General features: G+C 57.8%; 53 protein-coding genes and 1 tRNA gene (2 of these 54 running past the window's edge). 22 read left to right on the top strand and 32 right to left on the bottom strand.

What is annotated here, in order from left to right:
• Positions 1-225 carry the final stretch of an SH3 domain-containing protein gene (locus tag Q0903_RS14135; protein ID WP_299416502.1) on the top strand. 240 nt of this gene lie to the left of the window's left edge, so the window shows 225 of its 465 coding nt (coding positions 241-465); the start codon falls outside the window, past its left edge; the stop codon is at positions 223-225.
• A gap of 38 nt (positions 226-263) precedes the next feature.
• Here Q0903_RS14135 and Q0903_RS14130 read toward each other — a convergent pair whose 3' ends face one another.
• From Q0903_RS14130 to alr, 3 genes are all read right to left on the bottom strand, one after another.
• On the bottom strand, positions 264-1,076 hold the full coding sequence (locus Q0903_RS14130; protein ID WP_299416500.1) for a DNA repair protein: 813 nt from the start codon (positions 1,074-1,076) through the stop codon (positions 264-266).
• Between the two features lie 139 nt (positions 1,077-1,215).
• A complete protein-coding gene (locus Q0903_RS14125; protein WP_299416497.1) occupies positions 1,216-1,665 on the bottom strand; it encodes a paraquat-inducible protein A in 450 nt (149 codons plus the stop codon).
• Positions 1,662-2,696 (bottom strand): alanine racemase, encoded by a 1,035-nt coding sequence (gene alr, locus Q0903_RS14120; RefSeq protein ID WP_299416494.1) that lies wholly within the window; start codon positions 2,694-2,696, stop codon positions 1,662-1,664. Before alr ends, Q0903_RS14125 begins: the two co-directional genes overlap by 4 nt.
• 169 nt (positions 2,697-2,865) lie before the next feature.
• Between alr and Q0903_RS14115 the strand changes: the two genes are divergently transcribed.
• Complete coding sequence (locus Q0903_RS14115) at positions 2,866-4,179, top strand: dienelactone hydrolase (protein WP_299023705.1); 1,314 nt, start codon at positions 2,866-2,868, stop codon at positions 4,177-4,179.
• Between the two features lie 166 nt (positions 4,180-4,345).
• Here the strand turns inward: Q0903_RS14115 and Q0903_RS14110 are convergent, their stop codons facing one another.
• From Q0903_RS14110 to Q0903_RS14070, 9 genes are all read right to left on the bottom strand, one after another.
• Positions 4,346-5,842: a replicative DNA helicase gene (locus Q0903_RS14110; protein WP_299023704.1), complete on the bottom strand. Its 1,497-nt coding sequence runs from the start codon at positions 5,840-5,842 to the stop codon at positions 4,346-4,348.
• 142 nt (positions 5,843-5,984) lie between these two features.
• A complete protein-coding gene (locus Q0903_RS14105; protein ID WP_299416491.1) occupies positions 5,985-6,662 on the bottom strand; it encodes an orotate phosphoribosyltransferase in 678 nt (225 codons plus the stop codon).
• 58 nt (positions 6,663-6,720) lie between these two features.
• Entirely contained in the window at positions 6,721-7,752 is a 1,032-nt protein-coding gene (gene pyrC, locus Q0903_RS14100; protein ID WP_299416488.1) for a dihydroorotase, read from the bottom strand.
• 32 nt (positions 7,753-7,784) lie between these two features.
• Entirely contained in the window at positions 7,785-8,720 is a 936-nt protein-coding gene (locus Q0903_RS14095) for a phosphoadenosine phosphosulfate reductase (RefSeq protein ID WP_299416485.1), read from the bottom strand.
• 101 nt (positions 8,721-8,821) lie between these two features.
• Positions 8,822-9,877, bottom strand: a complete 1,056-nt coding sequence (locus Q0903_RS14090; RefSeq protein ID WP_299416482.1) for a glycosyltransferase family 2 protein — start codon at positions 9,875-9,877, stop codon at positions 8,822-8,824.
• Position 9,878: 1 nt separating this feature from the next.
• A complete protein-coding gene (locus tag Q0903_RS14085) occupies positions 9,879-10,577 on the bottom strand; it encodes an FkbM family methyltransferase (protein ID WP_299416480.1) in 699 nt (232 codons plus the stop codon).
• Positions 10,578-12,983 carry a glycosyltransferase family 2 protein gene (locus Q0903_RS14080; protein ID WP_299416477.1) on the bottom strand — a complete coding sequence of 802 codons (2,406 nt, stop codon included), beginning with the start codon at positions 12,981-12,983 and terminating at the stop codon, positions 10,578-10,580.
• The gene (locus tag Q0903_RS14075) at positions 12,983-13,612 is read right to left on the bottom strand and encodes a sulfotransferase (RefSeq protein WP_299416474.1); all 630 of its coding nucleotides are present in this window, start codon (positions 13,610-13,612) and stop codon (positions 12,983-12,985) included. The genes Q0903_RS14080 and Q0903_RS14075 overlap by 1 nt, the downstream gene beginning before the upstream one ends.
• Positions 13,609-14,649 (bottom strand): glycosyltransferase family 2 protein, encoded by a 1,041-nt coding sequence (locus tag Q0903_RS14070; RefSeq protein WP_299416789.1) that lies wholly within the window; start codon positions 14,647-14,649, stop codon positions 13,609-13,611. The genes Q0903_RS14075 and Q0903_RS14070 overlap by 4 nt, the downstream gene beginning before the upstream one ends.
• Before the next feature lie 264 nt (positions 14,650-14,913).
• Here Q0903_RS14070 and Q0903_RS14065 point away from each other — a divergent pair, with 264 nt between their 5' ends.
• Positions 14,914-15,819, top strand: coding sequence for a MoxR family ATPase (locus Q0903_RS14065; RefSeq protein ID WP_299416472.1), 906 nt, complete (start codon positions 14,914-14,916; stop codon positions 15,817-15,819).
• Positions 15,820-15,882: 63 nt separating this feature from the next.
• Positions 15,883-17,148: a VWA domain-containing protein gene (locus Q0903_RS14060; protein WP_299416470.1), complete on the top strand. Its 1,266-nt coding sequence runs from the start codon at positions 15,883-15,885 to the stop codon at positions 17,146-17,148.
• Between the two features lie 65 nt (positions 17,149-17,213).
• Here the strand turns inward: Q0903_RS14060 and purL are convergent, their stop codons facing one another.
• Both purL and Q0903_RS14050 read right to left on the bottom strand, forming a co-directional pair.
• Positions 17,214-19,373, bottom strand: coding sequence for a phosphoribosylformylglycinamidine synthase subunit PurL (gene purL / locus Q0903_RS14055; protein WP_299416468.1), 2,160 nt, complete (start codon positions 19,371-19,373; stop codon positions 17,214-17,216).
• Between the two features lie 371 nt (positions 19,374-19,744).
• A complete protein-coding gene (locus Q0903_RS14050) occupies positions 19,745-20,641 on the bottom strand; it encodes a LysR family transcriptional regulator (protein WP_299023687.1) in 897 nt (298 codons plus the stop codon).
• A gap of 186 nt (positions 20,642-20,827) precedes the next feature.
• Here Q0903_RS14050 and Q0903_RS14045 point away from each other — a divergent pair, with 186 nt between their 5' ends.
• The 10 genes from Q0903_RS14045 to Q0903_RS14000 all read left to right on the top strand — a co-directional run bounded on the left by Q0903_RS14045 (position 20,828) and on the right by Q0903_RS14000 (position 32,102).
• Complete coding sequence (locus Q0903_RS14045; RefSeq protein WP_299416465.1) at positions 20,828-24,226, top strand: indolepyruvate ferredoxin oxidoreductase family protein; 3,399 nt, start codon at positions 20,828-20,830, stop codon at positions 24,224-24,226.
• Positions 24,227-24,285: 59 nt separating this feature from the next.
• A complete protein-coding gene (locus Q0903_RS14040) occupies positions 24,286-25,173 on the top strand; it encodes a lysophospholipid acyltransferase family protein (RefSeq protein WP_299416463.1) in 888 nt (295 codons plus the stop codon).
• Positions 25,174-25,182: 9 nt separating this feature from the next.
• A complete protein-coding gene (locus Q0903_RS14035; RefSeq protein ID WP_299416460.1) occupies positions 25,183-25,992 on the top strand; it encodes an aspartate/glutamate racemase family protein in 810 nt (269 codons plus the stop codon).
• Between the two features lie 45 nt (positions 25,993-26,037).
• The gene (gene argC, locus Q0903_RS14030; protein WP_299416458.1) at positions 26,038-27,066 is read left to right on the top strand and encodes an N-acetyl-gamma-glutamyl-phosphate reductase; all 1,029 of its coding nucleotides are present in this window, start codon (positions 26,038-26,040) and stop codon (positions 27,064-27,066) included.
• Positions 27,067-27,083: 17 nt separating this feature from the next.
• Positions 27,084-27,527 (top strand): cytochrome c maturation protein CcmE, encoded by a 444-nt coding sequence (gene ccmE, locus Q0903_RS14025; RefSeq protein ID WP_299023681.1) that lies wholly within the window; start codon positions 27,084-27,086, stop codon positions 27,525-27,527.
• A gap of 72 nt (positions 27,528-27,599) precedes the next feature.
• Positions 27,600-28,211, top strand: coding sequence for a holin-associated N-acetylmuramidase (locus tag Q0903_RS14020; RefSeq protein ID WP_299416455.1), 612 nt, complete (start codon positions 27,600-27,602; stop codon positions 28,209-28,211).
• Positions 28,202-28,774 (top strand): holin family protein, encoded by a 573-nt coding sequence (locus Q0903_RS14015; RefSeq protein WP_299416452.1) that lies wholly within the window; start codon positions 28,202-28,204, stop codon positions 28,772-28,774. The genes Q0903_RS14020 and Q0903_RS14015 overlap by 10 nt, the downstream gene beginning before the upstream one ends.
• 69 nt (positions 28,775-28,843) lie before the next feature.
• Positions 28,844-30,808 carry a heme lyase CcmF/NrfE family subunit gene (locus tag Q0903_RS14010; RefSeq protein ID WP_299416451.1) on the top strand — a complete coding sequence of 655 codons (1,965 nt, stop codon included), beginning with the start codon at positions 28,844-28,846 and terminating at the stop codon, positions 30,806-30,808.
• A complete protein-coding gene (locus Q0903_RS14005) occupies positions 30,805-31,257 on the top strand; it encodes a cytochrome c-type biogenesis protein (protein WP_299023674.1) in 453 nt (150 codons plus the stop codon). The genes Q0903_RS14010 and Q0903_RS14005 overlap by 4 nt, the downstream gene beginning before the upstream one ends.
• Before the next feature lie 71 nt (positions 31,258-31,328).
• Positions 31,329-32,102 (top strand): enoyl-CoA hydratase-related protein, encoded by a 774-nt coding sequence (locus Q0903_RS14000; RefSeq protein WP_299023672.1) that lies wholly within the window; start codon positions 31,329-31,331, stop codon positions 32,100-32,102.
• A gap of 78 nt (positions 32,103-32,180) precedes the next feature.
• On the opposite strand, the gene Q0903_RS13995 is transcribed toward Q0903_RS14000, so the two are convergent.
• The 4 genes from Q0903_RS13995 to gltX form a co-directional block, all read right to left on the bottom strand.
• Entirely contained in the window at positions 32,181-32,492 is a 312-nt protein-coding gene (locus Q0903_RS13995) for a hypothetical protein (protein WP_299023670.1), read from the bottom strand.
• A gap of 79 nt (positions 32,493-32,571) precedes the next feature.
• Positions 32,572-33,498, bottom strand: a complete 927-nt coding sequence (locus tag Q0903_RS13990) for a calcium-binding protein (protein WP_299023669.1) — start codon at positions 33,496-33,498, stop codon at positions 32,572-32,574.
• A 445-nt stretch (positions 33,499-33,943) separates the two neighbouring features.
• Entirely contained in the window at positions 33,944-35,239 is a 1,296-nt protein-coding gene (locus Q0903_RS13985) for a citrate synthase (RefSeq protein ID WP_299023667.1), read from the bottom strand.
• Between the two features lie 118 nt (positions 35,240-35,357).
• Complete coding sequence (gene gltX, locus Q0903_RS13980; RefSeq protein ID WP_299416446.1) at positions 35,358-36,758, bottom strand: glutamate--tRNA ligase; 1,401 nt, start codon at positions 36,756-36,758, stop codon at positions 35,358-35,360.
• Positions 36,759-36,886: 128 nt separating this feature from the next.
• Between gltX and Q0903_RS13975 the strand changes: the two genes are divergently transcribed.
• Positions 36,887-38,944, top strand: coding sequence for a ComEC/Rec2 family competence protein (locus Q0903_RS13975; protein WP_299416788.1), 2,058 nt, complete (start codon positions 36,887-36,889; stop codon positions 38,942-38,944).
• Between the two features lie 6 nt (positions 38,945-38,950).
• Here the strand turns inward: Q0903_RS13975 and lexA are convergent, their stop codons facing one another.
• The 7 genes from lexA to Q0903_RS13940 all read right to left on the bottom strand — a co-directional run bounded on the left by lexA (position 38,951) and on the right by Q0903_RS13940 (position 44,447).
• On the bottom strand, positions 38,951-39,643 hold the full coding sequence (gene lexA / locus Q0903_RS13970) for a transcriptional repressor LexA (RefSeq protein ID WP_299023661.1): 693 nt from the start codon (positions 39,641-39,643) through the stop codon (positions 38,951-38,953).
• Between the two features lie 66 nt (positions 39,644-39,709).
• On the bottom strand, positions 39,710-40,882 hold the full coding sequence (gene glp / locus Q0903_RS13965) for a gephyrin-like molybdotransferase Glp (RefSeq protein WP_299416443.1): 1,173 nt from the start codon (positions 40,880-40,882) through the stop codon (positions 39,710-39,712).
• The gene (gene moaC / locus Q0903_RS13960) at positions 40,879-41,352 is read right to left on the bottom strand and encodes a cyclic pyranopterin monophosphate synthase MoaC (protein WP_299416441.1); all 474 of its coding nucleotides are present in this window, start codon (positions 41,350-41,352) and stop codon (positions 40,879-40,881) included. Before moaC ends, glp begins: the two co-directional genes overlap by 4 nt.
• Positions 41,352-42,164 carry an indole-3-glycerol phosphate synthase TrpC gene (gene trpC, locus Q0903_RS13955; RefSeq protein WP_299416438.1) on the bottom strand — a complete coding sequence of 271 codons (813 nt, stop codon included), beginning with the start codon at positions 42,162-42,164 and terminating at the stop codon, positions 41,352-41,354. Before trpC ends, moaC begins: the two co-directional genes overlap by 1 nt.
• Positions 42,161-42,850, bottom strand: a complete 690-nt coding sequence (locus Q0903_RS13950; protein WP_299416435.1) for a uracil-DNA glycosylase — start codon at positions 42,848-42,850, stop codon at positions 42,161-42,163. The genes trpC and Q0903_RS13950 overlap by 4 nt, the downstream gene beginning before the upstream one ends.
• Complete coding sequence (trpD, locus tag Q0903_RS13945) at positions 42,850-43,869, bottom strand: anthranilate phosphoribosyltransferase (RefSeq protein WP_299023655.1); 1,020 nt, start codon at positions 43,867-43,869, stop codon at positions 42,850-42,852. The genes Q0903_RS13950 and trpD overlap by 1 nt, the downstream gene beginning before the upstream one ends.
• Positions 43,866-44,447 carry an aminodeoxychorismate/anthranilate synthase component II gene (locus Q0903_RS13940; protein WP_299027577.1) on the bottom strand — a complete coding sequence of 194 codons (582 nt, stop codon included), beginning with the start codon at positions 44,445-44,447 and terminating at the stop codon, positions 43,866-43,868. Before Q0903_RS13940 ends, trpD begins: the two co-directional genes overlap by 4 nt.
• Positions 44,448-44,587: 140 nt before the next feature.
• Here Q0903_RS13940 and Q0903_RS13935 point away from each other — a divergent pair, with 140 nt between their 5' ends.
• Entirely contained in the window at positions 44,588-46,363 is a 1,776-nt protein-coding gene (locus tag Q0903_RS13935; RefSeq protein ID WP_299416431.1) for a divergent polysaccharide deacetylase family protein, read from the top strand.
• Here the strand turns inward: Q0903_RS13935 and Q0903_RS13930 are convergent, their stop codons facing one another.
• Positions 46,364-46,867, bottom strand: a complete 504-nt coding sequence (locus Q0903_RS13930; RefSeq protein ID WP_299416428.1) for an anthrone oxygenase family protein — start codon at positions 46,865-46,867, stop codon at positions 46,364-46,366. It lies immediately after the preceding gene.
• A gap of 89 nt (positions 46,868-46,956) precedes the next feature.
• Here Q0903_RS13930 and Q0903_RS13925 point away from each other — a divergent pair, with 89 nt between their 5' ends.
• Positions 46,957-47,535 carry a TetR/AcrR family transcriptional regulator gene (locus Q0903_RS13925; RefSeq protein ID WP_299416426.1) on the top strand — a complete coding sequence of 193 codons (579 nt, stop codon included), beginning with the start codon at positions 46,957-46,959 and terminating at the stop codon, positions 47,533-47,535.
• Between the two features lie 10 nt (positions 47,536-47,545).
• Here the strand turns inward: Q0903_RS13925 and trpE are convergent, their stop codons facing one another.
• The 6 genes from trpE to fabI form a co-directional block, all read right to left on the bottom strand.
• A complete protein-coding gene (gene trpE / locus Q0903_RS13920; RefSeq protein WP_299416424.1) occupies positions 47,546-49,057 on the bottom strand; it encodes an anthranilate synthase component I in 1,512 nt (503 codons plus the stop codon).
• Positions 49,058-49,071: 14 nt separating this feature from the next.
• On the bottom strand, positions 49,072-50,913 hold the full coding sequence (locus tag Q0903_RS13915) for a peptidylprolyl isomerase (RefSeq protein ID WP_299416421.1): 1,842 nt from the start codon (positions 50,911-50,913) through the stop codon (positions 49,072-49,074).
• Positions 50,914-50,979: 66 nt separating this feature from the next.
• Positions 50,980-52,164 (bottom strand): aminotransferase, encoded by a 1,185-nt coding sequence (locus tag Q0903_RS13910; protein WP_299416418.1) that lies wholly within the window; start codon positions 52,162-52,164, stop codon positions 50,980-50,982.
• Between the two features lie 69 nt (positions 52,165-52,233).
• On the bottom strand, positions 52,234-52,767 hold the full coding sequence (gene gpt / locus Q0903_RS13905) for a xanthine phosphoribosyltransferase (RefSeq protein WP_299023646.1): 534 nt from the start codon (positions 52,765-52,767) through the stop codon (positions 52,234-52,236).
• Between the two features lie 5 nt (positions 52,768-52,772).
• Positions 52,773-53,375 carry a LysE family translocator gene (locus tag Q0903_RS13900; RefSeq protein ID WP_299416415.1) on the bottom strand — a complete coding sequence of 201 codons (603 nt, stop codon included), beginning with the start codon at positions 53,373-53,375 and terminating at the stop codon, positions 52,773-52,775.
• A 24-nt stretch (positions 53,376-53,399) separates the two neighbouring features.
• A complete protein-coding gene (fabI, locus tag Q0903_RS13895; protein ID WP_299023644.1) occupies positions 53,400-54,206 on the bottom strand; it encodes an enoyl-ACP reductase FabI in 807 nt (268 codons plus the stop codon).
• Between the two features lie 229 nt (positions 54,207-54,435).
• Here fabI and pdxH point away from each other — a divergent pair, with 229 nt between their 5' ends.
• The 5 genes from pdxH to Q0903_RS13870 all read left to right on the top strand — a co-directional run.
• A complete protein-coding gene (pdxH, locus tag Q0903_RS13890; RefSeq protein ID WP_299416412.1) occupies positions 54,436-55,041 on the top strand; it encodes a pyridoxamine 5'-phosphate oxidase in 606 nt (201 codons plus the stop codon).
• Between the two features lie 90 nt (positions 55,042-55,131).
• Entirely contained in the window at positions 55,132-55,677 is a 546-nt protein-coding gene (locus tag Q0903_RS13885) for a cold-shock protein (RefSeq protein ID WP_299416787.1), read from the top strand.
• Positions 55,632-56,138 carry a DUF192 domain-containing protein gene (locus Q0903_RS13880; protein ID WP_299416410.1) on the top strand — a complete coding sequence of 169 codons (507 nt, stop codon included), beginning with the start codon at positions 55,632-55,634 and terminating at the stop codon, positions 56,136-56,138. Before Q0903_RS13885 ends, Q0903_RS13880 begins: the two co-directional genes overlap by 46 nt.
• A 134-nt stretch (positions 56,139-56,272) precedes the next feature.
• Positions 56,273-56,349: transfer RNA gene (locus tag Q0903_RS13875), tRNA-Pro, on the top strand.
• 757 nt (positions 56,350-57,106) lie between these two features.
• On the top strand, positions 57,107-57,671 hold the 5' portion of the coding sequence (locus Q0903_RS13870; protein WP_299416407.1) for a vitamin B12-dependent ribonucleotide reductase. Its footprint extends 3,092 nt past the window's final position; 565 of the gene's 3,657 nt are visible here — the first part of the coding sequence; it begins with the start codon at positions 57,107-57,109; its stop codon lies beyond the right edge, outside the window.

The raw sequence follows: 57,671 nt of genomic DNA, 5'->3' as shown, positions 1-57,671 counted from the left end.
CGGTTTGTAAAACGGGTGGATGTTACCAACGGACCGCTGATGTATGTCCAGCCCACCAGTGACGGCTTTCTCAACCTGCGCAAGGGGCCGGGCACACGCTATGGCATTATCTACCCGATGGAGACTGGCACAGAAGTGCGCCAGATCGGGCGGTCCGGCAACTGGATCAAGGTCCGTATGCTTGGTGGAACCGTGGGTTGGGCCCATTCACGCTATTTGAAATGAAGGTGATCCGGGGCGTTTCCAAATCGCAGGCTGCCGGATTATTCGGCGGCCTTGGGGAGCTCATAAACACTATTGTCGAGCGCGGTGCTGTCGAGCGGCGCGTCCTCGTCCTGTGTCACAGGCGGCTGCTGCACGTGTAGAATGGTTTCACGGCCCAACTGGGGAAGGATTTCGTTCATCTCTTCGGAGAGACGGGCAAGCTGGGCAGCGGCAACGCTTTCTTCAAGCTCGACTTCATGCAGCCAGTGTTTCATCTCGGTCGAGATAGCCTTGGCCTGATCCAGCCTGTCGTTGAACAGGTTGATCTCTTCCTGACGCTGTTTGAGAAAGTCGCGCGCACGGGAAATCTTTTCATCGGAATAGACTTCAGCCAATTCGCGGCTGATATGGCTCATCTGTGCGGCGGCTTCCAGCAGGGCAGGCTCAAGCGTGCTGAGATCGGGGTGATCGCGCAGATAGGCAAGACGTTCGCGGACCGCGTCAAACTCCGAGCTGAGCTGAAAAGTACGCCCACGGTCGGCGGCATGCACCGCGCCATATGCGCGGGCGACATCATCCATAGAGACGCTGAATTTACGGTGCGAGTTTTCCAGTTGCATGATGCGGGCGTTGGCAGGCAGGAAAAAGCAAATGCCAGCCGCCAGAACAGTGGCCGCAATCTGCAAATACATGCCCGAATTCTCGACCGGCTCGCCTGCGTAGCTGAAGGGCACATCAATCCACGCCCAGTAGCCCAGAGCGGCCATGATCGTTGCCGCCGTCAGACCTGCGGCACAGACCGCAAAGAAGAACAACGCCAGACGTTGCATCATATATTGTAAGAAAAACCCGAAGGCTTTCATCTGTTGCATCAATCTTCCCCAGGTGTGCGCATCAGCAAAATCCCGCCGATGGCCCATTGGGATCACGGTAAAGGGCGCGGTTGCATCTGCAAAGGGAAAATTAACCAATAAGTCGCTGTAACAGGGGGAATTGTTTCCCTAAAGTCACTCAATCCGTCGGTTTTGGGGAGAATTGTTGTGTTTTCCAGCCGATTACCAAGGATGCAAGGATACAGAACGTAAACAGGTAGAGGCCCCAAGCGACCTCGATACGGCCGATTCCGATTCCCTTTGTAAGAGTGATGTAGAGTGCAATCAGAAAAATGTCGGCCATTGCCAATTTGCCCAAAACCTCCAGCACTTTCTCAACGCGGTGGCTGAGTAGGCCAAAATGGATCAGCGTCAGGCCAATGGTTTTGAGATAAGGGGCAAAGAGCGCAAAGACCGTCACAACAAGAGCAAGGAAGATATCCGAAGCCCAAAGTGATTGCAGGCCAGTCATCACTGAAATCTCGCTCAGCCCGAACATCGGCAGCAGACCGGCGCGCATAAGAGGTGCAAACCATGCAACCGGATACAGGACCAGCAATGCGAGGTTCGCGATTTTGAGCGCGATCATGTGCGCCACGCCCGATCATATCGCGCGCCCAGACTGGTAAGGATTTCATACCCGATGGTGCCTGCATGTTCTGCCAGATCATCGACCGATTGGTGCGGTCCCAGCAATTGCAGGCTGTCCGGGATATCGGGCAGGTGGCTGACATCTGCGGTAATCAAATCCATTGAAACCCGCCCGATTACTGGCACTGCAACGCCGCCGCAGAACAATTGCGCTTTGCCGCCCATAGCGCGGATCAGCCCGTCGGCATAGCCAGCCGATATGGTGGCAATGCGCGATGGTGCGGATGCCGTCCAGGCATTTGCATAACCCACCGTTTCGCCCGCAGAAACCTCGCGGGTCTGGATAACGGGAATGTCCAGTGTCACCACAGATTGCGCGTCGGAAAAGGGCAGGCCACCATAAAGCCCAACCCCGGGGCGCACCATATCATAGTGATACTCTGCTCCTAACAACGTGCCGCCCGTCGCAGACAGCGAGCGCGGCACGTCAATGCCATTTGTCATGTCCTCGAACTGGGCGCGTTGTGCAGCGTTCATCGGGTGGTCTGGCATGTCCGCACAGGCGAGGTGCGACATGATTAGCGTGGGGTTCTGCGCCAATGCCAGATCACGCAAGGCTGACCATTCCGCAGGTTCCATCCCGAGACGGTTCATGCCTGTGTCCAGCTGTATGCCAAAAGGATGTGCGGGCAAGGCCTCAACATGGCGCAGCATCTGGTCGACAGAGTTAATCATCGGGACCAGATTTGCACCTGCAATAGCACCGGCATCCCCAGCCATATGACCAGAAAACACCGATATCGATGGACCCGCGCCCAAAGCACGGCGCAGTGCTACACCTTCCTCGGCCACGGCCACAAAGAAGTGCCGCGCGCCTGCTTGGGCCAGATGTTGGCCTACGCGGGCGGCATCCAGGCCGTAGGCATCGGCCTTTACCACAGCAGCGGTTTCGACTTGGGCGATATCTGCCAGCGCGCGCCAGTTGGCAGCGATCGCGCTCAGATCAATGGTCAGTTTTGCAGTACTCATTCCAGCGGTTTGAACATTGCGGCGCACGGCGTCAAGATTGCGCCGCACGGATGCCAGAGGAATTTTGAGCGCCAAAGGGTCGCTACGTCAGATCAACTAATCCTTGTGGGGTGCGCAACTGGCCTTAGACTGCGCTGTAAGAAGACCAACAAAAGAGGAGGAGAAGACAATGAAAACGGTTCTGAATACTGTGGTGCCAATCGCGCTTTTGGCAGCAGGGGCGGCAACGGCCAATCCGATTGACACGCAACTACCCGGTGCGCCCGCACTTGCCAGTTATGGCGATCTGCCTGTCGGTGTGCGCCAGCTTGAGATGGTAAACCCCGATCAAATCAACATTCTGGCGATTGATCCTGCGGCAGAGAAACCCGCCGAGATGCCACGCTATGACCGCCCGCTGACAGTAGAAATGTGGTATCCCGCAGCGGCAGGGGCCACAGGCTCTAACGAATTGCGCGCGTTTTTGCGTGACGGCACTACAGAGGTGACGCTGACAGGCAAGGCGATGCGCGATGCGGCCCCTGCGGCGACAGATACGCCTTATCCGCTGGTCCTGATCAGCCATGGATATCCCGGCAACCGCTTTTTGCTGGCGCATCTTGCGGAAAATCTTGCCTCCAAAGGCTACGTGGTTGCCTCTATTGATCACACGGACAGCACCTACCGCACGCAGGCGGCCTTTGGCTCGACCCTCGTGAACCGTTCGCTGGACCAGCTATTTGTACTGGAGGAAATGGCGGGCAAAGCAGCTGAGGGGGGCGAGTTTGCGGGCCTGTATGATGCCGACAACACAGGGCTGATCGGCTATTCTATGGGTGGCTACGGTGCGATCATCACCGCAGGCGGCGGCGTGACCGAAGCCTCGGTTGCCTATAGCTGGGGTGGGCCGCACGGCACGCTGGGCATCCATCAGGCGGGATCGGACACGCATAACGCATTGCCCGATCCGCGGATCAAGACCGCTGTGGCCTTTGGCCCTTGGGGCATGAACACAGGCTTTTGGGATGCGCAGGGGCTGGCCGGTGTGCAGATCCCGATGCTTTTCATTGCAGGATCACAAGACGACGTTTCGCTGTATGAAAACGGTGTCCGCGCGATCTGGGATAATGTGAGCGGTGTCGAGACCGCACTGCTGACCTATATGAACGGCGGCCATAACGCAGGCGCGCCGATGCCTGCACCAGCGGAGAGCTACTACTTCAACGAAGATAAGGGCTTTGACATCTCGGAGCATTATACCGATCCGGTCTGGGACACGGCGCGTATGAACAACATCGCACAGCATTTTGTGACTGCTTGGCTGGATCAACGCCTCAAGGCGGATGCAGAGGCTGGCAGCTATCTGGAATTGGTCGAGGATTCGAACGCCGGCGTCTGGTCCATGAACGAGGATGGGACCGAAAAAGACGACCATAATTACTGGAAGGGGTTTGCCAAAGGAACAGCCAAAGGCCTGATGTATGAGGTAAAAACCCCTCAGTAACCGGCTGAACGGGTAACACAAAGAGGGGCTGCACCGACCGTGCAGCCCCTTTCTTTTCGTCATATTCCGGACCAGTTCACACACATTAGAAACTGCGTGTAGCATTATGAAAAATATGTGAATTATCGCAGGGGTTGAGAGTTCTACCCAGTGTTATACACGGGACTTAGAACTCTTGTTCGTCAGCCCCTTGCTGCCATGGTTTGACCAGATTGCCAAAGCGGGTAAACCGGCCTTCAAAGCTCAACTCAACCGTGCCGATGGGGCCATGGCGCTGCTTGCCGATAACGACTTCGGCACGTCCATGCAGCCGCTCCATCTCTTCTTGCCAGATGGCCATTTTGTCCAGTTCGTGATCGCCGGGTTTTTCACGCTCTTTATAATATTCCTCGCGGAACACGAACATAACCACATCGGCATCCTGCTCGATCGAGCCGGATTCGCGCAGGTCTGACAGCTGGGGTCGCTTGTCTTCGCGGTTTTCTACCTGACGCGACAGCTGTGACAGGGCGATAACAGGGATATCCAGCTCTTTTGCGATGGCTTTGAGGCCCATGGTGATCTCGGAAATCTCGTTTACACGGTTTTCGGATTTGCCCGTACCGCGCACCAGCTGAAGATAGTCGATGATCAGAACATCAAGACCGTGCGTCCGTTTGAGCCGTCGCGCACGGGCGGCAAGCTGGCTGATGGGGAGGGCGGGCGTGTCGTCGATATAGAGCGGACAAGATTCCAGCGCCTTGGCCGCATCAACAAAGCGGCGGAATTCGCCCTCGGTCATATCGCCCGAGCGGATTTGCTGGGATGGAATTTCGGAAGCTTCGGACAGGATACGTGCGGCAAGCTGCTCGGCGCTCATCTCCAGACTGTAGAAGCCGACCACGCCGCCGTCTATCGCCCCTTCGGAGCCATCGGCCAGTTGGCCACGCTTGTATGCTTTGGCGACATTGAACGCGATGTTGGTCGCAAGCGATGTTTTACCCATAGACGGACGACCCGCGAGAATCAAAAGGTCAGAGCGGTGCAGCCCGCCCAGCTTTTTATCCATGTCGATCAATCCGGTAGATACGCCAGACAATCCACCGTCTCGTTGATACGCAGCATTTGCGACCTCAACGGCGTCGGTTACCGCTTTGAGAAAGCTCTGAAAGCCGCTTTCGACCTGACCTTGTTCGGCCAGCTTATATAATTGCTGTTCGGCTTCGACGATCTGCTCGCGCGGCTCGCTTTTGACATCGACGGTTGCGGCCTTTGCAGCGATATCGCGGCCCAGCGTGATCAGTTCGCGGCGCACGGCCAGATCATAAATCATCTGCGCATAGTCGCGCACGGCAAAGGCTGCGACAGCCGCACCAGCGAGGTTGGCAAGATACGCGGGGCCACCCAGCTCTTGCAGGCCTGCGTCATCTTCCATGAAGGCCTTGAGCGTGACAGGGCTGGCGAGGTTGTTTTTGCCGATGCGGGCCGAGGCAATTTCGAAGATTCGTGCGTGTACCGGATCGTAGAAGTGCTGTGGACCGATGATCGAGGCGACGCGGTCATAGACATCATTATTGGTGAGAATTGCACCCAGCAATTGCTGCTCTGCCTCGATGGAGTGGGGCATCGTCTCGGCGGCCTGAACAGCGATGCCTGTTGTGTTTACGGATGAAATTTCATTCATGACTTACCCCTTTGGTCCCCGCCGCCGTGATAGCGAAGGGGGGCTGGGTGCGCAAATTGTATGTTTTTGTGGATAACCCTTGGGCGGGTCCCCGCGCGGCTACATCTTGCGATGAAAGGCCCGTGTGGGTCAATGGGTGGTATCAGCCCTTGCGTGCTTCCTGCCACGCGCGGGGAGATTTCAGGAATTTTTCCACCTCGTCCAGCGTGTCCTTGGGGAAGGCACCCTGTGCTTTGGCCTCGGCCAGAACATCCCACCATGTGCAGAGGTGGTGCAAGGCTACGCCGTGATCGCCCAGCGTCTTGGTCGTCTCTGGAAAGATGTCATAGTAAAAGATGACGGCTGTATGCCCGCAGGTGGCTCCCGTGTCGCGGATCGCGTCCACAAAGCTGAGTTTGGAGCCGCCATCTGTGGTGAGATCTTCGACCAGCAGGACGCGCTGACCTTCGCTCATGTCGCCTTCAATGCGGGCGTTTTTGCCGTAGCCTTTGGGCTTTTTGCGCACGTAGGTCATGGGCAGGGCCATACGCTCGGCCACAAGGGCTGCAAAGGGGATGCCCGCCGTCTCGCCGCCAGCGATATTGTCGAATGCCTCAAAGCCTGCATTGCGCATGACTGTGACCGTCAGGAAATCCATAAGCGTCGCGCGGATGCGCGGATAGCTGATCAGCTTACGGCAATCGATGTAGCTGGGAGAGGGCAGACCAGATGCCAGCGTGTAAGGCTCGTCCGTGTTGAAATTCACCGCGCCGATCTCCAGCAGCATACGGGCGGTCAGGCGGGCAATCTCGGATGCGTCGGGATAGGTCGTGGGGATCATGTAACGGTGTCCTTGGTGGCAGGCGGCGGATTGAGTTTAAGGGAAAAATAAAGAAGCGTCAGACCGTCCAATGGAGTGTCATCTGTGGGTCAAATACGGTGACGGGCCCTTCGGGGGTGTCGATGTGGCCGGGGTAGGTGGCCGTTTCGCGGACCAGTGTAAGCGTGTCGTCATTTGGCGCAAGGCCGTAGAACGCGGGGCCGTTGAGGGATGTAAATGCTTCTAGTTTGTCCAGTGCGCTGTCTTGCTCAAACACTTCGGCAAGGATCGACATGGTGTTGGTTGCCGTAAAGCAGCCCGCACAGCCGCAAGGCAGCAGCTTGTTCTCATCCGTATGCGGTGCGGAATCGGTGCCGAGGAAAAAGCGTGCATCGCCCGAGGTGGCAGCCGTCCGCAGAGCGAGGCGGTGTTCTTCGCGTTTGGCAACGGGTAGGCAGTAATAATGCGGCTTGATCCCGCCAGCTAGGATGTGGTTGCGGTTTATTACCAGATGGTGGGTGGTGATTGTGGCACCGAGGTTCTTGTCGTTGGCCTTTACATAGTCAACCGCGTTCGAGGTGGTGATATGCTCCATCACCACGCGCAGGTCGGGATGTTGGCGGCGGATCGGGTCCAGCACACGGTCGATGAACACGGCTTCGCGGTCGAAGATATCGACGTCATGGTCGGTGACTTCGCCGTGGGTGCAGAGCGGCAGGCCGATTTCCGCCATTTTTTCCAGAACTTTGGCGACATTGGCAAAGTTGGAGACGCCGGAGGCGGAATTTGTGGTGGCCCCTGCAGGATAGAGTTTGACGGCTGTGATCAAACCCTCGGCATGGGCGGCGGCCACATCTGCAGGGTCGGTATCTTCTGTCAGATAGAGTGTCATCAAAGGGGTGAATTCATCGCCTTGCGGAACAACGGCCATAATACGATCGCGGTAGGCGCGTGCATCAGCGGATGTGACCACGGGCGGCACCAGATTGGGCATGATAATCGCACGGGCGAAGTGGCGGGACGTATGCGGCAACACAGCGCGCAGCATATCGCCGTCGCGCAGGTGAAGGTGCCAGTCGTCAGGACGGCGGATCGTGTGGGCTTGTGTCATGACCGCGTGCTAGCACGGCCTGCACACCCGCGCTAGTCGTTCTTGGCTTTTGCTTTTTCGTACGCGGCGATGCGGCGGGCAAAACGGGGGGCATGCATGCGCGACGTAACATTGCGTGCTAAGGCAATGGCCAGTTCCGTCCGATGCTGGCTGTCTAGCGCATCAAGCAGGTTGCGCAGATAGGGACGGTGCGTGCGCCGTGCACGCATCATCCGTGCGAAGGCCAGTTCATCCAGCGTGCTGTCCGAGATCGCAAGCAGCAGCGGGGCCAGCTGTTCTATCTCCAAAAGATCGGTCTGGATGGCGTCACCCATGTGGCGGATGCGCAGTTTGTGTGTGTTGGGGCGGGTAAAAAGGGCTGCGTGCATCGCATCGAGCTGCTGGCGCGGATCATAGACCACATAAGCGGCCTCGGCGCCGTCCAGCATATCTGGCGCATAGCCGTAGCGGGAGGTGAAGTCGGTCCGGCGCATATCGGTAAAGCGGTCGTCCCATTCGGTGATGCGCGGATCAAGCGTTGCTTGGGGTTGGACGGCCAGCACACGTGCCTCGGGCGAGGCGACGGAAAAGGCGGCAGCGGCATAGCCGCAAGGGCCTGCGCCATAAAAGATCACCTGCTCGAATTCATCGAAGAAACCATCGTCGATCAGGCGGTCAAAATAACCATAGACGGCCTTGTCGCGGAACCACGTGTCGCCGTTCGATGCGATACACAGTGAGGACCAGTTGTGCGCGAGCATCATTTCCCACCCAAGCGGCTGTGCAAGCGGGGACAGGGCAGGGATGCCCTGCAAGGTTTCGAAAGTAACAAGCAGTGTGGAAGATTTTTCGACAAAAGCCGCATAATGGCGTTTGCCCAGCTGTTCGAAATAGCCGTCCTCGTCGCACAGCTCTTCTACGGCGGCCAGCCAGTCGGCTTTTTTCATACCGGCGAGTGATGTCTCGAAATTCAGGGCCTCGGATGCCATATGCGTGTCCTCAATCTGGTCCGACGTGATTGTTTGTTTCGTCGGTTCAGAGCCGGGGATAGCATCGCAATAGGGCGAAATTGCGGAAAATGCGCGCTATATTAGGGCGCGTTCTGGGCCATCTTTCGGGCAAGATTTGCGTGGTTGATCATAAATTGCGCGGCGCGGCGTGGTACGGGCTGGGACGGTGGCGTCATCATAAGACGCCCGAAGAGAGCGCGAAACGGTTCACGCTTCATCAGGGTCTCAAACCGCGCGCTGCGCCATTTTACGGCATCGCTATGCAGCTGTGCGAGCACGGGGTCAGCCATCAGCGCATGCAACTGGGCGGTGCGGGAGGGATGCGTGTTTTGAATGGTTGTGTCTTCTTCGGTATTGAAATTCCGTTCAACCCAATAGTCGAGGCCCAGCATATCATCACTGTGTACAGCGCGGCCGCGATCGGCTTTCAGGACGTAACTCTCCATCGCACCCAGCGGGTAATGGTTGAGCTGGACCAGCCCGTAGTTGTCCTGCCCGAAGTTGGAGAAGATGCGTTTTGTCGCAAACTGATCGGGAAGGGGGGTGCCATTGCCATCAAACCAGCGCGCTTGTGCTATTTTTTTGTCATTGATGTCGCGGGGGCGGTGCACACCGGGTTTGCGGTAGGTGTTGTCGTTTCGGTAGAGGGTCTTGAACATAGACGCGCGCCATGGCCAGTGCATGATTTTCGGCGCTGCATGGGTAAAAGTGTCGAGTACAGGGGCATCGGTATAGCGCAACTGGTTGTTCGCGCCAAACAGCCGCCATGTCAGCGTGATCGCCGTTGCATCAGGAATAGCCGCATGCAAGGCGGCGAGGGTAAAATCGCCGCAGTGAATATTCACGAATTCATCGACATCCAATGGCAAGATCCATTTGGCGCGTTTTACAAGCTTGTGCTTGGCAGCCTGTTTCAGAGCGGTAAACTGTATGCCGCCCTTGGCATGGGGCCCATCATTGCGGATATGGGTGACGTGACCCATCGCCTCCAGACGGTCCAGCATCAGGTCTGTGCCGTCCTGGCAATCATTCGAAAAAATCAGAAAGTCGTCAAAACCCACTGCGCGGTGATGGGCCAGCCATTCGAGAAGGAACGCCGCCTCGTTGCGTACGCACAGGATAGCGACATGGCTCATCCTACCACGCGCGCCGGAAACAGACGACCTTGTGCGTGGAAGCGCGGGCGTAATAGGCCAGCCCAGCGTCCATCATCGCACGGAAAACCGCGTTTACGCCATCGGGGCCGATGTATTGGGGATGCAGTTCAATCATTGCGCCGCGCAGACCTGACATGTCCAGATGCGGCAGCAGGGTGGCTTCGGCACCTTCAATATCTGCGATCAGAATGTCAGGTTTGATTTCTTTGATGACATGGCCTGCGTTCAGCACATCGACTTTGACCTTTTCGGTGGTCTCGGGCGTGTCGCCCTCCAGCGGCTCCATCGAGGAGGACAGCAGGTTTTTGCGCACGTAGAAATTGGTACTGCCGTTGCGTTTGCCCAAAATGCCGTGAGTGACATGGGCATTGGTCAAACCGTTGGCTTCGTGCACGGACTGGATATAGGGGATGAGAGAGGGGTTCGCCTCGAACGCAAAGACGTTTTTGATCTTGCGCCGTGTGGCGACCAGCGTGGACATATAGCCAATGCCTGCACCCAGTTCGATCACAGTGTCTTCGTCGCGCACCAGCTTGAGCACACAGTTGGTTTCCTTGGCCTCATAGCGGTTGTCACGCAGCGCGCCGCGCAGCTGGCCTGTGATAAAGTGCCCGTCCTTGGGGAATTTCATGCCCTTTGACGTGATATAGGGGTCGCGGTTGGGGGTATTGCCGTCCATCTAGCTCTCCATATCCAGTGCGAGGGCGTAGGCCACCCGCTCGGTTTCGGTCAGTTTTACGGCCAGCGCATCGCGGTAGAGGTCTGCGAATTCAGGATTCTTGTGCAGCTCTGCAGCTTTGGCGCGGTGCCATTCCTGACCCGTTTCGTGCCACTGACGCAGGGTCTCGTCCTGCATCAAGCGGTCAAATTCCGCGCGCAGGCGCGGTACGTTCCGTTTGATTGTGATGTCGCGGAAATCGGACCAATCCATGCGGATCCAGTAGTTGATCCCGATAGAGCGATCTACGTGCAGCGCACGACCGCGTTGACGTTTGATGAGAAACGATTCAGCCGAGCGCAGGGCATAGTGATTGAGTTGTAGCAGATCGTAGCCGATGTTCTTCTTTGATGAGCGCCAGCCGTTTTCGGCCACGTCTTTGGTCATATCCTTGCCCGAGCCATTGACCCATTTGACCTTGTTCTGGAATGCTTCATCCAGCTTGTTCGGACGGTGGCACGAGATTTTCTCATACGCACCGATGTTTTTGAACATTGTCTTGAAGCCCCAAACAGTATGGGGTTTGGGGCAAAATTTGGGGGCGCAAGTCTCGAACTGGTCGATGACAAAATCATCATTCAACTGTGTCACACCATTATGCCCGAACAGGCGCCACGTCATGGCGACATTGGTTGCGTCTGGTACAGCGGCGAGGAAGTCCTGTACCGTGCCATTGCCGCAGCGCACGTTCATAAATTCGTCCACGTCGATGTGGATGATCCATTCGGCGTTCTTGATTACCGGCTCTTCCAACGCGGAATTGAGCGCGTATTGCTGGGGCGAGTTGCCTTTCCACGCGTCATTATTGCGGTGTTGCAGTACACCCATTTCCTGCAAACGGTCGAGGATTTCTGATGTGCCGTCTTCGCAGCCGTTTGTATAGATGAGGAAATTATCAATCCCCATAGCGCGGTGATAGGCCACCCATTCAACGATATAGGGGGCTTCGTTTTTCATGCAGCCCACGATGACATTGCCCGAATTGCCCTGCGGCAAGACACGCGGCGTGATCTCGGTATAGGCGGCAGCCAATTCTTCTTCGTTCACTGACCCCATTTTGTTGTGGGGCGCAAAGGAGGAGCTGCGTAGTTTTTCAAAGTTCTGCACGGCCAGCGGGGGCATCAGTTTGCGGGCAGAAGCGGTCAGCCCGTCAGGGGCGTCTTCATCGCTGCGGGCAGGGGCGTCTTGCTGTGCGGCGGCGGCTGGTTCGGGCAATCCATTGACGCTGCTTGCAAGGCGCGCAAGGTCTTCGGCGCGTTTTTGCTGTTCTTCGCGGGTGGCTTTGTCGATACGCCACATATAGCCCAACAGGTATTGCGACGGGCGAAAGCCGAACATCGGGTCGGCCTCGGCCCATGTGCCTTTGGCGCGGGGCGCTTTGAATGTGTCGGGGTGCAGGCCTGCGTGCTTTTTGAGCAGTGATTTTAGTCCAGCGGCAAAGTGTTTTGTGATCGGGTGCAGCGAGGCAAGATCAAGGGGCGGTCCGTCAATGCCCACATCCTGTACAAAGCTGCGCCACATCTGGCGCGGCAAAATACGCTGGCGGCTGGCCAATACCTGCAAGATCAGCGCATTGAGTTGCCTACCCCTTGTCAGAGAGGCAGCGGGCGCAGGCGGCGGCGGAACGATCTCGCTCGCTTTGCCGATGTTGCCTTCGATTTGAAAGGTTTTGCAGATGTCGTCCGTCACGTCAGCTTGGGCAAACCGCGCTTCGTCGTAGCTGTGAAGCTCGACACAGCCTTTGCCGAATGTCTGCTCCCAGAACGCGACCATAGCGGGCAGATCAAGCCAGTGATTGGGCGCTTGGGTTTCTGCAAATACACCAGCGGCGGGATCGATGCGGGGTGTCGTCTCAACTGCGGTCTGCCACCAATCGGTTCCGACCAGATCAAGCTCTGCCTGCAGGGATATGCCGCGCCCTTCGAGAATTTGCGCAGCATAGGCGCGGGCCAGCATCCGCACGGGCAGGTCAACATGGGCAATCACGCGGATATCATCCGACAGCGGCGTGAGCATATCGCGCAGCCGCGCCAGCTCGGTTTGCGTCCGCAAACTGGATCCTAGCTGCGCGCAGGAGACGATAAGCACGTCGGGGCTTTGCTGGGCCACTTCACGCGCCAGATCAGCGGTAACAGTATCGCGCAGAACAGCCTGTTTTTGCGGCGTAATATAACCACGGTTAAACCGGAGCGGGTCCACATGCCCCGGATCGGTGACAGCCATGAACAGGCGCGTGTGGTTCTTGTTTCCCGGCGCGCGGGCAAACAGCACATCCTTGCGCAACAGCTGCTCACGCTTGTCCGCGAGGACGGACTGTACCCGTGCGGCGCTGGCCTCTTCAGGGCCAATATGAAGGTAGATGCGCATTAGCTTGCTCTATTCTGGGTGTTTGCGTTGATCTGACCCCACCAAGGCAGATCAATGCCGATATGGGTTGCGACAAGTCGATGGGATTTGGGATCAGCAACATCGTATTCCAGAAACGAAGGATCACCTGCAAATATTGCTGCAAGATGCGCGTAATGTCCGTCAATCCACTGGATGCGCTCGCGACTGGTCTCGCCATACCCTTCGGGCAGGCCCGGAATATCGGATGCGGGCAAACGGTCTGTGCCCAAATCCGACCACGCCAACATGGATTGCGAGACATCCCAGCTGTCGCGCCGTGAGGCCAGAAACCGTACATCAGGATGGTGCTTGCGGATCGCATCGATCAGCCCGAAGTCCATTTGAGGCCACAGTGATTTGCCCTTGCGCAGGCAACTCAGCTCGGTCAATGCCGCAAAGTCCTCGAAAAAGGCAGCGGGATCACCTGTCTGGAAATAACCACGGTAGAGCAGATCAGCCACAAAGGCGTCCTGCAACTCGGGCGTTTTTGTTTGGCGCGGGCGGATGCGGTGATCGGCGACACGGAAACCTGCGATTTTCAGCGCGCGGGCGAGGCTGGTTGTACCTGTCTTGGGCAAGCCCAGATTGACGATTTGAAAAGTACTCACGATGTAGGCTCCAACAAGCCCAGATCGCGCAGCATCGCTTCTTCTTGCGGGGGCAGCTTGGACGCGGCGCGCAGCTGCTTTTGCATTTTGCGGTATTCTTTTTGCTCCAGCAGGGCATCGCGGCGGGCAACATGTGCGGCGACACAGGCCTCGTGCAGGGCCGCAATGTCGCCTTGGGATTTCAGCGATGCGATCTGTTTTTCCAATGCAGGCAGATACCGCTGGATGGACGTGTCCTCCCATGCCGGATCATTGCGTTCGCGCCAATACGTGTCGTCAAACGCGCGGTTTTCGCGGTTTACATCGCCGCGGTCGTTTTTGACCAGATAGCTATCAAGACTGCGCAGTGCGTAATGGTTTAGCGTAGCATAAGCCCGTGCGCCGGCGGCTGGAAAGCGGCGGATGCGGCGCGGGTTGGCGGCAACAAGAAAGCGGTGCGGCACGTCGCGCCCTGATCCGTCTGTCCAGCTTGGGCGCTGGTTCTTTTTGACCTTTGGGCGAAAGAACGGGCGATGCGCGCCAAAGTACTGAAGCGGGAAGTCCTGCCGCACCAGTGATTTAACCTCGATCGCCGCCTCGCCACACCATAGGTCGGGATTATGCGAGCGGGTGAATTGCGCGATAACAGGGCTGTCCTCGAACTGCTCGATATCGTCATTTGCAAAGAACTGGAAATTGAGGCTGATCGCGTGCGGGTCGCCACAGGCCTCGATGAGTGCGGCAAAGCTATGATCGCCTACGTGAATATTCGGAAATTCGTCCACATCAGCGATCCAGACCCAATCGGCATCGCTGACAATGCTCTGCTTTTTGGCATCTTTGAGCGCTTCCATCTGGTAATTGCGCCCCTCTGCGGGGTTGGGCAGATGGGTGATATGGCCCAATTCAGCCAGAGCATCCAACAAGGTGTCGGTGCCATCGTCACAATCATTGGAATAAAACAGAAAGTTGGTCACGCCAATGCATTGATGAAACGCGATCCATTCCAGCAAGAAGGGACCTTCGTTCTTCACACAAGTCACAGCCGTAATGCTCAGATCACGCATCATAGCGTCCTCGCACACAGGCTGCCGCCGTTGGTTGGTGTATCAACATGTCCGCCTCATCATCGGGTATCGGTGCCAATCATGGCCCGCGACCTCTTTTTTGCTCATTAACACGATGCCATCTTGCACGATATGCGTCAATCTTTGCGGGCGATGCGCTGTCTGGCCGTGACATATCTATCATTGCTCCCTTGACCCGCAGGGCGGCTGGTGGCCTGATAAGCACAGACATAGCCTCGGGGGATAGCGCAGAGCATGAATGGCACAACATCCATAGACGCAGTACAAAAAATGTTGGGTGATCAGGGGTATGTTTGTGGCCGCCCTCTCGCAACGGTTGTATTCCTGAGCCTCAAACTGGGCCGCCCACTGTTTCTGGAGGGCGAGGCAGGGGTGGGCAAAACCGAAATTGCCAAAGCACTCGCCGCCAGCATGGGCCGTCGTCTGATCCGGCTGCAATGCTACGAGGGGCTTGATGCATCCTCCGCCGTATATGAATGGAACTTTGCCGCCCAGATGGTTGCTATTCGCACGGCCGAAGCGGCAGGCAGCACAGATCGCGCCAGCCTGAACGCAGAGCTGTTCAGCGACGAGTTTCTGATCGAACGGCCATTACTCCAGGCTTTGCGCCCCGACGAGAATGGCGCACCTGTGCTGCTGATAGACGAGCTGGACCGCACCGATGCGCCGTTCGAGGCCTTCCTTCTCGAAGCACTCAGCGATTTTCAGGTCACAATCCCCGAAATGGGCACGATAAAAGCGCCCGAGCCGCCTATCGTTATTCTCACGTCCAACCGCACGCGCGAAGTGCATGACGCGCTCAAGCGCAGATGCCTGTACCATTGGGTCGACTATCCCGATTTTGACCGTGAAATGGACATCCTCCAAGCCCGCGCGCCAGAGGCCGCCGAGGCGCTAAGCCGCGAAGTTGTGGCTTTCGTCCAACGCCTGCGCACCGAAGATCTGTTCAAAAAACCCGGCGTGGCCGAAACAATCGACTGGGCCAAATGCCTTCTGGCGCTGGATGCGCTCACGCTCAGCCCCGAAGTCATTGCGGACACTTTGGGGGCCGTCTTGAAGTACCAAGACGACATCGCAAAACTGCAGGGCTCCGAAGCCAAACGCATCCTTGATGAAGCAAGGGCAAGCCTCGACGCATGACGCGCTTCTTTATTTTTCCCTTAAACTCAATCCCGTCCTCGCCCCGCGCACAGGTGGCTGGGGATGGTTGAATACGCCCCACTGGAGCTGCCCGATAACCCGCGCCTTGCAGGCAACATCACCCATTTTGCCCGTGCTTTGCGCCGCGCAGGGCTTCCCATCGGGTCAGGGCGCGTCATCGATGCCATTCGTGCTGTTGAAGCGGCAGGTTTTACAGAGAAGCGCGATTTCTATTGGACCTTGCATGCTTGTTTTGTGAACAGGCCCGAACATGCGCGCGTCTTTGCACAGCTGTTTCGCCTTTACTGGCGTGATCCGCGCTATCTGGAGCACATGATGGCAGCCATGTTGCCCGCAATCCGCGGGGTGCAAGAAGAACAGCCCGCGCAAGCTGCCGAAAAGCGCGCCGCAGAGGCCCTGTTGGACGGTGCCGAAGCGCCACCGCGCGAGGAAGAGGCGGAGCCACCCGAAGAGGATGCGCTGATCGAAGTGGATGCATCCCTGACCATGTCCACGTCAGAGCGGCTCAGGACACTTGACTTTGAGTTGATGAGCCTTGCGGAAGTGGCCGAGGCCAAGAGGATGTTGGCCCGCCTGAGCCTGCCGATCAAACCCTTGCCGTCGCGCAGGTCAGGCCCCAGTTTCGGGCGGGGCACCGTGGACGCTGGGCGCAGCCTGCGCGCAGCGATGCGGCGTGGCGGCGAAATGCACGCATTGGCGCTCAAGCGGCCCAAACCGCGTTGGCCTAATTTGGTGGTGCTATGTGACATCTCTGGCTCCATGAGCCAGTACAGCCGTATAATCCTGCATTTCCTGCACGCTGTTGCGAACGAACGGGGGGCGGGCTGGGCGCAGGTGCATGCTTTTACCTTCGGAACGCAGCTGACAAATATCACACGCCATTTGCGCACCCGCGACGTGGACGCGGCGCTCAAGGCGGCGGGTGCGGAGGCACAGGATTGGGAAGGGGGGACGCGGATCGGGCAAAGCATTGAAGCATTTAACCGCGACTGGTCGCGCCGTGTTCTGGGGCAAGGCGCTGTTGTGTTGTTGATCACCGATGGTCTGGACAGGGATGATCCGGACGCATTGGCCCGCCAGATGAAGCGGCTGCACTTGTCGGCACGGCGTGTCATCTGGCTAAATCCGCTGCTGCGCTGGGACGGGTTTGCGCCAAAGGCTGCGGGCATTCGCGCGATGCTGCCTCATGTGGACAGTTTTCGCGCAGGCCATTCTATTGCGTCACTCGAGGCACTGGCGGCCGCGATTTCCAAGCCCGATGATGCGGGGGAGAAAGCGCGACTGATGCAAATGATGGAAGGCGGGTAGGGGGCGCTGCCCCCGCTGTGCGCAGCACAGCCCCCCGGAGTTTAAGGGAAAAATAAAGAAGTGTTTCAGGTCACGGTTGCGGCAAAGCTGCTGGCGTAGATCTGTGCCAGATCGGCTAGTGGGGCGGTGCTTTCGCCAAAGGCCAGCGTATCACCGCCGAATATGCCGACATGGCTGAGCACAAGCCCTTCTGCTTCGGCGGTCTGGCGCAGCGCCGTGACGGTTTCGGGGGCAGCTGCAATCAAGTAGCGGGCCTGATCCTCTCCGAACAAATGCGCTGTGCTGTCTGTTTCCAACGTGAGGCCAAGACCTGCGTGGTTTGCCATCTCGAAGGCTGCCAGAGCCAATCCGCCATCCGAAAGGTCGGTACAGGCGGCAATTTTTGTGTGGTTTGCACGAATAAACTGGCCATGAAGCGCCTCAACCGCCAGATCAACAGCAGGTGCATCGCCATCACTGCGGCCAAAGGCTTCGGCGAGCAGGGCAGACTGGCCCAGATGGCCAAATCCTTCGCCCAGAACGAGTGCGACATGACCGCTGCGTACATCAAAGCCGATAATGTCGCTGGTGTTTTTCAGCAAACCAACCGCGCCAATAGTAGGCGTGGGGAGGATGCCCGAACCGTCGGTTTCATTGTAGAGCGAGACATTGCCTGACACGATTGGCATATCCAGCGCAGCGACGGCTTCGCCGATACCTTTGATCGCGCCCACAAACTGGCCCATGATTTCGGGTTTTTCCGGATTTCCGAAGTTGAGATTATCGGTGGTGGCAAGGGGCGTGGCACCCACGGCGCAGAGGTTGCGGTATGCTTCGGCTACGGCCTGTTTGCCGCCCTCGAAAGGGTTGGCTTTGACATAGCGCGGGGTCACGTCCGAGGTGAAGGCCAGTGATTTATCCGTGCCGTGGATGCGAACAATGCCAGCCCCCCAACCCGGGGTGCGCGCGCTGTCTGCCATGACCATCGTGTCATATTGCTCATATACCCATGCTTTGCCGCCATAGTTGGGCGAGGAAAGCAACGCCTTGAGACCGTCAATCGGATCGATTGTGGGGATCTCTGTCAGCGGCTCTGCGGCCGGTGTCTCGACCCACGGGCGGTCATATTCGGGAGCGGTTCCAGAGAGCGCTTTGAGCGGCAGATCGGCCTTGATCTCGCCATTCAGGCGGATGAGGAAGCGGTCTTCGGCGATTGTCTCGCCCACGATGGCGAAATCGAGGTCCCATTTGTCGAATACAGCTTTGGCCTGCGCTTCCAATTCGGGGCGCAGCACCATCAGCATCCGCTCTTGGGATTCGCTGAGCATCATCTCGTAGGCTGTCATGTTGATTTCGCGGGTTGGGACCTTCTCAAGATCGAGGATCACGCCGAGGTTCCCCTTGTCGCCCATCTCTACAGCCGAGCAGGTGAGGCCAGCGGCCCCCATGTCCTGGATCGAGATCACCGCACCTGTTGCCATCAGTTCCAGCGTGGCTTCCATCAGGCGTTTTTCGGTGAAAGGGTCGCCCACTTGTACGGTGGGGCGCTTGTCTTCAATCGTGTCGTCGAACTCCGCACTGGCCATTGTGGCACCGCCCACACCGTCGCGCCCTGTTTTGGCCCCCAGATAGACGACGGGCATACCCACGCCCGAAGCGGCAGAGTAAAAAATCTTGTCCGCATCAGCGAGGCCCGCAGCGAATGCGTTGACCAAGCAGTTGCCGTTATAGGCAGGGTCAAAGCGGACTTCGCCCCCAACGCAAGGCACGCCAAAGCAGTTGCCATATCCACCGACACCAGCGACTACACCGTGCACCAACTGCTTGGTCTTGTGGTGGCCCGGCTCGCCAAAGCTGAGCGAATTCATGGAGGCGATGGGGCGGGCGCCCATCGTAAAGACATCGCGCAGAATGCCGCCCACACCTGTGGCGGCACCTTGATAAGGCTCGATGTAGGACGGGTGGTTATGGCTCTCCATCTTGAAGACGACAGCCTGACCGTCACCGATATCGACCACGCCTGCGTTCTCGCCGGGGCCGCAGATGACTTGGGGACCCTCTGTAGGCAAGGTGCGTAGCCATTTTTTGGAGGATTTATACGAACAATGCTCGTTCCACATGGCCGAGAAAATTCCCAGTTCTGTGAAGCTGGGCGTGCGGCCAATCAGATCAAGGATTGTTTGGTATTCACTATCACTCAGCCCGTGGGCGGAAATGATGTCTTGGGTGATGGCTGGCTCTGACATGGTGGCACTCCGCACGGGCATAAAACTTGGCCCCTCTCTTAGGGCAGGAGTCTGCAGGGGGGAAGGGTGATTTGCGCAAAGACGCTTGGTTGTGCAGGAAAGGGGGGCTAATTTGCGGGATGTGATGGCTATATTTTGCTGTCAGACAAGCGGGCAGAACGGTTGGTTGTGCGGGCCGCTGTGTGCTGGACAAAAAAAGACCGGGCACAAAGGCCCGGCCAAGTCCAACAGGGAGGTATAAAGCGAGCCGCACGGGGCGTCTCAGCCTTATACTGATGAATTAGGGTGCGGCCTGATCATTATCAAGGCAGATTCTATAACTACCGAAGCATGTCTGGTATGCGCCAGTTGCATAGCTGGCGCGGCTGGCCTTAGCTTTCTTTGAGCTGTTTGCGGTATGTAATGATCTCGTCTTGGACAAAATCCTTAAAGGCTGCCACGCGCTTGCTTTGGCGCAACTCTTCTGGGTAGGCAAGGAAAACAGGCACTTCGGCTGATTGCACATCTGGCAACACGCGCACCAGATCAGGGAAATCCTGTGTGAGGTAGTCGGGTAGCACACCGATGCCTAGATTGTGCAAAACGCCTTGCAGCACACCGAAGTAATTGTTCACGGTCAAAAGCGATTTGACGTCGTGCAGCATAAGTTGCTGAATGAGGCTCAGGCCTGCGCCTACCTGATCGCTGTCTGTGTTCTGGCAAATCAACCGATATTTTGTCAGATCATCCAGTGTTTCGGGTGTTCCGTTTTCTTTGAGATAGTCGGAGCTGGCATAAAGACACATGCGCACCGTCATAAGACGTTTGCGCACCAGATCGGCCTGCGATGGCTCTTTCAGGCGGATCGCGACATCGGCCTCGCGCATGGGCAGGTCCAGCACCCGTTCCTCAAGCATAAGATCGACCTTCAGGTCGGGATATTTATCGTAGAGTTTGGACAGGCGCGGAGCGAGCCACAGAGTGCCAAAGCCCGTGGTGGTGGTCACGCGCAGCTCGCCGAAGACTTCTTCTTCGCTGTCACGGATGCGGGCGGCAGCTGCGTCGAGACGTTTTGTCATAGCGCTTGTTGCATCAAACAGCAGCTCTCCCTGCTCGGTGAGAATCAGGCCCCGCGCATGGCGGTGAAACAGGTTCGTGTTCAGCTGTTCTTCCAGCCCGCGCACCTGACGGCTAACAGCAGATTGTGACAGGTTCAGCTTGTCCCCCGCATGGGTAAGCGAGCCTGCATCAGCCACCGCGTGAAAAATTCTCAGTTTATCCCAGTCCATAACACGCCTTTCAGATTATGATCTGTCTATCGGAAGTGGGCGCGCGGACATACCCCAAATGGACGGGGAAAGTTGCCGAAAACGGATAAGGGTCTATACAGGTCAGCATATGTGACCTATTGTGCTGCTATACTATGCATGTTGAAGTGAGCCTTCGGGCTTGCGAGGTTTCTTGGGAGGGACACCATGACGACGCAGAAGATTTCACTGAATGACCGTTTTGACCTGACCAAAAGCCCTGTGCTGCTGAATGGCACGCAGGCGCTGGTGCGGGTGATGATGATGCAGGCTGCGCGGGACCGTGCGGCGGGGCTGAATACCGCAGGGCTGGTGACCGGTTACCGTGGGTCGCCGTTGGGTGCAGTCGACATGCAGATGAGCCGTGCGGAAAAGCAATTGGCTGAGCATAACGTGACCTTTCAGGCTGGTCTTAACGAAGACTTGGCCGCCACCGCGCTATGGGGCGCACAGCAGGCAGAGCTGCGCGGTGAAGGCAAATACGACGGTGTGTTCGGTCTGTGGTACGGCAAAGGGCCGGGTGTGGACCGCTCGGGCGACGTGATGCGGCATGCAAATATGGCGGGAAGCTCGAAACACGGTGGTGTTGTTATGGCGATGGGAGATGACCATACGGGCGAATCTTCGACTGTGCTGCACCAGTCGGATTTTGCGATGGTCGACGCCTATATGCCGGTGATGTCGCCTGCGGGGGTTCAAGAGATACTGGATTACTCGCTCTATGGTTGGGCGCTATCGCGGTACGCTGGTGTCTGGGTTGGTCTCAAGACGATGAAAGATACGGTAGAGGTGACTTCTGTCGTGGATGGCGACCCGCATCGCTTGTCATTTGTCACGCCTGATATCGTACTGCCCGAAGGTGGTTTGAATATCCGTTTGGTAGATGACCGCATCGAGCAAGAGGCGCGTTTGATTGACTACAAGCGCCAAGCGGCCGAAGCCTTTGCCAATGCCAATGGCATCGACAAACGGGTCTGGGGCAAGGCGGGAGCCAAGATCGGGTTTGTCGCGGCTGGCAAGAACTACCTTGATCTGATCCACGCGATGAGCCTTTTGAACATCGATGCCGCAGAGGCCGAGCGTTTGGGGGTCACTACTTATAAGGTCGGGCAAGTCTGGCCGCTGGACATGCGGGGCTTTAATGACTGGGCCGAGGGGCTGGACCTGATTATCGTTGTCGAGGAAAAGCGCAAGCTGATCGAAGTGCAGATCAAGGAAGCCCTTTTTGACAATCGCGCGGGCCGCCGCGTGATGGGCGGCACCAAAGACGGGGCCGAGTTTTTCTCGGCGCGCTGGGCGCTGGACCCTGTGGATATTGCTGAAAAGCTGGGCAATGTACTGTGTGAAGAGGGCCGCGGCACCGATGGCATCCGTGCAGGGTTGGCCGATCTGGCCGATGCGCGACGCGCGGACAATGCGCAAGAGCTGGCAGGCCGATTGCCGTATTTCTGTTCGGGTTGCCCGCATAATTCCTCTACTAAAGTGCCCGAGGGCAGCCGCGCCTATGCGGGTATCGGGTGTCACTTTATGGCGCAGTGGATGGACCGCGAAACCTTGGGCTTTACCCATATGGGCGGAGAGGGAGCCAACTGGATCGGAGAGGCACCGTTTTCCAACACACCGCATGTCTTCCAGAACATTGGCGATGGCACGTATAACCACTCGGGCGTGCAAGCCATTCGCGCGGCCATCGCGGCTGGCACGACGATGACCTACAAGATCTTGTTCAATGACGCGGTCGCCATGACGGGCGGCCAGCACAACGAGGGCGATCTGGACGCAGCGCGCATTGTGGCCGAGCTGCGCGCCATGGGGATCAAGAACCTTTGTGTGGTATACGACGAGAAAGAAGACATTGATTTCGCAGCGTTCAAGGGCATCGAGACCTATGAGCGGGCAGAGTTGCAGAATGTGCAGGAAAGGCTGGCCAAGACACAAGGCGTAAGCGCGATTGTCTATGTCCAGACCTGTGCTGCCGAAAAGCGCCGCCGCCGCAAGCGCGGGCTGTTCCCCGACCCGGACAAGCGGATGTTCATCAATACGGACGTCTGCGAGGGCTGCGGTGACTGCGGTGTGCAATCCAACTGTGTCTCCCTTGTGCCGGTCGAGACAGAACTGGGGCGCAAGCGCGCGATTGATCAGTCCTCGTGCAACAAGGATTTCTCTTGCGTGAACGGATTTTGCCCGTCTTTCGTCACGCTGGAAGGGGCAACCGTGCGCAAGGAAGCCACGACCGAAGTGGAAATCCCTGACCTGCCAACACCCGATCTGCCTGCGATCAATGGCACCTATAATGTAGTTATCACAGGTGTTGGCGGAACAGGTGTTGTGACCATCGGTGCCGTGCTGGCACAGGCCGCACAGATCGATGGCAAAGGCGCGGGCATGATGGAGATGGCGGGGCTGGCGCAAAAGGGCGGGGCTGTGAACATTCATTGCCGTCTGGCCGAGCGCCCGATGGATATCAGCGCCATTCGTGTGGCCACGGGCGAATGTGATGCCCTGATCGGCGGTGATCTGGTAACATCAGGTGGCAGCAAGACGCTGGGCCTGACTTCTGCGGGGCGCACGGGGGCGGTGGTCAACAGTCATCAGATCATCACAGGTGATTTCACCCGCGATACCGAGTTCAGGATGCCCTATGATCAGCTGGAACTGGCACTGGAGGCGCGGCTGAAGGACGATTTGTCGATGTTTGATGCCTCTGATCTCGCCAAGGCAACGTTGGGCGACAGTATTTATTCAAACATGATGATCTTTGGCGGCGCATGGCAGCGTGGTCTGATCCCGCTGACACTGGCGGCGATCACAGAGGCGATCCGCCTGAACGGCGCTGCGGTTGAACGGAACCTGCGCGCTTTTGAGATCGGGCGCTGGGCTGTGCTGTACCCTGCGCAGGCGCAGAGTGTGCTGACACCGAATGTGATCGAGTTGCCTAAAACGCTGGATGAAAAAATCGCTTATCGTCGTAATCATTTGGTCGCGTATCAGGGCAAGCGGTTGGCCAAACGCTATACCAAAATGCTTGACGGTATCTCTGATGCAGGTCTGCGCGAAGCTGTGGCCTTGGGCTATCATAAACTGCTGTCCTACAAGGACGAATACGAGGTTGCGCGCCTGCTTCTGAGCAGTCGTGAAAAGGCACAGGCTGAATTCGAGGGTGAATTCAAAATGTCCTTCAATCTTGCCCCGCCGATGCTGTCCAAGTTGGGGCCGAACGGCCGCCCCATGAAGCGGGAGTTTGGTCCGTGGCTGGAGCGGCCCCTGCGGATGATGGCACGGTTCAAACGCCTGCGTGGCACGCCACTGGACGTGTTTGGCTATACCGCCGAGCGCAAGATGGAGCGCGCGTTGATCAAACAATACGAGGCTGACCTGCGCGCCGTCTTGCCCAAACTCGATGAGCATACCCGCGATGCTGTTGTTGCACTGGCTGAACTACCCCTGCAAATTCGGGGCTTTGGCCCTGTAAAAGAGGCGAATGAAGCAAAGGCGGCCAAGCGGCGAGAGGAGTTGCTCAGCATTATTGGGGCCGGCGGGGCGCCGGTTGCTAAAGCTGCCGAGTAGTGGTGTCATAAACCTGTAACGTATCACCCGCATTTCTGTGCCTAGAAAAGGAGCATGTGATGTCGATGATCCGGCGGCCATCGTCGGCCCGTGATTTAAGCTATGCGTGGTCTGCCCAGACCCGCAGCGGACGGGCTGTCATTCGTCTCATGGAAAACGCAACCGGACGGATGCGTCTCATACGGCGCGCGCGCGGATACGAGGATGATCTCGCTGCAGGCCACAGCTTTTTCGATGTGATGGCCGCGCGCTATGGTCTTTCGTTGGTTGTGGCGGGTGGCAGCCTTGCGGATATCCCGCGTAAGGGACCGCTTATTGTGATCGCGAACCATCCCTACGGCATACTCGACGGGCTGATGATGGGGCATGTTCTTGGCCGTACACGGCCTGATTTCAGGATCATGGCCAATTCGGTGTTCACCGCAGTACCGCAACTGCAGAGCAATCTGTTGCCCATCAGCTTTGAGCCGGACAAGGCGGCTTTGGCGCTAAACCTGCGGACGCGGGCGCGCGCGCTGGAGTATTTGGGGCAGGGCGGTGCGATTGGTATCTTTCCTGGGGGCACTGTCAGCACGGCGGCGCGTCCCTTTGCGCGGCCAATGGACCCTGCGTGGCGCAGCTTTACTGCACGGATGGTCACAAAGTCAGATGCTGTTGTGCTGCCGATCTATTTTGAGGGCCATACCAGCCGAATGTTTCAAATAGCCAGCCATTTGCATGCGACGCTGCGGATGGGATTGCTGATCAAGGAGTTCCGCAAGCGGGTCGATACCCCCGTGCGCGTTGTCATCGGTACACCGATCGGGCGTGATGTACTGGCGCCGATGGGCGGGGATGCAAAAGCCATGATGGATTTCCTGCGCAAAGCCACGTATGAGCTTGCACCAGAGCCGCACAAGTCTTTTGATGCGGGATATGAATTTGAGGATCGGCGTCGCAGCCGATAGAGCGCGCATATGGCGGTAGGTATTTTTGATAGTGGTCTGGGCGGGCTGACGATACTGGACGCGGTTCAGGCGCGGCTGCCTGATCAGCAATTCATATATTTGGCCGACAGCGCCAACGCACCCTACGGCGTGCGGACGGCTGATGATATTTATGATTTGACGGTCGCTGCCACCCAACGTCTGTTTGATGCGGGCTGTGATCTGGTCATCCTTGCGTGCAATACCGCGTCGGCGGCGGCGCTGCGCCGTATGCAAGAAGGTTGGGTGCCGCAGGACAAACGTGTACTGGGTGTCTTTGTACCGTTGATTGAGGCGCTGACCGAGCGGCAGTGGGGGGACAATTCACCACCGCGCGAAGTGGCCACGCAGCACGTTGCGCTTTTTGCCACACCTGCAACTGTGGCGACCCGCGCGTTTCAGCGCGAATTGGCATTCAGGGCCATCGGTGTGGATGTCGAGGCGCAGGCCTGTGGTGGTGTTGTCGATGCGATCGAAGAGGGTGACATGATTCTGGCCGAAGCGTTGGTGCGCAGCCACGTGGATGCGTTGCGCCGCAAGATGCCAGAACCGCAGGCGGCAATTCTGGGCTGTACCCATTATCCGTTGCTCAAAGATACGTTTCAGGATGCGCTGGGCGCGAATGTTTCAGTGTTTAGTCAGGCCGATTTAGTGGCTGAAAGCCTTGCGGATTATCTGCTGCGCCACCCTGACAAATCAGGCACAGGCGATGCCGCGTTTCTGACAACGGGTGACCCCGCCCGCGTGAGCGATCGCGCCACACAGTTTTTGCGACGACCCTTGCGATTTACCGCAGCCTGACGCTGCCCGAATTTAACGCAAAACACGACTTTCAGGACGACATACATGACCTATAATATCGCAATTCTGGGCGCTTCCGGCTATACGGGCGCAGAGCTGATCCGGCTGATCGCGGGCCATTCTTTCATGACGATCAAGGCCTTGGGGGGCAATTCCAAGGCGGGGCAAAGCATGGCTTCGGTTTTTCCGCATTTGCGGCATCTTGATCTGCCCGATCTTGTCACAATGGACGAGATTGACTTTGGTGGCATTGATCTGTGTTTTTGTGCGTTGCCGCACAAAACTTCTCAGGAGGTAATCTCGCAGCTGCCGAAGGATCTAAAAATCGTTGATCTGTCTGCAGATTTCCGGCTGCGCGATCCCGAAGACTATGCGCGTTGGTACGGCAATACCCATACAGCGTTGGAGCAGCAGGCGGAGGCTGTTTACGGGTTGACCGAGTTTTACCGCGACGAGATTGCAGGTGCGCGGCTGGTCGCAGGGACGGGGTGCAATGCTGCCACTGGGCAGTTTGCGTTACGGCCGTTGATCGGATCGGGCCTGATTGATCTGGACGATATCATCCTCGATCTGAAATGCGCTGTCTCGGGTGCAGGCCGCGCGTTGAAGGAAAATCTGCTACATGCGGAGCTGTCAGAGGGGTATCACGCCTACGCCTTGGGCGGGACGCACCGGCATTTGGGCGAGTTTGATCAAGAGTTCAGTGCGCTTGCAGGTCGGCCCGTCATGGTGCAGTTCACCCCGCATCTGGTGCCCGCCAACCGTGGTATCCTTGCCACTGTTTACGTGAAGGGTGAGGCGCAAGCTATTTATAATAAACTGAAATCTACATACTCTGCCGAGCCATTCATCGAGGTGTTGCCCTTTGGCGAGGCACCTTCAACCCGCCATATCCGCGGCTCGAATTTCTGCCATATCGGGGTGAGTGCGGACCGGATTGAGGGGCGGGCCATAATCGTGGCGGCGTTGGACAATCTTACCAAAGGATCGTCTGGCCAAGCGTTGCAAAATGCCAATCTGATGTTAGGTATTGCAGAGACAGAGGGCCTGATGATGGCACCTCTTTTCCCGTAACAAAGGGTCTGAATCCGATGAAGAGCCTGAAAAAACAGCGTCGTATCCAGTTGATCGCTATGGCGGTTGTGGCTTTGATCGGCTCAACAGCCCTGATCGGTTATGCCATGCGCGACGGGATCAATTTTTTCCGCGCGCCCAGTCAGGTGGTTGTTGATCCGCCGCAGGCCAGTGAAGTGTTTCGTATCGGTGGCTTGGTAGAGGAAGGCACGTTGATGCGCGGTCAGGGAGAGCGGATCAGCTTTTCCGTGACGGACGGCGGGGCAAGTGTCCCGGTGGTCTACACGGGCGTTTTGCCGGACCTGTTTGGCGAAAACGAAGGCATGGTGGGCACGGGGTCTTTGGTGAACGGTGTGTTTGAAGCTACTGAAATCCTTGCCAGACATGACGAAACCTACATGCCAAAAGAGGTCGTCGATGCCCTCAAAGCTCAAGGCGTATATCAAGACCCCGAAGGCTGACACCGTACGCCGAGGTTAGGCGGAGTTAACCAATTTAAGGCCTGATTTCCCCACATTGCGAGGGGAGCAGCCATGCACAGTGTCAGACAGATTGCTGAAGAGATCGTCGCCCGCGAGGGCGGCTATGTAAATGATCCCGATGATCCAGGTGGCGCCACCAATTTTGGCGTAACGATCCATACCATGCGCCGCCTTGGCCTTGATCTGGACCATGACGGCAGCATTACGCCTGCGGACGTGCGCCGCTTGACCCGGGCACAGGCTATCGGAATTTTTCTGGAGCATTATTTCAACCGCCCTCTGATTGCGGAGCTTCCTCAGCCGCTACAAGCGAGCGTGTTTGACATGTATGTGAACGCAGGTGGAAATGCGGTGAAAATCCTGCAACGTCTGATGGTCGAGATGGGGTACGAGGTGTCCGTCGATGGCGCGCTGGGGCCTCAGAGCATTGCAGCCGTGCGCGCAGCCTACAATGCCTCGCCCGATCATCTGGTAGATGCCTACGGGATCGCGCGGCGCAACTATTATTTTCGCATCGCAGACAGACGGAGCGCCAGCCGAAAATTTGCACGCACACGTGCAGGGGGCAAGGGCGGCTGGATCAAACGCGCGGAAGAGTTCATTGCACCCCAATACCACCTCACCACCAGCCAATTCAAAGCGAGGACAGCAAAATGGGTTTGATCGAACGTCTTTTTGGTGTCGTATTCGGCGCGGACCGGAATGTGTTGCGTGAGACAGTGGAAGTGTTCCGTGAGAATGCCGAGACAGGGGCCGCCCGCGGTGCTGTCGTGCAAGAGCAGGCAATGTCGCAATACGGGCAGGAGTTTGCAGCACCCGCCAAGGGCGGCTTTGACCGTTTTATGGACGGTGTAAACCGCCTGCCGAGGCCTGCTTTGGCTTTGGGCACATTGGGCCTGTTTGTTGCGGCAATGGTAGAACCGCTCTGGTTCGCGCAACGGATGCAGGGGATCGCCTTGGTACCAGAGCCGTTATGGTGGCTTTTGGGGGTGATTGTATCGTTCTATTTTGGGGCGCGGCATCAAGTAAAATCCCAGGATTTTCAACGCAGCATCGTTGATACGATTCGCCATGTCCCAAAAGTAGTGGAGAATATCGCTGCCCTGCAAAAGCTGCGTAGCGATTCTATCGGAGCTGCGGATGCGGGCACGGATGCCCGCTTGGCGGCGCAAGCGATCAAAGCCGACGAGAATGCGGCCTTGCGCGCATGGCAGGCAACACAATAGCGTAGGCTGCGGCTGTTTGACCCTGCGATTGATGTTGGAACAGGCAGCCGCGGCGCGTATATTCGATGTATGATTACAGAACTCGGACATTTCGCCCTTCTGCTTGCCTTTGGTGTCGCAGTTATTCAGATGATTGTACCTATGGTCGGCGCGGCCAAAGGCTGGCCCGGTTGGATGGCTGTGGCCGAGCCTGCGGCGACGGTTCAGTTCTTACTGGTCGCGGCATCCTTCGGGGCGCTGACGTGGGCGTTTGTTACTTCGGATTTTAGCCTTTCGGTGGTGGTTGCAAACAGCCATTCAATGAAACCGATGATTTATAAAATCAGTGGCACGTGGGGCAATCACGAAGGTTCGATGCTGTTGTGGGTGCTGATTGTGGCGTTGTTTGGCGCAACGGCCGCGTGGTTCGGCGCACAGCTGCCAACCAGTTTGCGGGCGCGGGTGTTGGCTGTACAGGCCTCCATCGGGGTCGCGTTCATGGCGTTTATCCTGCTGACCTCCAACCCGTTTGAGCGGATGATGGTGCCACCATTTGATGGTCAGGACCTGAACCCGCTGCTGCAGGACCCCGGTTTGGCTTTTCACCCGCCATTTTTGTATCTTGGGTATGTCGGTTTGAGCATGGCGTTCAGCTTTGCCGTGGCTGCCTTGATCGAAGGGCGCGTTGATGCGGCTTGGGGCCGTTGGGTACGTCCGTGGACGTTGGCTGCATGGGTTTTTCTGACGATCGGTATCGCGCTCGGCTCGTGGTGGGCATATTACGAGTTGGGTTGGGGTGGTTTCTGGTTCTGGGATCCGGTTGAAAACGCCAGCTTTATGCCATGGCTTTTGGCGGCTGCGCTGTTGCACTCTGCCATTGTTGTGGAGAAGCGTGAGGCGCTAAAAAGTTGGACCATCCTGCTGGCTATCCTCGCCTTTGGCTTTTCACTTATCGGTACGTTTATCGTGCGGTCGGGGCTGCTGACATCTGTCCATGCCTTCGCGAACGACCCGGATCGTGGTGTTTTTATCCTGGCGATCATGGCTTTCTTCATGGGGGGCGCGCTGATCCTGTTTACCCTGCGTGCAGGTGCTATGGAGGCAAAAGGCGTCTTTGGTCTTGCTTCGCGCGAAAGCGCGCTGGTGGTGAACAACCTGCTGCTTGCCGTGTCGTGTTTTGTAGTCTTCGTGGGTACCATGTGGCCGCTGCTGGCAGAGATGTTCTTTGACCGTAAGCTGAGCGTCGGTCCGCCCTTCTTTGATGCTGCGTTTACTCCGTTCATGGTGCTGCTCGGCTTGGCATTGCCTATAGGGTCCTCCATGCCTTGGAAGCGGGCCTATCTTGGTCGCGCTCTCTATCCACTGCGCTATGCATTTATCGCCTCTGTGGCGGTTGGCGGGCTTGTCTGGTCGATGCAGACGGGGCGCAGTCTGATCGGTCCTGTTGGGATGTTCCTTGGCGCTTGGGTGCTGATGGGCGTGGTGATTGATCTTGCACAGCGTACCGGCCGCGGGCCGAACCGCTTGCGCCGCTTGTTCCGCCTGCCGGGTGCCGATTGGGGCAAGGCCACGGCCCATGCAGGGCTGGCTGTGACCATGATGGGCGTTGCTGGCATTTATGCGTGGACAGTCGAGGATATTCGCGTGGCACAGATCGACGTGCCATTCGATGTTCACGGTTATGAACTAACCCTGCGCAGTGTAACCAATGGTAATGGTCCGAACTATGTTGCGACCACAGCCGTGATTGATGTGAAACAGGACGGCGAATTTATCGGTACGCTATCCCCTGAGAAACGCTTTTACCCTGTCGCGCAAATGCCAACAACGGAGGCTGCCATAGACCAAAACTGGCGGCGCGATTTGTACCTTGTTATCGGCGACGAGCAGGAGAACGGGGGCTGGGCTGTCCGCACCTATATCAAAGTGATGACAAGCTGGATCTGGGTTGGCTGTACCCTGATGGCTCTTGGTGGAATTTTCAGCCTGCTGGATCGTCGTTTCCGTGTCGCAGCCGGTGCGCGCAAGACACGCGAAACGGTGCCTGCAGAATGAAGCGTTTTGCCCTGCTCCTCATGCTGTTGGCGACGCCGCTCGCAGCGGTAGAACCTGACGAAGTGCTGTCTGACCCTGTGCTGGAGCAACGCGCTCTTGAGTTGTCCAAAGGTCTGCGCTGCCCTGTTTGCCAAAGCGAAAGCATCGACGAGAGCAATGCGCCGATTTCCAAAGATCTGCGGTTGCTGGTTCGTGAAAGGCTGGTTGACGGTGACACAGACCAACAGGCGCTTGACTACATCGTTGCGCGCTATGGCGAATTTGTATTGCTGAAACCCACACTTTCAGGTGCGAATTGGGTTTTGTGGGCCGCAGGGCCGCTGATGCTGTTGATTGCGGGCTTTGTAGGCCTTGCTTATGTACGCGGGCGCAGCCGTGCCGCAGCCCCCCAAGACGGCATTCTGAGCGATGAGGAAGCGGCGAAACTCAGAGACATCCTGAACAAATGACGTCCCGTTGGACTGGCAGGTGCGTCTGCTTGTGGTAATGTCGTGCGAACAGTAAAAATGAAGAGGGCGCCATGGACTACCAGACAATCACTTATGAACTGAGCGATGGCATGGCTCTGATCACAATGAATAGGGCAGACAAGTATAACGCGCTTACCACCCAGATGCGGGCCGAGATTGAACACGCATTTACGACGGGCGGGCGTGAGGCCCGTGTTGTGGTGATAACCGGTGCGGGCAAGGCCTTTTGCTCGGGGCAGGATCTTGGCGACCGTGCTGCAAGCTCGATCGATCTGGAGCGGACGCTGCGCGATGAGTATGCGCCAATGCTGCGCGCTATTACGCAATGCCCTGTGCCTACAATTGCGGCCGTAAACGGCCCCGCAGCGGGGGCAGGTGCAAATCTGGCCTTGGCCGCTGACGTTGTTTTTGCAACCGAGAGCGCCTATTTCCTGCAGGCTTTCACCCGCATAGGTCTGATCCCTGACGCGGGCGGTACCTATACACTGCCCCGCCAAATGGGCATGGCCAAAGCGATGGGTGCTGCCCTGTTTGCTGATAAGATCAGCGCCCGTCAGGCCGATGATTGGGGCATGATCTGGGAAGCTGTCGCAGATCATGAATTCTATAACCATTGGCGCGCCAAAGCGGCCCATCTGGCCGCTGGTCCTACTGCAGCCTATGCAGCTGTAAAGACCGTTCTGCGCGAAAGCTGGAACAACGCCTACGAAGAGCAGTTAACGCTGGAAGCTCAAGAACAGGGGAAATGCGGCAAGACCCGTGATTTCAAAGAAGGCGTTTTGGCCTTTACCGAAAAGCGCGCCGCAGACTTCGAAGGCCGGTAGGCTTGTTGTTTTGCGATTAAAAAGGCCCGCTGCATTTACCGTGCAGCGGGCCTTTTTGGTTTAGGTTCATTTGGGATGTCAGGAATGAACGCTTCGCTCAACCAGTAAAACATCCGATACACTGGGCGCTTTGCCGGTGGTTCGTGCCACCACCGCAACTGCGATGCCGTTGGCCAGTACCGTATGGACCGAGCCCGAGACCTGCTTGATTGTGATTTCGGGTGGTGTTTCGCCTTTGTCATAGACAACAGCGATGTGATCGGTTTCGCCGCGTGCATCTGGTACAAGCGCGCCTTTGGGGCCTCTTTCGCATTCTGCTTTCAGTGGCATCAGGCTTTTGGCTTGGGACCACTGGTAGTGTTGAGGCATGTCTGGTGTCGTATCTGCCATGGTATGCTCCTGCTGGGCTGGGATCGCGTGGGGGGAAGGGGCGGATCAGGTGAGTAACCCGCCCCAGCAGCCGTCAGGTTTAGGCAGTTGCAGGGTTCGGATCGAACAGAGACTGTGCTGTGTTCTGTGCGACAAGTGTAATGTCCGCCGCCGTGAGAGAAGCGCCAGCGCCCTCGACACGTGCAAGAACAGTATCGCCCATCTGTACGATGGCATCTTCGCCGTCGATAACAACATTGATGTCTGCGTCAGCCGCCGTGTCATCAACGATCACGGTGATCGCGTCATCGTCGCCGTTATAGTCGATGATGCGGGTTTCTGTTTCGCCTTCGCGCAGTTCGGTCTGCTCGGACATAATGTGGAACGTGTCATCGCCCACACCACCGCCGACCCAATCGCCGGAGCCGATGATGATATCATCGTCACCTGTGCCGCCACGCAGCGTGTTACCGAGGCTGTCGTCACGCATCTCGATGCCGCCGTTGATATCCTCAAGCGAGCCGCCGTCGCGCAGGGCTGTCAGCTCTTCGAGGTTGAGTGGAACGCCTTCGATGATACCGCCAAAGATCACGTCGTCGCCGTCGTTTCCTTCGACAACGTCACCGCCGCGGCCGCCCAATACCGTGTCGTTGCCTTCGTCGCCGCGCACGGTGTCAAAGCCGTAGTCGCCCGATACGAAATCATCGCCGCCTTGGCCCTCGATCAGGTCATGGCCTGTGTTGCCGGTGACAACATCGTCGCCTTCGCCCGAGCACAGCATGTCGTCGCCGTCTTGGCCTTGCAGAACGTCTTCGCCCTCACGGCCGAAAATCGTATCGTCGCCTGCGCGACCGTTCATAATATCATCGCCGGCCTGACCGTCGATAAAGTCATCACCGGTTTCGCCTTCAAAGCGATCATCGGCTTCCGTGCCGATCTGATCTGTTGTTTCATCATCGTCGGAGCCGCCATCAACAGCGAACCCAAGGACAGCAAGTGGCACAGCCAGTGCGAGTAACATCAACATAGCAATCATCCCTTATGCGTGGTTGTTGGGTACGACTATGCAGGGTTGCCCCAACCGGTCAAGCGAAGGGGGGGGATTGTGCACCTGCCCGAAACAATGCCTTAATTTGGCCCCTTTTTCGGAAATTCTGCCTCAATTCGTGACACGTGATTGGCTACAATCCGCGCATATCGTCGGGATTACATGTGGGCCAGAATCACCCGGTAGTGAAAATGGCGCAGTGATTCGGAGCAGCGAAGCCATATAATGCAATGTGTTATGCGCTTTGGTGCATATCCACATGTCTTTATACAGGATCAGCAGGGTATTCGCGCTGCGCCATAGCCAAGCGCGCAAGAAACAAGCCAGCCAAATTGCCGCCACAATCTTGCCCATTTCTGGCGGGCACAAAAAAAGCCCCCGCACGCGATTTGCGCACGGAGGCTGATAGCTGCCGCAGAGTGCGTTAGCGTTTTTCGATATCGGTGTAGGCGCGCACATCCTCGCCCTGATAAAGCTGGCGCGGACGGCCAATTTTCAGCTGTGGGTCATTGAGCTGTTCTTTCCACTGGGAAATCCAGCCAACGGTCCGTGCCAGCGCAAAGATCGGTGTGAACATTGAAGTGGGAAAGCCCATCGCTTCAAGAATGATGCCAGAGTAGAAATCCACATTCGGGAAGAGTTTCTTCTCAGCGAAATACGGATCTTCCAACGCCTGTTTTTCCAGCTCTTTGGCAACCTGTAGGATCGGGTTGTTTTCGACACCCATCAGTTCCAGCACTTCGTCAGCGGATTGTTTCATCACCGTGGCGCGTGGATCAAAGTTTTTGTAAACGCGGTGGCCGAAACCCATCAGGCGGAACGGATCGTCCTTGTCCTTGGCGCGGGCGATAAATTCGGGGATGCGGTCAGGCGTACCGATCTCTTTGAGCATTTCCAGACAGGCCTGGTTTGCACCACCGTGCGCAGGGCCCCAAAGGCAGGCAATACCAGCCGCAATACAGGCAAACGGGTTCGCGCCAGAAGAGGACGCCAATCGCACGGTCGAGGTGGAGGCGTTCTGCTCGTGATCTGCATGTAGGGTAAAAATGCGGTCCATCGCGCGGCTGAGGATCGGATCAACGACATAGTCCTCGGCAGGTACGGCAAAACACATACGCAGGAAGTTTGACGCATAGTCCAGATCATTGCGTGGATACACGAAAGGCTGACCGATGGTGTATTTATAGGCCATCGCAGCAATGGTCGGCATTTTGGCGATCAGACGGATCGAGGCGACCTCACGCTGCCACTCATCATTGATATCCGTCGAGTCGTGGTAGAACGCCGACATCGCGCCAACCACGCCGACCATAACGGCCATCGGGTGCGCATCACGGCGAAAGCCACGGAAAAAGTTCATCATCTGCTCGTGCAGCATGGTGTGGTTTGTCACGCGGTGCTCGAAATCTTCCAATTCCGCGGGGGAGGGCAGTTCACCATAAAGCAGCAGATAACAGACTTCGAGATAATGGGATTTCTCTGCCAGCTCGCCGATAGGATAGCCACGGTGTGTCAGGATACCCTCGTCGCCGTCGATAAAGGTGATTGTGCTGTCGCAAGACGCGGTCGAGGTAAACCCGGGATCATAGGTGAACACACCCGCTTGGCCATAGAGCTTGCGGATGTCGATAACATCAGGGCCCGAGGTCGGTGAAAACATCGGAAGCTCGATTGTTTTATCTCCAACAGTGAGCGTCGCTGATTTGGTACTCTCGGCCATGAATGTCCCCTTCTAGGTTGGCTGCGGGTGCTTTGCGCCCCGGGTCTGTACGGGCCGTTGCCCGCACATCCTTGTCTCTCTTAACTAGTACATCCTTAATGACAGATTTACGTCTGTCTCAGGATGCTGCATCGGTCAGGCGGGCCATCGTTTCCTCACGGCCAAGCACCAGCATCATATCGAAAACCGAAGGTGTCACGGCGCGCCCTGCAAGGGCTGCGCGCAGCGGCCCTGCCAGCTTGCCGAATTTGGTATCATGCGCGGCAGCAAAACCGTTCAGAACCTCTTCGAGCGTTTCACGGTCCCAGCTAACATCTTGCAGCTGCGGCGTCAATTCAGTCAGTATACCACGGGATACCGTATCGAGATGCTTTGCGGCTTTATCATCAACCTCCAGAGGGCGGGATGTTAGGATAAAGTGACCTTTTTCAATGAGTTCCGGAAGTGTTTTCGCGCGTTCTTTCAGGCAGTACATCGCCCGCTCAAAACCCTCTGACTGTTGTGACGTTAGGGCGGGTTGACCCGCAGCGGCCAGATAGCTCTCTGTCTCGTGCCGCAATGCGGCATCATCAGCGACCGCGATATGCTGGCCACAGATATTCTCCAGTTTCTTAAGGTCAAACTGAGCAGGGCTTTTGCGGATACCGTCGATGTCGAACCACTCTTTCGCTTGTTCATCAGTGAAAAATTCGTCGTCTCCGTGGCTCCACCCCAGACGGGCCAGATAGTTGCGCATGCCAGCGGCGGGATAGCCCATGGCCTGATACTCCTGCGCGCCCAATGCGCCATGGCGCTTGCTGAGCTTTTTGCCGTCGCTGCCGTGGATCAGCGGGATATGGGACCAGACAGGAACGTCCCAGCCCATGCCGTGGTAGATCATCATCTGACGCGCGGCGTTGTTGAGATGATCGTCACCGCGAATAACATGGGTCACGCCCATATCGTGGTCATCCACCACCACCGCCAGCATATAAACGGGTGAGCCGTCCGAGCGGAGCAAGATCATGTCGTCCAACTGGGCATTATCAATCGTAACATCACCCTGAACGGTATCGTGGATCACGGTTTGTCCACTGTCAGGTGCCTTGATCCGGATCACAAATGGCGCGTCAGGATGGCTGGTAGGGTCCGCGTCACGCCATGGCGATCGGTAGAGCGTGCTACGCCCTTCGGCGCGGGCGGCCTCACGGAATGCTTCGATTTCCTCTTGGGTGGCGAAACATTTGAAAGCGGCACCTTTGGCGAGCAATTCATGCGCTACTTCAGCGTGGCGCGGGGCCATTTCATGCTGGCTGACCACTTCGCCGTCATGGTCCAACCCCAGCCATGCCATACCTTGCAGAATCGCGGCCGTCGCCTCGGGGGTGGAGCGGGCGCGGTCTGTATCCTCGATCCGCAGCAAAAATTTGCCGCCCCGACCACGAGCATAGAGCCAATTGAACAATGCTGTGCGCGCACCCCCGATGTGCAGGAAACCCGTAGGCGAGGGGGCGAAGCGGGTGACGATGTCAGAGCACATAAAAAGTCCTTTCGGGGGCGAGATGGCAAGGTGCGGGCGTTAACACTTCGGTCACGTTTACCATTTGGTAACCACCAGCAGCCTATGGTTTGGCACTATCTATCCAGTGCAGCGAACGGGGGCAAGCAATGGGCGCAGGCGTTGCCTTTGCGGAAATGATCCGCGCGCAGCGTGGCGCGCTGTTTGGCTGGGTGCCTGTATGTCTTGCCGCTGGCATCGGATGGTATTTTCATCTTGCTTGGGAGCCTTCGGCGCTTGTGCTGGGATTGATCGCAGGGGGCGCGTTACTCTGCGCTCTTCTTGCCAGAGCATTGCCAGAATCCCTGCGGCCCTTTGCCGTTGCAATCGTCTTGGTTGCGGCAGGATTTCTTCTGGCATCCGCGCGGGCCCATTCTGTAGCGGGGCCTGTGCTGGACTTTCGCTATTACGGAGCGGTAGAGGGACGGATCGTTGCCATTGATCGCAGTCAGTCCGACGCACTACGCCTCACGCTGGACCGTGTAAAACTGGACCGCGTGCCGCCGTCACGCACACCACACCGCGTACGCCTGTCGCTGCATGGGGACCGCAGTGTTGATATTGCCGCCGAACCAGGGCTGCGGGTGATGATCACGGGCCATCTCTCCGCGCCTTCTGGCCCGGTTGAGCCGGGAGGTTTTGATTTCCAACGTCACGCTTGGTTTGTCCGTCTTGGCGCCGTCGGCTATGCCCGTACACCGCTGATGGGCGTGTCCGAACCTGATGGCGGTTTAGGCGTGTTTCGTATTCGCATGGCCGCATCCGAGCGGATTCAAGAGGTATTGCGTGGAGACATTGGCGGGTTTTCGGCGGCGATCACCACTGGCGACCGGTCCGCCATCAGCCAAGCGGCACTGGATAATCTGCGCGCAAGCAATCTGGCGCATCTGCTGGCGATTTCAGGACTGCATATGGGTCTTATGTCCGGAGTGGTGTTCGCCGCGCTCAGGCTGGCCTTTGCGCTGGTGCCGCCGCTGGTGCTGCGGGTACCTGCACGCAGCATTGCAGCTGCGGGCGCGCTGGTTGCGGCGGCGGGGTATCTGGCGCTGTCTGGTGGCAATGTGGCCACCCAACGGGCATTTGTCATGGTCGCAGTGGCGCTTTGTGCATTGATGATCGGGCGGCGCGCGATCAGCCTGCGCGGTGTGGCCATTGCGGCCACCATTGTGCTGGTCATGCGGCCCGAAGCATTGATGGGGCCAGGCTTTCAGATGTCGTTTGCAGCGACCACGGCGCTGGTGGCGGTCTTTGGCTGGATCAGGGACGGGCAGGTGCCTATGGGCCCGAACTGGTTGAAGCCTGTCAGTGCTGTGGTGATTTCTTCTGCGGTCGCCGGCTTTGCAACAGCACCAGTGGCTGCCGCACACTTCAACGCGATCGCACAATACGGGCTGCTGGCCAATCTGGCCTCGGTGCCGTTGATGGGCGTGCTTGTTATTCCTGCGGCGGTGGTCGCGGTGGTCCTTGCCCCAATAGGGCTGGAGTTTGTCGGCCTGTGGGGGATGAGCCTTGGGGTGCGCTGGATTCTGACAGTTGCTGATTTCATAGCCCATCTGCCCCAAGCGCGAACATACGTCGTAGGGCCGGGCGGATGGGTGCTGCCGCTTCTGGCACTGGGGTTTATCATGCTCATCCTATGGCGGGGCCCATTGCGCTGGGGCGGGGCGGTGGCCATGGCAGCATCCTTTGTAATTTGGTCTGGTACAACAAGACCGGATGTATTGATCTCTGATACGGGAACGCTGGTGGGTGTTATGACAGACGAAGGGCGCGCTCTAAGCAAACAGCGTGGCGCCGGATTTGCTGCGCGCAACTGGCTGGAGAACGACGGGGACGGAAATGACCAGTATTTAGCAGGCGCCCTCTGGTCGCCTGAGGGCCGAGTTATCCATTTGTCCGGCAAACGCGCTGCGGCGGCTTTTGATGGCTGTGAGAAGGGTCAGATTGTCGTCAGCTCGGTTGTGCTTGAGCATGAAAAATGGCCCTGTGCTGTCCATGACCCTGATAGCCTGCGCCAAACGGGGGCGTTGGCCTACTGGCAGGAAGGCAGCGGACGCGTCAAGCTGGTGACGGCGCGCGACGCCACGGGGGACAGGCTGTGGACCCATTGGCCCAAGGCAGATCCGCCGCGCGATGACAAAAGGCAAGCGCAGCGGACCAAGAATTGACGCAGTTCAGTAAGAGCGGATCAGCCCGACGAGGCGGCCTTGCACCTTGACCTGATCTGCTGGAAAAACGCGTGTTTCATAGGCCGGATTTGCCGCCTCAAGTGCGATGGCAGCACCTTTGCGTTTGAACCGCTTCAGCGTTGCTTCATGGTCTTCGACCAAGGCCACAACGATATCACCGTCATCGGCCACGCTTGTTTCACGGATCACAACAACATCACCGTCATTGATGCCAGCCTCGATCATCGAGTCGCCTTTGACCTCCAGCGCGTAATGCGCACCCGCACCCGACAGCATTGCATTCGGCACAGTCACCCCGTGCGAGCGTTGATTGATCGCCTCAATCGGCACACCAGCGGCAATTTTTCCCATAACGGGCAGTTCGGTCGCTTCGATCGTGGTGACGGGCAGGGCCGCGGCGGGCGGAGGCGCATCAGGCAGATCGCCATCAATCACGCGCGGTGAAAACCCAGCACCTGTCATGCTATCGGGCAGTTTGACCACTTCGATGGCGCGGGCGCGATGGGCAAGGCGGCGGATAAAGCCGCGCTCCTCCAATGCGGTGATCAGGCGGTGGATGCCAGATTTGGAGCGCAGATCAAGCGCTTCTTTCATCTCGTCAAAGCTGGGCGGCACACCGTCGCGCTGCACCCGCTTGTGGATAAATGCCAAGAGGTCGAGTTGTTTTTTGGTCAGCACTGAACGGTCCTCATCCCTGTTTATCTCATTTTGTTCTAGGGACGTTCTTGTTTTGTGTCAACCTGTTCAGATATCGATAATCTCGACAGTATCGCCCGCGTTCCGTGCTGGATCATTCGGAGGACGTACCAGAAGTGCATCTGCAGTGGCCAGAACCGTTAAAAGAGAGCTGTCTTGCCGTTGCTCTGGCATCGCGGTGCCATCTTTGATCACGGCGCGCATATAGTGTTCGCGCGGCCCGTTTGCAGGCATGTCCCGACCAAGGGCGATTACGCGGCGTGGCGCAGCAAAGCGCCCAAGTCCCAACATGGCGCGGATCATTGGCGCGACAAAGACCGTTCCACACACCATGGCCGATACAGGGTTGCCAGGCAGCCCGATCATTGCAGCCCCGCCCAATGTGCCAGCCATCAGGGGTTTTCCCGGCCGCATCGCCACTTTGTAGAATGACTGATCCATGCCCATGGCGGCAGCGACAGGGGCGACCAGATCATGATCGCCAACAGATGCACCGCCAATTGTGACGATCAAGTCAGCATCATGGGAAAGCTCGAAGCTGCGTCGCAGGGAGGCTTCTGTATCGCCCGCGATAGGCATCATTCGCGCAGTTGCGCCCAAGGCTTCTACCTGGGCAGCAAGGCCATAGGTGTTGGAGGCGATAATCTGGTCGGGGCCTGGCACTTCGCCTGGCTGGACCAATTCATCCCCTGTAGCGAGGATTGCAACAACAGGTTTGCGGTACACTGCGACCTGCGCGACGTTCATGGAGGCAAGTAAGGCGATGTCTGCAGGCCGCAAGCGGCGTGGCGCAGACAGAGTGCTGCCTTCGGAAAAATCACCGCCAGCGGGCCGGATGTTGTCCTTGTCGCCGATGGAATGGCCCAGTGTAATCAGATCACCGCGCCGTGTAACATCTTCTTGGATCACAACAAAGTCCGCACCCGCGGGAACGGGCGCACCTGTGAAAATGCGTACTGCCTGACCTGCATGCAAATCGCCCTGATAGCGGTGTCCTGCTGCTGCTTCGCCAACAACCTTGAACATCGCATCAGGCTCGACTTCGGCGCGGCACAGGGCGTATCCATCCATAGAAGAGGCGGCGAAGGGCGGCTGGGTGCGCTGTGCGATGGCATTGGTGGCCAATACGCGGCCAGCGGCGGCGCGCAGGGGCACCTGCTCAATCTCCAGTGGTCGGGTCAGTGCAAACAGATGCGCCAGCGCGTCGGCGACGGGTATCAAGGCGCGGTGTGGCGGCCTGATTTACCGCCATCCTTAAGAGTGACCCGCAGGCCGCAGATTTCCATCGTTTTATCGACTGCCTTGCTCATGTCATATACGGTAAGTGCTGCTACGGACGCGGCGGTCAACGCCTCCATCTCGACACCTGTCTGGCCCGTGGTTTTCACCGTTGCGGTTATGCGGATACCGGGCAGATCGGCATCGGGTACCAGATCAACCGATACGGAAGTGATCGGCAAAGGGTGACATAAGGGGATCAGATCAGACGTCTTTTTTGCAGCCATGATACCAGCAAGCCGCGCCACACCTAGGACATCGCCCTTTTTTGCGCGACCTTCAGTAATAATATCAAAGGTTTCCCGCATCATCTTGATGTGATTTTCGGCTGTTGCAATACGCGACGTCACGGCCTTTTCCGAGACATCAACCATATGCGCATGACCGTCACCGTCGAAATGGGTCAGGGCCATTACATGCCTCCCGCGCGGAGGGGATTGGCCAGCAGGTTCCGCGTGGCGGCGGCCACGTCTTCCTGCCGCATCAGGCTTTCGCCGATCAGGAAACTACGCGCACCATAACGGGCCATATCGGCTAGGTCTTCGGGCGTATTGAGCCCGCTTTCACATACAATCATCCGCTCACCTGGAATGTGTTTGGACAGGGTGCGGGTGACATCCAGCGATGTCTCGAAGGTGTTGAGATTTCGGTTGTTGATGCCGATCATGCGGGATTTCAGCTGCAGTGCGCGCTCAAGCTCTTCGGCGCTATGGGTCTCAATGAGCGCGTCCATGCCGTAATGTGTTGCGGCATCCTCCAGCTCGGCTGCTTGCGCATCCGAGACAGAGGCCATGATGATAAGAATACAGTCGGCCCCCATGCTGCGGGCCTCGGCAACTTGGTAAATGTCGTACATGAAATCCTTGCGCAAAACGGGAAGATCACAGGCGGCGCGCGCATCAACCAGAAACTCTTTTGCGCCCTGAAAGCTGGGCGTGTCGGTCAGCACTGACAGACAGGTGGCCCCGCCAGCGGCATAGGCCTCGGCCAATGCTGCGGGCTGGAAGTCTTCGCGGATCAACCCTTTGGACGGGCTGGCCTTTTTGATCTCTGCGATCAGGCCGTAGTTTTCAATAGAGGCGGTAAGCAAGGCATCGGCAAATGGGCGCACAGGCGGCGCTGCTGCGGCGGCTGCCTCAACGTCGGCAAGTGGCATTGCGGCTTTGTCGGCGGCAATTTCTTCCAGTTTATATGCTTTGATTTTGTCTAGGATTGTATGTGTCATGGCCCCTCCGGATCGCCCCAGTTTATGGACGCATGGCCTGTGCTACGCAACCACGCATTGGTGCGGCTAAAGGGTTTTGAGCCGTGAAACGGTTCAAAGTTTGCGCCTGTTTTCTTCCAGCCCAAGGGTGAGGGGTGGGAGGACTGTAGTTTGAAGTTCACGGTGCCATCTACCGATTGTGCTGCTTTGTGGGCATCGCCCCCCCACAAAAGATAGGCGCGGGGGCGATCGCTAAGCCGTGCAATGATCTGGTCGGTCAGGATCTTCCAGCCGAGGCTGCGGTGGCCACCTGCTTTGCCTTCGGGCACGGTGAGCGCTAGGCAGTTGAACAATAGCACCCCCTTGTCTGTCCAGTCGGCAAGGCTGGTGCTGCGGCGTTGCACGCCCAGATCGCTGTGCAACTCGCCCAGAATATTGTCGAGACTGTCGCGGCGTGCGCTTTTTGCGTAGTCATCAGGAATAGAAAAGGCGATGCCTTCGGCCTTGCCGGGTTGCGGGTAAGGATCTTGGCCGAATATCACCACGTTCACGTCGTCAGGCTGGGTCCGCTGGAGGGCAGCAAACACATGGGCGGCGGGTGGCAGAATGGCGCGTGTTTCCTGCGCCAGTTTAGCCTCAATCTGGGGCAAGACGGTGGTGAAGAACGGCAGATCGCGCCACGCGCCAAGATGGCTCAGGTCGAACATCAGCCGTCTTGTGTAATACGCGCAACGGCCGAGATTTTATCCCGCGCAGCACCAGAATCGATGCTGGCGCGTGCCATCTCAACCCCTGACTTGAGATCGGGCGCCGCATCGGCAATCACCAAGGCCGCTGCAGAATTCAGTAGAACGGCATCGCGATAGGCCGATTGTGAGCCATCCAGCAAGGCGTTGAACGCCACTGCGTTTTCTTCGGGCGTACCACCCACGATAGCCTCGAAGGGATGCACAGGCAGGCCTGCGTCCTCGGGGTGTATCTCGATATCGTCGATCCGGCCATCTTTGCCCAGTGCGCTGACCCAGCTTACGCCAGTTATCGTCAGCTCGTCCGTGCCGTCTGACCCATGGACAAGCCACGCCACATCCGAGCCGAGGAGTTTGAGCGTTTCAGCCATCGGGCGCGTAAGTTCGCGCATATACGTCCCTGTAAGCTGGCGTTTGACGCCAGCTGGATTGGTGAGGGGGCCAAGGATGTTGAAGATGGTCCGCGTGCCCAGCTCTGACCTTGTCGGCATCACATGCGCAATGGCAGGGTGATGCATGGGGGCCATCATAAAGCCGATGCCAGCCTCACTAAGCGCTTTTTCCACCACGGGCGCACCGACCATCGTGTTTAAGCCCATTTGCGTCAGCGCATCCGCCGCCCCTGACTTGGAGCTAAGATTTCGATTGCCGTGTTTGGCCACCACGACACCAGCCCCCGCCACCACAAAGGCCGTCGCAGTCGAGATATTCAGCGTGCCTTTGCCGTCACCTCCAGTGCCTACAATGTCCATAGCGCCCTCGGGCGCGCGCACCTTGTTGCATTTCGCCCGCATCACGGCGGCGGCGGCGGCGTATTCGTCCACGGTTTCGCCCCGCGTGCGCAGCGCCATCAGCAATCCGCCAATCTGGCTGGGGGTCGCTTCGCCCTCAAACAGAATGCTAAAGGCCTCTTCGGCCTGTGCACGGGTAAGGGGGCCGTTTGCGGCCGCATCAATCAGGGGTTTGAGAAGATCGCTCATGCAGGCTCTTTCACCTCTTTGAGAAAATTGTCGAGCAGGGCATGGCCGTGTTCGGACCGGATGGATTCGGGGTGAAATTGTACACCGTGGATGGGCAGGCTGCGGTGTTGCAGACCCATGATAGTGCCGTCTTCCAGCTGGGCTGTCACGTCGAGGCAGTCGGGCAGGCTGGCCCGCTCAACAATCAAGGAGTGATAGCGCGTGGCGGCAAAGGGCGAGGGCAGCCCTGCAAACAGGCCGCGCCCCGAGTGCTGCATCTGACCCAGCTTGCCATGCACAATATCATCTGCGCGTACGACACGCCCGCCAAAGGCCTCGCCAATTGTCTGGTGGCCCAGACATACACCCAACAGCGGAATGCCCGCATCCGCAGCGGCATGGGTCAGCGCGAGGCAGATGCCCGCTTGGGCAGGGTCACACGGGCCAGGGGACAAAACAATGCCCGAGGGCCGCATCGCCATTGCATCTTGCACACTCAGCGTATCGTTGCGTCGTATTTCCATCTGCGCGCCTAAAGCACCCAGATAATGCACTAGATTATAGGTAAAGCTGTCATAGTTATCGATCAACAAGAGCATCTTGGGCAAACTTCGTATTAGGACTAGAGAAGGCGCACGCGCAGGGTGTATAGATAGTCTGTGTAGATGGTCAGGCTTGGGCGCAATCGTCAAGGGGCTGGCCGCTGCACAAATAATATACGAGGCGCACAGGATGCGGCATGGGAACTGGCGTTAAAGAGCCGGAGCAAGCCGTTGGCAGGACAACAAACGAGGGTGCAGCAGGCATGGCACGTGGCATATTGAGCGGAATTGGTTTGGGTGCGGCGTTCAGCGTGGGCGTGGCGGGGGTCGTCTCGATTCTTGTCCCGATAGAGCCTCAGCGCGCGCCCGAAACGGGGCAGGTCGCAGGTGCTTTGGCTCCTTCTGTGGCCCCTGCGCAACCGTCCGCTCCGGCTGCCAGCGCCACCTTGACCAACCCCCAAGGTAGCGTTGTTGCACAGCCGCAAGTGACGTTACGGGCGCCTGCTGGCGAAGAATTGCCGAAAGAACCTGCCGCGGCGGCCCGCGCGCCGCAAGTGGGCACAGATGTGGGCAACACAGATGCGGCGCCCGCTGTTACCTCGACGCCCGTCACGTCGCCGCCAGTTGAAACAGCAGCTCTTGCGCCCAGACCCTCGCCGCTTGCGCCTGTGGCGCAGGGCGAGGCCGTGCCGCAAGTGCCAAGACCCTTGCCACAGCCTCAGACGGGCACTGCGGGCGATTTGACGACGCCGCGGCCGCTGCCAGAAGGCGTGGCTGTAAGGGTAGAAGATGACGCGCCTGTTTTGCCCAATCCGCAGGCGCTTGCACCTATGATCCCTGATGACAGCCTTGACGGCGCTGTCGCCGAGCAGTCGGCACTACCGCCCCCACCTCCTGCCGAGGGTGAAGAGATATTCGTGGTTGTGCCAAGCGCGCCGGAAACAGAGCAGGCCCCGCAACAAGCGCAAGCGCCAGAACAGCAGGCCGACGCCCAGACCCCGATACAAACGGAGCCGCAGCCTGATGCACAAACACAGGCGCAGGCAGAAACGCAAAGCAGTGCCGAGCCCGACAGCAGCGTCCAGACAGCACCTGTCGTGACTGCCCCAGCGCCAAGACCGCGCGTTTTGCCCGCGCCAAATGCGCAAAGCACGACAATTGCGACCATAGGAACCAGCAGCCGACCACGGATAGGCACACCTGCAAATACGCTTGTGAGCAGCACACCCGCTGCAGGGCAGGAGAGCGCAGAAGCACCCGTTCAGCTGCGTGTGGACGTAGACGATGCCTCGCCACTCGTTCGCTATGGACAGCCTTTCGAGAACCCTGAAGACAAGCCGCTGATGAGCATTGTTCTGATGGACACGGGCGTTGACCTTGATGCAGCGGCAATCGGTCTACCTGCACTGACCAGCTTTCCGTATCCCGTCAGCTTTGCTGTTGATGTGCGTCTGCTGGACGCCGCCGAACGGATGGAGCGATACCGCGCCGAAGGTTTCGATGTGCTGGCAATGGTTGATTTGCCCAGCGGTGCGCGCCCCTCGGATGCCGAAGTCTCGCTCAGCGTGGCGCTCAACGGCTTGCCCGAGGTTGTCGGCATTTTGGAAGGGACGGGCGAGGGGCTGCAAGGCTCCCGCGAGGTGGCCGATCAGGTCACGGGTATCCTGAAAGCCAGCGGACATGGTTTGGTCACACAGAGCAAAGGCCTGAACTCGATGCCTAAACTGGCGGTCAAGGAAGGTGTACCAGCCGCGCCCGTGTTCCGTGATTTTGACAGTCAGGGCCAGCAGGCCCGTGTCATCCGCCGTTTTCTGGATCAGGCCGCGTTCAAGGCGGGTCAGGAAGGTGGCGTGATTATGCTGGGCCGTTTGCGCCCTGAAACGATCGAGGCGCTGCTGGTCTGGGGTCTGGCTGACCGTGCAGGTTCGGTTGCACTTGCGCCGGTGTCAGCCGTATTGCTTGATCAGCGATAATCAAGCGCTGCGTGGCAAAGCAAAGACACCCAGCAGCGCAAGTGTGAAGGCAAGCCCCGATGTGATCGTTCGGGTGATGTTCCAGATCTGCCAGTCGGGCGAATAGGCCAGCCAGATGTCACGCGCTTCGGCGATATCCTGGGGGACGTCCAGCGCGCCCAATGCCTCGTTCATGGGGACGTTCACAGCTATCGTCAGCACCATACCGAAGGCGAAGTAGACAACACCACCTGCGCCAAACAGCGCGGCACTGCGCCGTATATTCTGTGACCATAGAAGTGCGGCGGTGATAAGCAGCGCAAGGGGGGTGCCAAAGAAGGCCGGCGCAAAAACCGCGTTGCGCACAGAGGCGTTCATTGCTTGCATCGCGGCGATGGCAACGCGGGGGTCTGCCGCATCCAGCCCCCACATGGTCGAACAGACCCATGCATAGAAAAAACCAAAAATAGCTGCGCTGAGCAGCAGTGAGAATATCATCATCGCTTTCGTGAAATATGTGGGCATGCGGTGGCTCCAATCCGTACATGTAATTACGCCTTTATAATATCCGTAACGATGTGTACGATAATTTGCAAGGAGAGATGAGGTATTTCGTGCGCAGTGATAAAAAACAGGCCCGCCATATTGCGATTACCGACGCCGCATATCAGCTGTTGGCGCAGCACGGGTATGAGGGGACGTCGATGCTCAGCATCGCAAAGGCCGCCAAAGCATCGAATGAAACGCTATATCGGTGGTACGGGGACAAGCAGGGGTTATTTACAGCGATGGTGGCTGACAACGCCGCTGCAACGCAGACAGCGCTGACACAGGCCCTGAAGACTGATGCGCCGCCCCTGCAAACGCTGGAGAGGGTGGCCCCGATGTTATTGGAAATGCTGCTGGGGGAGCGTGCGATATTGCTCAACCGGGTGGCGGCTGCGGATCCAACGGGTGGGTTAGGACGCGCTATTGCGGCAGGGGGGCGCGATACGGTGCTGCCCATGATCAGCCAGCTATTGGAGCGCGCGGGTGCGGACAGGGAAGCGGTAGAGATTTACATGGCCCAGCTGATCGGAGACCAGCAGATCAGGCGCGTGATTGGCGTGATGAATGTGCCAAGCGCAGACCTGATAAAGCAGCGTTGTGCACAGGCGCAGCGTGTTCTCACGTTGATGATAAACGACGCCTGAACGTGAAGGCTCAGGTGTTGCCTGATCCGTCAAAGCGCGCTGCATCCTCGGCGGCGCGGCGGATCGCGCCGGATTTGTGGACGGTTTCCATATATTCTGCCTCGGGGTCGCTGTCATAGACAACGCCGCCGCCTGCCTGTATATACAGGGTCTCATCCTTCACCACGGCTGTGCGCAGGGCGATGCACATGTCCATATCGCCGCCAGCGCTGAAATAGCCGACCCCGCCACCGTAGATGCCGCGCTTTTCGGGTTCCAGCTCGTCGATAATCTCCATTGCGCGGACCTTGGGCGCGCCTGATACCGTACCTGCGGGCATACCGGCAAAGAACGCATCCAGCGCATCGCAATCGTCGCGCAGTTCACCCACGACGTTTGAGACGATGTGCATGACGTGGCTGTACCGCTCGACGATGAATTCCTCGGTAGGGCGCACAGTGCCGATTTTGGCCACGCGGCCCACATCATTGCGGCCCAGATCAAACAGCATCAGGTGTTCGGCCAGCTCTTTTGGGTCGGCCATCAGATCGGCCTCCAGCGCGCGGTCTTCCTCTGGGGTTTTGCCACGCGGGCGCGTCCCTGCAATGGGGCGGATCGTGATTTCCTGTCCGAACACACGCACCAGGATTTCGGGGCTGGCCCCGACCACATGAAACCCGCCGAAATTAAAATAGAACATAAAGGGCGAAGGATTGGTGCGCCGTAACGACCGATAGAGCGAGAACGGGGGCTGGCGGAACTCTTGCGCCCAGCGTTGGCTTGGCACCACCTGAAAGATGTCGCCCGCTTTGATGTATTCCTGTGCTTTGGACACCGCGGCCTTATAGGCCTCACGCGTGAAATTACTGACTGGATCGGGGGCAGGTGCTGCGCGGCCCAGATCACGAGATGTGCCAGCAGGTGCGCGCTCCAGATCGCGTACAGCATCCATCACACGCTCGGCAGCTTGCGCATAAGCAGCGCGGGCCGACTGCCCTTCGGCGACCCAAGCAGGTGATACCACGGTCACTTCGCCTTTCACGCCGTCCAGCACCGCCACAACCGAGGGGCGCAGCATCACGGCATCGGGCAGGCCCAGCGGGTCGGGGTTGATGTGGGGCAACCGCTCTACCAGACGGATCATGTCGTAGCCCAGATAGCCAAACAGGCCAGCAGCCGACTGGGGCAGATCTGCGGGGAGGTCAATCTTGCTTTCCGCGATGAGGGCACGCAGGGCATCCAGAGGATCGCCCTCGATAGAGGTATAAGCATCGGGATCATAGCGCGCGGCGCGATTCACCTCGGATGTGGTCCCACGACAGCGCCAGATCAGATCAGGCTTCATTCCGATGATGCTATAGCGTCCCCGCACTTCGCCGCCTGTGACGGATTCGAGCATGAAGGCGTTTTCGGCAGCCCCCCCCAGCTTGAGCATCAGTGATACCGGGGTATCCAGATCAGCGGCCAAGCGGGTATAAACCACCTGATGCTGGCCCGCATCATATTGTGCGGCGAAGGCGTCAAATTCAGGGGTAAGTGCCATTTAAATGCTCTGTCCTATTGGAAGTTGACGTGCACGGCGTTCAGGGCGCGTTGATCAATGTTTTGCCCTGCACGCAGCAGGGTATCGTCAGCAAAAATCTCGAACAGACCACGGGCCAAAGCCTCGTTTTGCTGATCGCGCAACTGTGCGACAAGCGCTTGTGCCTGTTCGGTATCACTTGCTGGGTTTACCGCGTCGAGGCGGACAAGAACCACGGTATCCGTGCCTTCCAAGATCTCGATCTGCCCCGGCTCCATCTCGAACACAGTGGACATAAAGCCGGCAGGCGTGCGTGCGATAAAGGCATTGCGCGTCTGGTTTGTCTCTTCGCGTGCGGTCAGGCCCAGTTCTGGCAGGGTTGTGCCTGCCTCGGCCTGGGTCTTTGCATCTTCTGCGCGGGCGCGGAGCTGGCTTACGATCTGGTCATCGCGCCAGCGGGTGGCGATTTCGTCAGTGACATCCTCGAATGTGGCGGGGCGCTCGGGCAGCGCCTCGTCCAGACGCAGGGCGAAAATCCCGCCGTCCTCCAGCTGCTCGATTCTGGGGAAATCGCCATCGTTGACCGTGGCTGCGATACTGCGAAAGCCCTCGTAGGCGGCAATGTCATCGCTGCTGTCCATGGTCCAGTCGATCTGGCCCAACACCATGTCGGTTTCCTGCGCCAGTTCTTCCAATGTGGCACCGCCTGCAAGGCGGTCATCAAAATCTTCTGCCTGCGCCTCTACGATGCGGATTGCACGGTCAGCGGCAAGGACATCGCGCAGTTCAGGCTCGGCCTGCTCAAACGTGATGTTCTGGGCTGGCAACACGGCGTTCACGCGAAACAGGGCAGGGCCCAGATCGCTGGGTGCGGGGCCTGCCACAGCGCCGACTTCGGCAGCAAAGACGGCTTCTCCTGCGGCACCCAGAGCGGGCTGGGCTACGTCGCCCATGTCGATGTCAGACAGGTCAAGGCCGCGCTCTTGCACCAATGCTTCGAATGTCGTCCCACCTACTTCCAAAGCAGCGGCTGCCTGATCGGCACTGGCTTGATCGGCAAAGACCAGACGCTCAACCAGCCGCCGCTCGGGCTGATTATACTGCTCGGAGCGGGCTTCATATTCGGCGCGCAGCTCTTCTTCGGGTAGATCAACCTGATCGATGATATCGGTGGGGTTCAGCCAGACGTAAGTGATCTTTTTGGTGGCGGGCAGAACGAAGGTGTCGGCGTTTTCGTCAAAATAGGCGCGCAGGGCCGCCGTGTCCGGCTCACCCAGTGGCGTCTCCAGCGTGGTTTCATCCAGCAAGACCCACGTGAAATCACGTTCTTCACTGACATAGGCCACCAGTGTCTCGGAATAGGCGGCCGGCATTTCCACGCCGCTCACCACAGCGCCCTGCAAAAGCTGGCGTGCGGATTCCTCACGCAGGCTGGTCTCGAACTCCCCCTCGTTCAGACCGGCAGAGCGAAGCGACTGGGCGTATCCGTCGCGGTCAAACTGACCGTCGATGCCCTGAAATGCGGGGATTTGCAAAATACGCTCCCGCAGCAATTCGTCGCCAACGGACAGCCCCATTTCCGTGGCCTCGTGATCCAGTGCGCGGTCGCGCATGATGCGTTGTAATACGGCACGGTCGAGCCCCAGTTCCTGCGCTTGTGCAAAGGGCATCGGGCGGCCAGTCTGACGTGCGATCGCATTCAATTCATTCTGGACCTGCCGCGCATAGGTATCGACTGCAATCGACTTGTCCCCGACTGTGCCAATGGTCCGGATGTTGCCGCTGAGATTGACCGCGCCAAAGCCGCCCAAACCCAGAAACAGAAGGCCCATCAGGCCCCAGGTGGCTGTTTTGCCAATGCTCGATTTCGATGCCATGATGCGGTCCCCGTCAATAGCGTTTGCGACTGTCTAAGGGCTGTTCCGCACAGGGGCAAGGGGCTGCTATCTGCGGGGCAGATCAAGGGCTGCCAGACGCTCCACAAGGGTTGCGATGCCGTTTGCGTCCAGATTGGCAAATGCGATGCGCAGCTGCGTGGCTCCTTTGGGGTCGCCCTCGGGATAGAACATCGTGCCGGGCAGGCACAGAATGGCCGCCTCGCGTACCATGAGCGGGGCAAGCTCTGCGCTGCTGAGCGCAAATGGGTGCTGAAGATAGGCGAAATATCCGCCCAAGCCCAGAAGCTGCCAGCCCTGTTGGGTCAGATGAGGCATGTTTCGGGTTATGGCTGCGCGGCGGCTGAGGATTTCATCACGCTCCCCTGCGAGCCACTGGTCAAGGTTCTGCATACCCCAAAGGGCGGCATGCTGGCCGATCTGGCTGGGGCAGATTGCAACCGTATCGAGGAATTTCTCTGCCTCGGCCAGTCGCGCGGGCGAGGCGAGCATTGCGCCGATGCGGTGGCCTGTCAGGCGGTAGGCCTTGGAAAAGGAATAAAGGTGGATCAGCGTATCCTGCCAGTCAGGGCGTTTGAACAAGCTATGAGGGACATCGGTGCTGGCGTGAAAATCGCGGTATGTCTCGTCGAGGATCAGGGCAATGCCGCGCGATTTTGCAATGTCATAGATCGCGGTGATCAAATCATCGGGGTATTCGATGCCAGTTGGATTGTTGGGGGTGACCAGCACAATCGCGCGGGTGCGCGGCGTGATCTTTTTGGCGATGTCCCAAGGATCAGGCATCATGTCGCCCTCACATGCCAGCGGCATCGCGACGGCGCCCGCCATGTCCAGCCACATCTTGTGATTGAAATACCACGGGACTGGTATGATGACTTCGTCACCTTCGCCGCACAAAGTGGAAATGGCCGCTGCGAAGGCTTGATTGCAGCCTGACGTGATTGCTGTCTGTTCAGCCTCTACAGCGCCTCCATAGATATTGATGGTCCGCTGCGCCAAGGCGCTGCGCAAATCGGGCAGACCCAGAACCGGACCATAGAGATGGGCGGCATCGTTCTCCAGCACACAAGTTGCCATAGCGCGCCGCAGGTCGGGGTGTGGCGGCTCTACGGGTGCGGCTTGGCTGACGTTGATCAATGGGCGTTCGGGTGTGAACGTCACCCCGTCCAGCCAGCGCCGCGCCTCCATCACTGGCGGGGGAAAGGTGGTGGCTGTGCGGGGGTGCGTCATGGCGGGCGTCCGTGTGGGCTGAAAGTGCGGGAGTGAGTTTAAGGGAAAAATAAAGAAGCGGTGTCGGGGTCAGTCCTTGCCGCGATAGGGTTCGACATACTGCAGGGCCATGTCCCATGGGAAGAAAATCCATGTGTCTTGCGATACGCCAGTGATGAAGGTATCGACCATCGGCTCGCCCGCGGGTTTGGCATAGACAGTGGCGAAATGGGCGTTCGGGTAGAGTTTGCGCACCAGTTCCAGCGTTTTACCGCTGTCGACCAGATCATCCACTACGAGGATACCAGTGCCGTCGCCCATCATCTCTGCATCGGGGGATTTTAGCACGCGGGCCTCGCGCCGCTGGTCCGCTTTGCCGCCGCCCGAGTGATAGGACACTACCGAGATTGTATCGACTGTGCGGATGTCCAGTTCGCGGGCGACGATCATGGCGGGGGCCATGCCGCCACGGGTGATTGCCACCACAGCGCGCCATGCGCCGTCATCCGGACCTTTGCCGTCCAGACGCCAAGCAAGCGCGCGGCTGTCGCGGTGAATCTGATCCCAGCTGATGTGAAAACCTTTTTCATGGGGCAGGCGGCTTGTGGGGGTGTTTTGGGACATAGGGATTACCTTTGCAGCAGAAGTTTCAGACCAAGGCTTCCCAGCAGCAGGGCGGCAGCGCGGTCAATCAGGGGTTTGGCGCGCAAATATCGTTGGCGCGCGACAGGCGCTGTGAGGATATAGGCACAGGCCGTATAGAACAGAATTTCGAGAATGAGGTGGTTGAGCGTGATAAAGATGATCTGAGCGGCGGTGAGGTCGGGGGGGAATACAACCACCAGCACAGCAGCGGCGAAGAGGACTGATTTAGGGTTCCCGAGATTGACCAGAAAGCCGTCGAAAAACGCACGCCCCTGCGCTTTGGGCGCGTCGCCCAGTGTTGCTGTTGCACCGCGCCATGTCTTGACCGCCAGATAAATCAGATAGGCGGCCCCGCCTATTTTTAGTGCTGCAAAAGCCCATGGAAACAGCGCAAAAAGCGCGTCCATCCCCAGAAGCGCGGCCAGTGTCCAAAGGCTTGCCATTACCCCGAGGCCGAAACCCGTCGCGATACCTGCGCGGCGGCCATTGGAAACCGAACTGCGCACAGCCATTAAAAATGCCGCACCGGGGCTAAGGATCGAAACAATAAGAACGGCGTTGAAGGCCAAAATATGCTCGATCGTCATTACCGTGTCCCGCCTGTGGTTGAATTAGCCTTTGGCCATGTCAGGCGCATCGACCGCTTTCATGCCAACGACGTGATAGCCTGCATCGACATGCAGGTTCTCGCCCGTTGTTCCGGAGCCCAGATCGGACAGCAAATACAGCGCGGATTTGCCGACCTCGTCAATCGTGACATTCCGGCGCAGCGGCGAATTATATTCGTTCCATTTCATGATGTAGCGGAAATCACCGATGCCCGAGGCGGCCAGTGTTTTGATCGGACCTGCGGAAATTGCGTTTACGCGAATACCATCCTTGCCCAAATCTTCGGCAAGATATTGCACAGACGCCTCGAGTGCCGCTTTGGCCACACCCATTACATTATAATGTGGCATGACTTTTTCTGCGCCATAATACGTCAGCGTGAGGCACGAGCCACCGTTCGTCATCATCTTTTCTGCGCGTTGCACGACAGCAGTGAATGAATAGACAGAAATATCCATCGACAACGCAAAATTGGCGCGGCTGGTGTCTACATATCTGCCGCGCAATTCGTTTTTGTCGGAAAAGCCGATAGCATGTACGATGAAGTCGAGACTGTCCCAGCGCGCAGCGAGGCCTTCGAACAGCGCATCAATAGACGCCTCATCGCCCACGTCACAAGGCAAAACCAGATCCGAGCCCAGTTGCGCGGCCAGCGGATCAACACGTTTCTTGAGCGCATCCCCTTGATAAGAAAAGGCCAGCTCGGCCCCTGCGTCGGCAAGCTGTTTGGCAATGCCCCAGGCGATTGATTTATCGTTGGCCAATCCCATGATCAGCCCCCGCTTGCCCGCCATCAGATTATTCGACATGGCCATAAACTCCGTTCATACACGATTAACATGTCCTCTACGCGATTGGCTGCCGCCCATCAAGTGACGGAGGGGTATAACGTATTTATGGTTGCACTGACTGACGCTATGGTAGAATTGTGTGGTTAAGAGCTGTGTAACCATTTTGTGAGTTGCGCCGTTAGTCTACAGTTTTGTTGCCTTTGAGTTTAAACTCTTAAAGACTGCATGTTGGAACAGGGAGCGGCTGATGACCCAGCGGTCTGGAATTTTTGCAGGCGATGATCCTTTTGCGCTGACGCGTGAATGGCTTGGTGCTGCCCAAGAGGGCGAGCTTAACGACCCCAATGCCATGTCGCTTGCGACAGTAGATTTCGATGGTATGCCAAATGTGCGTGTCGTTTTGTTAAAAGACATCGAAGACGGATCATTTGTCTTTTATACCAACTACGGCAGCGCAAAGGCACAAGAGCTGGAGCAGGCGGGCAAGGCTGCGTTTGTTATCCATTGGAAAAGCCTGCGCCGTCAGGTGCGCGCGCGGGGTCTTATCACCCGCGAAGACGGACCCAAAGCAGACGCGTATTATGCGTCGCGCTCTCTCAAGAGCCGTTTGGGTGCATGGGCATCTGACCAGTCCAAACCGTTGGAAAGCCGCGCGGTACTGGAGCAGGCATTGGCTGATGTTACTGAAAAATACGGGGATGATCCTCCGCGTCCACCTTTCTGGGGCGGCTTTCGCCTGACCCCTCTAGAGCTTGAATTCTGGGGCGATGGGGATGCGCGGCTGCACAACAGATACCAGTGGAGGCGCGAAGCCGTTGGCGCGCCTTGGAGTATTGTCCAACTGAACCCTTGATGATGATTTAGTGCGTTTCACCCGTTTTAGGGTGGCGCGCCCATTTTTAGACGAGTTGATTTGAAAGACAGCGAAACCGATATGACACAAATGAGTGAGAACGCGTCTTCGCCTCAATCTGTGAGTGGCACGGTTAAATGGTTTGACCCGGTTAAAGGGTTTGGTTTTGTAATAGCAGATGAAGGCGGCGCGGATATTCTACTACACGTGAATGTTCTGCGGAATTTTGGACAAAGCTCTATCGCCGATGGTGCGCGGGTAGAGATGCTTGCGCAGAAGACCGATCGCGGTGTGCAGGCCTCCGAAGTGCTTGCGATCCAGCCACCCAAAGGGCTCCAGCCTACTTTAACAGATATTGTAGATCTGGATGGCGACCAGATTGCTGCCACTCCTTTGGTTGCTGCACGGATCAAATGGTTCGACAAGGCAAAGGGATTCGGGTTTGCCAATGTCTTTGGCAGCAGCGAAGATGTTTTCGTACATATGGATGTGTTGCGTCAGTCGGGTCTGTCGGATTTGGCGCCAGGCGAAGCGATCGCATTGCGTGTGATTGACGGTAAACGAGGTCGGATGGCCGCAGAGGTGCAAGCTTGGGAAACAGTTCTCTTACCAGACGGCGGCTGCTCGGCGGAGTAATCGCGGCGGGGTGTGTGGCGCTGCCCGCAATGGCCAAGACGCCGCTTAGGGCTTGTCCGATGGACCGCGTCACGATTACAGGCGGGTTTGGCAAGGCGGCCTTTAACATTGATCTGGCTGCGGACGATTCGACGCGCGCCCAAGGGCTGATGCACGTCCCGCAGATGCCGTTGAGCAAGGGCATGCTGTTTGTCTATGACGCGCCACAGCAGATGGCATTCTGGATGCGCAATACGCTGATCGAGTTGGACATGCTGTTTGTCGATCGTTTTGGCGTGATCCGCCATATCCATCATCGCGCGCAACCGTTGGACGAAACAGTCATCTCGCCAGGGGATATAAAGCTGACGGGAGTGCTGGAAATCAACGGGGGGCTGGCGCGGCGGCTCGGGATTCAGGTAGGCGACGTTTTGCGCCATCCGTCCTTTACCAGCATCGAGAACCCTTGGGCCTGCTCGTAGGGGCAAATCTGGTCGCTCTGGGGGTGGGGTAGGCGTGATGAAACCGCTGTAAAAGCCCGCATTGAAAATAGATGACCGGACAGGGTCTATTTTTGCTTTTCAATCCCGATAGGCTTCGCTAAGTAAGCGGCAGTCGGGGCGTGGCGCAGCCTGGTAGCGCACCTGTTTTGGGTACAGGGGGTCGGATGTTCGAATCATCTCGCCCCGACCATTCTAAAAAATCCCAATCTCTTGTTTGGCCTTTCTGCAGTAGCAGAAGGGCCACAAGATGTTTGAAGGCTCTGGTATTGTTTGCGGCGTTGAAACCGCGTGGTGATACAGAATCAATTCAACCTCTGATTTCGTTTGTTGCGGGCTTGTGTCCCTATATCTTGTGTCAGGTTGCCCATTCCTGCGGCACTCTGCCACTACCTGTGGTGTATTGGGCACGCTAACACTGTGGCGAAAATCCCCCGTCTTAAGGGATCGGCGGGTTATCCCCATTTTTTTTCACCCGTCGAAAAGAGTTAATTTTCTGTCCCCAGAATTCTGGTCCGTACAGCCTGTTGTTTGGGCGACTTCGGCTAAACCAGCCAAAAACCGTAGTTTTTACGCGGCCAGTCGCGTGGGGGAGGTTCACAGAAACGTGTGCATTAATGAGACTGAATCAGATGCAGCCGAAATCCATTCCGAGCCAAGCCTTCGTCAACCCGCTTTCTGTCCGATCAAAGGTAAAAATTCCGTTGACCTGATATGCCAATATACGCCAGATTGTGCGGGCTGACGATCACGCCACAACATGTAGTGGTTTAACGCTCGAATGGCGGTTCGTGCAGCAGAGTACAGGCAAACGGTCTTACATGACGGTTATTTTTGCACGTCCGGGGGGTAACACCAACGGCCGCAGCATCGGCTGGCTTTGCAGCGTAGCGATTGAGATGGGCGTATGTTGCGTCTGAAAATGAGACAGCTGGATATGGGGCAGCGCGATGAAAATTGAACGGAACTTCACTACTCAAGGAAAAGACGCTTACGCGGATCTGGATTTTGTGACCACGGTGTCCGAAATTCGTAACCCTGACGGATCAGTCGTCTTTCATCTCGACAACGTCGAAGTGCCAAAGTCATGGAGCCAAGTGGCCTCTGACGTCATCGCGCAGAAGTATTTCCGCAAAGCGGGCGTGCCATCGAAGCTCAAGCGCGTCAAAGAAAAGTGCGTGCCAGAGTTCTTGTGGCGCTCTGTCCCCGCTGAGGGGGCCGAAATGGGCGGTGAGACGTCGTCAAAGCAGGTCTTTGACCGTTTGGCGGGCGCTTGGGCGTATTGGGGCTGGAAGGGTGGATATTTCACCTCTGAAGAAGATGCGCGCAGCTACTACGACGAGATGCGCCACATGCTGGCCTCCCAGCGCGCAGCGCCGAACTCTCCCCAGTGGTTTAACACAGGCCTGCACTGGGCCTACGGCATCGACGGTCCGGCACAGGGCCACTACTATGTAGATTACAAGACGGGAGAATTGACCCGCTCCACATCAAGCTATGAGCATCCCCAGCCAC

This window comes from uncultured Sulfitobacter sp. (genome assembly GCF_947502895.1).
Classification (GTDB): domain Bacteria; phylum Pseudomonadota; class Alphaproteobacteria; order Rhodobacterales; family Rhodobacteraceae; genus Sulfitobacter.
This window is presented reverse-complemented; position numbering and strand designations above follow the sequence as displayed.

Excerpts from the sequence above, each read along its gene's own strand:
- Q0903_RS14130 (WP_299416500.1), bottom strand. The coding sequence starts at position 1,076 with ATGCAACAGATGAAAGCCTTCGGGTTTTTCTTACAATATATGATGCAA.
- Q0903_RS14125 (WP_299416497.1), bottom strand. The coding sequence starts at position 1,665 with ATGATCGCGCTCAAAATCGCGAACCTCGCATTGCTGGTCCTGTATCCG.
- alr (WP_299416494.1), bottom strand. The coding sequence starts at position 2,696 with ATGAGTACTGCAAAACTGACCATTGATCTGAGCGCGATCGCTGCCAAC.
- Q0903_RS14115 (WP_299023705.1), top strand. The coding sequence starts at position 2,866 with ATGAAAACGGTTCTGAATACTGTGGTGCCAATCGCGCTTTTGGCAGCA.
- Q0903_RS14110 (WP_299023704.1), bottom strand. The coding sequence starts at position 5,842 with ATGAATGAAATTTCATCCGTAAACACAACAGGCATCGCTGTTCAGGCC.
- Q0903_RS14105 (WP_299416491.1), bottom strand. The coding sequence starts at position 6,662 with ATGATCCCCACGACCTATCCCGACGCATCCGAGATTGCCCGCCTGACC.
- pyrC (WP_299416488.1), bottom strand. The coding sequence starts at position 7,752 with ATGACACAAGCCCACACGATCCGCCGTCCTGACGACTGGCACCTTCAC.
- Q0903_RS14095 (WP_299416485.1), bottom strand. The coding sequence starts at position 8,720 with ATGGCATCCGAGGCCCTGAATTTCGAGACATCACTCGCCGGTATGAAA.
- Q0903_RS14090 (WP_299416482.1), bottom strand. The coding sequence starts at position 9,877 with ATGAGCCATGTCGCTATCCTGTGCGTACGCAACGAGGCGGCGTTCCTT.
- Q0903_RS14085 (WP_299416480.1), bottom strand. The coding sequence starts at position 10,577 with ATGGACGGCAATACCCCCAACCGCGACCCCTATATCACGTCAAAGGGC.
- Q0903_RS14080 (WP_299416477.1), bottom strand. The coding sequence starts at position 12,983 with ATGCGCATCTACCTTCATATTGGCCCTGAAGAGGCCAGCGCCGCACGG.
- Q0903_RS14065 (WP_299416472.1), top strand. The coding sequence starts at position 14,914 with ATGAATGGCACAACATCCATAGACGCAGTACAAAAAATGTTGGGTGAT.
- Q0903_RS14060 (WP_299416470.1), top strand. The coding sequence starts at position 15,883 with ATGGTTGAATACGCCCCACTGGAGCTGCCCGATAACCCGCGCCTTGCA.
- purL (WP_299416468.1), bottom strand. The coding sequence starts at position 19,373 with ATGTCAGAGCCAGCCATCACCCAAGACATCATTTCCGCCCACGGGCTG.
- Q0903_RS14050 (WP_299023687.1), bottom strand. The coding sequence starts at position 20,641 with ATGGACTGGGATAAACTGAGAATTTTTCACGCGGTGGCTGATGCAGGC.
- Q0903_RS14045 (WP_299416465.1), top strand. The coding sequence starts at position 20,828 with ATGACGACGCAGAAGATTTCACTGAATGACCGTTTTGACCTGACCAAA.
- Q0903_RS14040 (WP_299416463.1), top strand. The coding sequence starts at position 24,286 with ATGTCGATGATCCGGCGGCCATCGTCGGCCCGTGATTTAAGCTATGCG.
- Q0903_RS14035 (WP_299416460.1), top strand. The coding sequence starts at position 25,183 with ATGGCGGTAGGTATTTTTGATAGTGGTCTGGGCGGGCTGACGATACTG.
- argC (WP_299416458.1), top strand. The coding sequence starts at position 26,038 with ATGACCTATAATATCGCAATTCTGGGCGCTTCCGGCTATACGGGCGCA.
- ccmE (WP_299023681.1), top strand. The coding sequence starts at position 27,084 with ATGAAGAGCCTGAAAAAACAGCGTCGTATCCAGTTGATCGCTATGGCG.
- Q0903_RS14020 (WP_299416455.1), top strand. The coding sequence starts at position 27,600 with ATGCACAGTGTCAGACAGATTGCTGAAGAGATCGTCGCCCGCGAGGGC.
- Q0903_RS14015 (WP_299416452.1), top strand. The coding sequence starts at position 28,202 with ATGGGTTTGATCGAACGTCTTTTTGGTGTCGTATTCGGCGCGGACCGG.
- Q0903_RS14010 (WP_299416451.1), top strand. The coding sequence starts at position 28,844 with ATGATTACAGAACTCGGACATTTCGCCCTTCTGCTTGCCTTTGGTGTC.
- Q0903_RS14005 (WP_299023674.1), top strand. The coding sequence starts at position 30,805 with ATGAAGCGTTTTGCCCTGCTCCTCATGCTGTTGGCGACGCCGCTCGCA.
- Q0903_RS14000 (WP_299023672.1), top strand. The coding sequence starts at position 31,329 with ATGGACTACCAGACAATCACTTATGAACTGAGCGATGGCATGGCTCTG.
- Q0903_RS13995 (WP_299023670.1), bottom strand. The coding sequence starts at position 32,492 with ATGGCAGATACGACACCAGACATGCCTCAACACTACCAGTGGTCCCAA.
- Q0903_RS13990 (WP_299023669.1), bottom strand. The coding sequence starts at position 33,498 with ATGTTGATGTTACTCGCACTGGCTGTGCCACTTGCTGTCCTTGGGTTC.
- Q0903_RS13985 (WP_299023667.1), bottom strand. The coding sequence starts at position 35,239 with ATGGCCGAGAGTACCAAATCAGCGACGCTCACTGTTGGAGATAAAACA.
- gltX (WP_299416446.1), bottom strand. The coding sequence starts at position 36,758 with ATGTGCTCTGACATCGTCACCCGCTTCGCCCCCTCGCCTACGGGTTTC.
- Q0903_RS13975 (WP_299416788.1), top strand. The coding sequence starts at position 36,887 with ATGGGCGCAGGCGTTGCCTTTGCGGAAATGATCCGCGCGCAGCGTGGC.
- moaC (WP_299416441.1), bottom strand. The coding sequence starts at position 41,352 with ATGGCCCTGACCCATTTCGACGGTGACGGTCATGCGCATATGGTTGAT.
- trpC (WP_299416438.1), bottom strand. The coding sequence starts at position 42,164 with ATGACACATACAATCCTAGACAAAATCAAAGCATATAAACTGGAAGAA.
- Q0903_RS13950 (WP_299416435.1), bottom strand. The coding sequence starts at position 42,850 with ATGTTCGACCTGAGCCATCTTGGCGCGTGGCGCGATCTGCCGTTCTTC.
- trpD (WP_299023655.1), bottom strand. The coding sequence starts at position 43,869 with ATGAGCGATCTTCTCAAACCCCTGATTGATGCGGCCGCAAACGGCCCC.
- Q0903_RS13940 (WP_299027577.1), bottom strand. The coding sequence starts at position 44,447 with ATGCTCTTGTTGATCGATAACTATGACAGCTTTACCTATAATCTAGTG.
- Q0903_RS13935 (WP_299416431.1), top strand. The coding sequence starts at position 44,588 with ATGGGAACTGGCGTTAAAGAGCCGGAGCAAGCCGTTGGCAGGACAACA.
- Q0903_RS13930 (WP_299416428.1), bottom strand. The coding sequence starts at position 46,867 with ATGCCCACATATTTCACGAAAGCGATGATGATATTCTCACTGCTGCTC.
- trpE (WP_299416424.1), bottom strand. The coding sequence starts at position 49,057 with ATGGCACTTACCCCTGAATTTGACGCCTTCGCCGCACAATATGATGCG.
- Q0903_RS13915 (WP_299416421.1), bottom strand. The coding sequence starts at position 50,913 with ATGGCATCGAAATCGAGCATTGGCAAAACAGCCACCTGGGGCCTGATG.
- Q0903_RS13910 (WP_299416418.1), bottom strand. The coding sequence starts at position 52,164 with ATGACGCACCCCCGCACAGCCACCACCTTTCCCCCGCCAGTGATGGAG.
- gpt (WP_299023646.1), bottom strand. The coding sequence starts at position 52,767 with ATGTCCCAAAACACCCCCACAAGCCGCCTGCCCCATGAAAAAGGTTTT.
- Q0903_RS13900 (WP_299416415.1), bottom strand. The coding sequence starts at position 53,375 with ATGACGATCGAGCATATTTTGGCCTTCAACGCCGTTCTTATTGTTTCG.
- fabI (WP_299023644.1), bottom strand. The coding sequence starts at position 54,206 with ATGTCGAATAATCTGATGGCGGGCAAGCGGGGGCTGATCATGGGATTG.
- pdxH (WP_299416412.1), top strand. The coding sequence starts at position 54,436 with ATGACCCAGCGGTCTGGAATTTTTGCAGGCGATGATCCTTTTGCGCTG.
- Q0903_RS13885 (WP_299416787.1), top strand. The coding sequence starts at position 55,132 with ATGAGTGAGAACGCGTCTTCGCCTCAATCTGTGAGTGGCACGGTTAAA.